We start from the raw sequence: 57,671 nt of genomic DNA on the forward strand, positions 1-57,671 counted from the left end.
GGCGGCGGCGGCGGCGCGACGTCGAACGTGTTCAGCTTTTCCTGCGCCTTTTTCACATACTGGTATGCGAGCCCGGTCACGAAGGCATAGCCGAGCGCAAGGTGGATCAACGCGACGATGACGATCGCGGAAATCTTTCCCCCGGACATTTTCTGGTCAGTATAGGCCATTCAGCAACGACGCTCCCTATCACGACAAGCGAACCAGGCTACCCTTGGGGCGACATAGCCGGCACCGCATGCCGAGAGTCAATATATCCTTACGACGGAGACCGAGTCCTATCGCCGAGCCTTGCGACACGCAAACGCTTTGTCGGGCGCAACAAACGATCAATCGCGCCCGCCGCTATTTATTTCTGTAACGTTCAGGGGGTCGGGCGTAACGGACGCGGTCATGCAACCGCCTTTCCGCGCCGCAACCCTGGTTTTCCTCGCGCTGTCGGCGCCTTCGGGCGTTTCTGCGCAGGCGGGACCGTCCGTGCCGCCGGCGGCGTTCGCGCAGCCGGTACGCGCGGGCTATGCCGATCTGGTCGATCAGATTTTGGCCGCGCCGGTGATCGTCGACGCGACGATCCGGACGGCGGCGCGAATCAAGGGGGCGGAGGCGGCGACGGTCGCACCGGGGTTCACGCGGTTCTACGTGGCGGCGGATGTCGGCGCGCTGGTCCGCGGCACCGGCGGGCTGCCCGCGCGGATCGGGTATCTGGTGGACATGGCACCGGGCGCGGACGGGCGGATCGTCAAATTGAAGGACCTGCGTGTGCTGCTGTTCGCGCGGCGGGTGGCAGCGTCGGAGGATCAGCTGCAGCTGGTCGGGCGCGACGGTCAGCGCGAATGGTCGCCGATACGCGATTCGCAGGTACGCGGAATCGTGCGCGAACTGATCGCCGCCGACGCGCCACCCGTGATCACCGGCATCGGCAGTGCCTTCCATGTGCCCGGCGCACTGCCCGGCGAGGGCGAGACGCAGATATTCCTGACCACCGCGGACAACCGACCGGTGTCGCTGTCGGTCCTGCGCCGCCCGGGCGAGCGGCCGCGCTGGTCGGTCGCGCTCAGCGAGATCGTGGACGAAGCCGCCGCGCCGCCGCCGCCGAACACGTTGCTGTGGTATCGGCTGACCTGCGCACTGCCGGCCACCTTGCCCGACCGCGCCACCGCGACGCTTTCGGCGAGCGATGCCGACGCGGCGCGCGAGGATTATCGATTCGTGATCGAGGGGCTGGGGCCTTGCGGGCGGACGGACAATGCCGGCTGAGTAAATCCGCGTTTTCCTGCGTTCGCGGGAGAACGGGATCACCCGTCCACACGCACCACCTGCCCCGTCGTCGACGCGGCCGTATCCAGAAACCCCGCCATCGCCGCGACATCCGCCACAGCGCCGTCGCCGACCACCGCATTGACCCGCATCCCCGGTGCCCGTTCCACCGCGAGCGGCGCGATCGACGCCTCCACCGATGCGGCGGATAGCGGATCGCGGCCGGGTTCGATCACGACGACGAGCGATTCCCCCGATGCCGCGCGCACGATCCTCGCGATGTCGTCGCCCGGCGCGGCATGTACGACGCTCATGTCGTCCTCATCGGCGGTGACGCACCATCGTTATCCCGATCGATTCGCCGTTTTCGGATATCGCCAGCTTCACGATCCGGATCTTCACTCGCGCCACCCGCGCGTCCTGCAGGAACAATGTCTCGCAGATATGATCCGCGACGCCCTCGATCAGCGTGAAATGCACCCCCGTCGGCAGCGCATCGGTCGCGGCATGTTTCAGGTCGAGATAGTTTTTCGATGCGGCCAGCGGGGTGTCGGGTGCGAAACCGCGCGGGCAGTCGAGATCGACGGTCAGCGATATCCGCAGCGGCTGCGGCAGATGCGTCTCCTCCGAATAGATGCCGGTGAGCACCGGCACCTCGATATCGTGCACTTCCAGTTGCAGCAGATCGTCCATGCGGGGGGCCTTAGCGCAAATCCGATCGACTTGAACCGCCCTCTTTCGTCACCCCGGGCTTGTCCCGGGGTCCAGGGGCGCGGGCGAAATCGCTGTTTGGCTGTGGATGCCGGGACAAGCCCGGCATGACGATTCCATCCTTTGCGCGAACCACGATCGCACCGTAAAGCGCGCCGCCTTGGAGACCAGCGTGATCGAATTCCTACCCCTTGCCAGCATCGACGCCCCTGCCGTGGAGGCGTTGCTCGACCATGCGTTCGGTACCGATCGCCACCTGCGCACCGCGTACAAGGTTCGCGGCGGCGGTCGTGCGATGCCGGCGCTCAGCATCGCCGCGGCTGAGCACGGCGCGCTGATCGGGACGATCCAGTGCTGGCCGGTCACGCTGACGGGCGACGACGGCACCGCGTATCCGCTCGTGATGATCGGCCCGGTGGCGGTCGAACCGGCGCGGCAGCGCGACGGGGTCGGCCGGATGCTGATGACCCACGCGCTGCACGCCGCGCATGTCGGCGGGCTGGACGGGGCGATGATGCTGATCGGCGATCCGGAATATTATGGCCGCTTCTTCGGCTTTACCGCGGAACGGACCGCGGGGTGGCGGCTGCCGGGGCCGGTGGAGCGACACCGGTTGCTGGCGAAGGGTGAGGGGGTGCCGGCGAGTGCCGGGACGCTGGGGCCGGCGGCGGTCGGAATCTGAGCATTCGCAGCGTCCGGCCGACCCGTCTTTCCGCCACCCCGGCGAAGGCCGGGGCCCAGGAGGGCGTGCCCCAAACGAAGCGCGGTTCGCTCTCGAGAGGCCGTGGCGACTGGGCCCCGTCCTTCGCCGGGGTGGCAATCATTGGACCATAGCTTCCCCACCCCCACGCTCCCCGCTTTACGCCCAGCCCCGTCGTCCCTACCTGCGGGATATGCCGATGGACGAGTTGCCCGATCTCGCGACCCTGTCGCTGCCGGAAATCGCCGCTTTGGTCGAACAGCAGCGCCTGCCGCCCGTCGAACGCTGGAACCCGACGCATTGCGGTGACAGCGAGATGCGGATCGCGCGCGACGGGACCTGGTTCCATCAGGGCAGCCCGATCGGCCGGCCAGCCATGGTGCGGCTGTTCTCGACGATCCTGCGGCGCGAGGCGGACGGCGGCTATGTGCTGGTCACGCCGGTCGAGAAGCTGGACATCGTCGTCGACGATCTGCCTTTTCTCGCGGTCGAGCTGAAGACCGAGGGTTCGGGCCGCGACACCGCGCTGGCGTTCCGGCTGAACACCGGCGAATTCGTCACCGCCGACGAGTCGCACCCGCTCGCGTTCGAGGAGGGTCCGGACGGCCCCCTGCCCTCGATTCTCGTCCGCGGCGGGCTGTCGGCGCGGATCGTGCGGCCGGTCTATTACGAGCTGGCGGCGCTGGCGATCGGCGAGGGCGCGGAGCCTGCAGGCGTGTGGAGCGGCGGCGCGTTCTTCGCGCTGACGCCCGCGGCGTGACGACGCATACGCTGGCCGAGCGCCTGGCGACCGCATTGGCGCATGGCGCGGAGGACGGACCCGTGCTGCTGACGAGCGACCATCACGACCTCGACCTGCGCGGCAGCGAGACGCTGCTGCCCGCCGCCGTCCTCGTTCCCGTCACCGACCGCGCATCGCCCGGCGTCATCCTGACGCAGCGCACCGACACGATGCGTAAACATGCCGGGCAGATCGCCTTTCCCGGCGGCCGGATCGATCCCGACGACGCCGACGCGACGGCGGCGGCGCTGCGCGAGGCGGAGGAGGAGATCGGCCTGCCGCCGTCCGCCGCGACTGTCATCGGCATCGCCGACATCTACCGCACCGGCACCGGGTTCGAGGTCACGCCGGTCGTCTGCGTCGTCCCGCCCGACCTGACCTACCGCGCCAATCCGATCGAGGTGGCCGACGTGTTCGAGGTGCCGCTCGATTTTCTGATCGACACCGCCAACCATCTGGAAGCCGCGGTCGAATGGCAGGGGCGCGAACGGCATTACTACGAGATCAACTGGGGGAACCGCCGCATCTGGGGCGCGACCGCGGCGATGATCGTCAACCTGGCGCGGCGCTTGCGATGGGCGTGATCCTGCCAGATGCGGCCTGGCGCGAACGCGAAGGGCTGGCGACGCTGACCGCCGCGCTTGGCGCGGGCGATGGCGACACGCGGATCGTCGGCGGCGCGGTGCGCGACACGCTGCTCGGGATCGATGTCGCCGATATCGATCTCGCCACCCGCCTGCTGCCCGACGACGTGCTCGACCGGTTGCGCGCGGCGAACATCCGCGCGGTACCGACGGGGATCGCGCACGGGACGATCACCGCGGTGCTGCCATCGGGTCCGGTCGAGGTCACCACGCTGCGCCGCGATGTCGCGACCGATGGCCGCCACGCGGTGGTCGCCTTCAGCGACGACTGGCGCGAGGATGCGGCGCGGCGCGACTTCACGATGAACGCGCTCTATGCCGATCCGGCGAGCGGCGAAGTCTTCGATCATTTCGGCGGGCTGGACGATCTGGCCGCGGGCCGCGTACGCTTCATCGGCGATCCGTTGCAGCGGATCGCGGAGGACCACCTTCGCATCCTGCGCTTCTTCCGTTTCCATGCGCGGTTCGGCGATTCGATCGACGCGGACGGGCTGGCCGCGTGCATCGCGCGCGCGAACGACCTGATGGCGTTGTCTCGCGAACGGATCGCCAGCGAATTGCTGCGGCTGCTGGTCGCGCGGCACGCGGTGGCGGTGCTCGGGCTGATGGTGGAGCGCGGCATCCTGCGCGCGGTGTTGCCGGAAATCGACGCGGCCGGGGTCGGCCGGTTCGCCGCACTGGCGGACCGCGAGGCGGTGGCGGCTATCGCCCCCGACGCGCTGCGCCGGCTCGCCGCGCTGATCCCGCCCGCGGATGCGGAAAGCGTCGGCGCACGGCTGCGACTGTCGAACGCGGATCGCAAGAGGCTGATCGCGGCGACATCGGGCGCGGGGGACGAGGGACCGCTGGCGCTCGCCTACCGGTTCGGCGACAGGGTGGCGATCGACCGGTTGCTGCTGGCGGGGGCCGATACCGCGAGCGTCGTCGACTGGATGCCGCCGACATTGCCGTTGTCGGGCGGGGCGCTGGTCGCGCGCGGATTGTCGAAAGGGCCGCAGGTCGCGGCGGCGCTGAAGGTCGTCGAGACCCGCTGGATCGGCGAAGGTTTCCCCGACGCCGCGCGCGTCGGTCAGATCGCGGACGAGGTCGTCGCGGCGGAACTGGCGCGCGCGAAGGCGTAGGCCGCGTCCGCTTCCAGCGGCCGCGCGTAGATATAGCCCTGGCCATAGGTGCAGCCGAGCGCGGCGAGCGTCTGGCCCAGTTCGATCGTCTCGATTCCCTCCGCGGTCGTCTGCATCCCGAGCGCCTGCGACAGCGACAGCACCGCGCGCACGATCGCGATCTTGTCGCGGTCCGCCAGCATGCCCGTGACGAAGCTGCGGTCGATCTTCAATATGTCGATCGGCAGCTTCTGCAGATAGGCGAGGTTGGAATAGCCCGTCCCGAAATCGTCCATCGCCAGCGTCGTGCCCAGCGCCTTCAGCGCCTGCATCGTGCGGGTGATCCGGTCGGGATCGGTGACGATCGCGCTTTCGGTCAGCTCCAGCGTGAAGCGTTCGCCGCCCAACCCGTGCTTGGTCAGCGCGCGTTCGACCACCGGGGCGATCGCGTCGCGCTGCAGCTGGATCGCGGACAGGTTGACCGCCAGCCTGATCCCGCAATGTCCCCCCGCGGCCGCGTCCCAGGCCGCCAGCGTCTTCGCCGCCTCGTCGATCGCCCAGCGGCCGAGCGGGACGATCAGCCCCGATTCCTCCGCCACCGGAATGAAGTCGGACGGCGCATGGTCGATCCCGTCATCGTCGGTCCAGCGCGCCAACGCCTCGAACGATACGATTTCCCCGGTCGCGAGATCGCAGATCGGCTGATAGGTCAGGCGAAGCGCGCGGTTCTCGATCGCGCGGCGAAGCGATGTCTCCATCCCGAACTGCTTGCGCGCGATGACGAACGCGTCGGGCTGGTAGCTTTCGCTCTGCCCGCTTTCCTTCGCGCGTTTCACCGCGAATTGCGCGTGGCGGATCATCTCCTCGGCATCGTCGCCCTCGTCCGCGCCGTACGCGATGCCGATCGAGCATTCGACGCCGATCTCGTAATCGGTCAGGCGGAACGGCGACGACAGCGCGCGCTGGATGCGACCGGCGAGATGATGCGCCTCGACGCGATCCTCGTCGATCGCCATCAGGATGCCGAATTCGTCCCCGCCGATCCGCGCCAACAGGTCGCACGATCGAAGTGCTCCCTTGATCCGGCGCGCGACGGTGATCAGCAATTCATCCCCGACGAGCGAGCCGAGACACGCGTTCAGCCGCCCGAACCGGGCAAGGTCGACGACGAGCAGCGCATGCCGTGCGCGGTCGTCATGCACGTCCTCGATCACGGTGCCGAACCCTTCGCGGTTGGGCAGGCCGGTCAGGCTGTCGGTCGTCATCTCGCGCCGCAGGCTGCGTTCGGTGTGGCGCTGCGACGTCTGGTCGATCAACGTCATCACGCAGCGATCACATGGCGGCGGTGTCGGCCGGACCAGGGTAACGCAATAGTGCCGCGAGTCGATCAGTTCGCCGACGCTCCACGGAAAATCGGTGCGCATCACATGCGAATCGAGGAATGCACCCAGTTTCCGGCGCAACGTCTCGATCGCATCCGAACCGCCCTCGACCACCCCGAGCCCGGCACCGCGAAAGGCGGCATTGGGTTGCTCCAGCACCAGCCGCCCGCCATGCCGCGCGACCACGACGGCCGGCACCGGCATCAGATCGAGCATTCGCTCCATCGGATCGGTAACCGGCAAGGGCGGTAAAGCCTTGATGGTGCGGGCGAAGACCATTGGGGGCAGCATTAGCAGCCCGTTCGTTAAATCCGTCTGAAACGCCGCTTCTTACTCCCCCCCGCTTTGCGGGAGGGGAGCAATCACCCGAACCGGTTATCCCGCGGGAAGCCCGTCGGCGGCATCCGGCCCGCGGCCCCGCGCGCCGCGCGCCACAAACTCAGGTCGGCTTCCGTCCGTACGCGCCCGCTACCGCCGCCCATCGGCCAGCTGAGCCCGTCCGCGAACGCGAACGTCACCGCGTCCGCCAGCCCACCGTCGCGGTAGCGCTGCAACTGCGCGCCCTGCCCGCGCGATAATTCGGGCAGCTCGGCGAGCGGGAAGACCAGCATCCTGCGGTTGTCGCCGATCACCGCAACATAGTCGTGGCCCGCCGGGATCGGCCGGACGACGACAAGGTGCGCGTCCGCCCGCGGGGTCATCACCGTCTTTCCCTTGCGCGTCTCCGCGACCACATCCGCCGCGGGCACCACGAACCCGCGCCCGTCCGACGCCACCACCAGCAATTTCGTGAGCTTGCGCGCGGGCAGCAGCGCGACGATCCCGGTGCCGCCGTCGAGATCGACCATCGCCCGCACCGGCTCGCCGAACCCGCGCCCGCCCGGCAACCTGTCCGCGCCCAGCGTGTAGAACCGCCCGTTGCCCGCCGCGAGCAGCAGCTTGTCCGTCGTCTGCGCATGGAAGGCGAAGGCGGGGCCGTCGCCCTCCTTGAACTTCAGCGCCTCGCCCCCCCCGTTCTTGGCTGCGGCCAGGTCGACATGTCCCCGCATCGCCCGGATCCAGCCGCGCTGCGACAGGATCACGGTGACGGGTTCACGCTCGATCATCGCCTCCATCGGGATGTCGCGCGCCGGGGCCGCTTCCGCGATCGTCGTCCGGCGCTTGCCGAGCGGGGTCTCCAGACCATAGCGATCGCGCAGCTTCGTCATGTCGCGCTTCATCCGCGTGCGCTGCTTCTTGGGATCGGCCAGCAGCGCCGTCAGCCCCGCCTGCTCCTTGTCCAGCTTGTCGCGCTCGGTCCTGATCTCGAACTCTTCCAGCCGCCTGAGCGAGCGCAGCCGCATGTTCAGGATCGCCTCCGCCTGCCGGTCGGTCAGCGAGAACTCCGCCATCATGACCAGCTTCGGCTCGTCCTCGGTGCGGATGATCTCGATGATCCGGTCGAGGTTGAGATAGGCGATCAGATAGCCGTCGAGCAGCTCGATCCGGTCCGCGATCTTGGCCAGCCGGTGCTCGGTGCGCCTCGTCAGCACGACGAACTGGTGATCGACCCACGCCCCCAGCGCCTGGGCGAGGCTCATGACGCGCGGGGTCCGGTCCTTGTCCAGCACGTTGAGGTTGAGCGGAATACGCACTTCGAGATCGGTCAGGCGGAACAGCCCGTCCATCATCGTGCCCGCATCCACCGTGCGGCTGCGCGGTTCCAGCACCAGCCGGATCACCTCGTCCGACTCGTCGCGGACATCGGCCAGAATCGGCAGCTTCTTGTCGTTGATGAGGTTCGCGATCTGCTCGATCAGCTTGCCCTTCTGCACCCCGTAGGGAATTTCGGTGACGACCGCGGTCCAGCCGCCGCCCTTCTCCCGCTCGATCGACCAGCGCGCGCGCACCCGGAACCCGCCGCGCCCGGTGACATAGCTTTCACGGATCACCGCCGGGGGATCGACGACCAGCCCGCCGGTCGGGAAATCCGGGCCCTTCACGAATGCCAGAATCGCGTCGTCGCTAGCCTCGCGATCGTCGACCAGCAGCATCGCAGCGTCGAGCAGTTCGGCGGCATTGTGCGGCGGAATGCTCGTCGCCATCCCGACCGCGATCCCCGCCGCGCCGTTCGCAAGCAGATTGGGGAACAGGCCCGGAAACAGCTCGGGCTCCTGCTCCTCGCCGTTATAGGTGGCACGGTAATCGACCGCGTCCTCGTCGAGTCCGTCCATCAGGTCGATCGCGACCTGCGTCAGCCGGGCCTCGGTATAGCGATAGGCCGCGGCGTTATCGCCGTCGATATTGCCGAAATTGCCCTGCCCGTCGACCAGCGGATACCGCATCGCGAAGCCTTGCGCCAAGCGCACCATCGCGTCGTAGACCGACTGGTCGCCATGCGGGTGGTATTTGCCGATCACGTCGCCGACGACGCGCGCGCATTTCTTGTACCCCTGCGCCGGATCGAGCCGCAGCAACCGCATCGCCCATAGCAGCCGCCGGTGGACGGGCTTCAGCCCGTCGCGCACATCGGGCAGCGACCGCGCGGTGATCGTCGACAGCGCATAGACGAGATACCGCTCGGACAGCGCACTGTCGAACGGCGCATCGACGATGGCGTCGAAGGGGTCCTGGAAATCGGTGGGCATCGGTGGAGGTGCGATAGCAAGCCGCACCCCCTTCGTCACCCCGGGCTTGTCCCGGGGTCCAGGGCCGCGAACGCCACGCCCGCGACTCTGGATGCCGGGACGAGCCCGGCATGACGGAAGGGGACGTTCTGCTAACCCGATATTCGACGACCCCGGCGAAGGCCGGGGCCCAGTTGCGAGACGATGGCAGCGGCGCGACACCCGCCGCCCCACCCCCTCTCGTCATCCCGGCCCTGAACCGGGGCCCCGCCAACGGGCTGAAGATCGGTTCGCAGATCATGGTCGACAAGGCGATGTCTGTGAGCCGCGACAGGATCGGAACCACGATCGGGCGGCTGAGCGCGGAGCAGATGCTCGCGGTGATGCGCGCGCTTGCCCTGTCTTTGCGATCGCCTGACGCTGTCCTACACGATCGGCTTGTGCTGTAGATCGGGTCATGCCCCGCTCCCCGCTCCGACATGACCATCGGTGCCCCCCGCAACCCCATGCGAAAGGCGTTTCCGACCCCGACGTGGCGTGTGGTTCGTCCACTTCCGCGCCGTCGACTCCGGCGAAGTGGAGGGCGCATGGCACACCTCCACTTCCTCCACTTCCGCGCCGAACCGCCACCAAGATTGCACCCCGCCCCCACCGGGGATATAGCGCCGCATCCTTCGCCCCGGCGCGCTTGCCAGCGTCGCCGGGGCCGCTCGTTTCCAGGGGAACCGCCGATGGCTCGTCGCCGCCAGATCTACGAGGGCAAGGCCAAGATCCTCTACGAGGGGCCCGAACCCGGCACGCTGATCCAGTATTTCAAGGACGACGCCACCGCCTTCAACGCCCAGAAGAAGGGCACGATCAACGGCAAGGGCGTGCTGAACAACCGGATCAGCGAGCATATCTTCACCCTGCTCGACATGATCGGCGTGCCGACGCACTTCATCCGCCGGCTGAACATGCGCGAACAGCTGATCCGCCAGGTCGAGATCGTCCCGATCGAGGTCGTGGTGAGGAACGTCGCCGCGGGGTCGCTGTCGAAGCGGCTGGGGATCGAGGAGGGCACCAAGCTGCCGCGCACGATCATCGAATATTATTACAAGGACGACGCGCTCGGTGATCCGATGATCTCCGACGAACATATCGCCGCGTTCGGCTGGGCGAGCCAGGAGGAGATGCACGACATCGCCGACCTGGCGATCCGGGTGAATGATTTCCTGTCTGGGCTGTTCGCCGGGGTCGGGATCCGGCTCGTCGATTTCAAGCTGGAATTCGGCCGCATCTGGGACAATGACTATGGCCGGATCATCCTGGCGGACGAGATCAGCCCCGATGGCTGCCGGCTGTGGGACATGGAATCGAACGAGAAGATGGACAAGGATCGCTTCCGCCAGGACCTCGGCGGCGAGGCGGAGGCGTATCAGGAGGTCGCGCGGCGGCTGGGACTGATGCCCGAGGGCGAGGACAATGCGGTGCTCGACCTGGAAAAGCACCGCAAGAGCCGGGGCAAGTAGATGAAGCTGAAGGTCTTCGTGACGCTGAAGCCCGGCGTGCTCGATCCGCAGGGCAAGGCGATCCACCATGCGCTCGGCGGGCTGGGCTTCGCGGGCGTCAACGACGTGCGGGCCGGCAAGCTGATCGAGCTGGACGTCGCGGACGATACCGACGACGCCGCGATCGACGGCATGTGCCGCAAGCTGCTCGCGAATACGGTCATCGAGAATTACCGGGTGGAGAGGGCGTAATGCGCACCGCGGTCGTCGTCTTTCCGGGATCGAATTGCGATCGCGATCTGGCGGTGGCGTTGCGCGAAGTGACGGGCGTCGCGCCCGTGATGGCGTGGCATGGCGACAGCGACCTGCCCGACGGCATCGGTCTGGTCGCGGTGCCCGGCGGGTTTTCGTACGGTGACTATCTGCGCTCGGGCGCGATCGCGGCGCGGTCGCCGATCATGCGCGCGGTGGTGGAGGCGGCCGGACGGGGCCTGCCGGTACTGGGCGTCTGCAACGGCTTTCAGGTGCTGACCGAGGCCGGGTTGCTCCCGGGGGCGCTGATGCGGAACGAGGGGCTGAACTATGTCTGCCGCGACGTGCCGCTGACGGTCGCGAACGCGCAGACCACGTTCACCAGCCGCTATTCGGCGAACGAGGCGATCACGATCCCGGTCGGCCATCACGACGGCAATTATTTCGCGGACGCCGACACGCTTGACCGGCTGGAGGGCGAAGGCCGCGTCGCGTTCCGCTACGCCGCCCCGATCAACGGCTCCGCGCGCGACATCGCCGGCGTGCTGAACGATGCCGGCAATGTCCTGGGCATGATGCCCCACCCCGAACGCCGGTTCGAACCGGCGCATGGCGGAACGGACGGCCGGCGATTGTTCGAGGGGCTGCTGGAAATGGCAGGCGCCTGACCGCTGTCCTACAACGCCGGGATATGTCATATCCGCCGGGCTCTTTGATTGCGTCAGTTATTTACTCGACCCCGTCCGGGCGCGATCAGACCCGCGTCCGGAACGGTGAGAAGTCCGTGCCGCGGTCGAACACGTCCACCCCCTCGACCCGCTTGAGCCAGCCCACGACCGCATAGGTCACCGGGGTCAGCAGCACTTCCCACCCGACCTTCAGCGCCCATTGCGTGAACAGCACGACGACCACGAGGTGCGTCGTCCACCCCACTGCCCCCAGAAACGCCAGCGGATAGAAGATCGCGCTGTCCACGGCCTGGCCGAACACCGTGGAGCCGATGGTGCGGCTCCACAGATGCCGCCCCCCCGTCCAGATCTTCATCCGCGCCAGGACGTAGGAATTGACGAACTCCCCCGCCCAGAACGCGCAGACGCTGGCGAATACGATCCGCGGCACCTGGCCGAACACCGTCTCGTACGCCGCCTGATTGGTCCAGGACGGTGCGGGTGGCAGCGCGACGACGACCCAGGCCATGAACGCCATGAAGACGGTCGCGCCGAACCCCGCCCAGATCACCCGGCGCGCGCGGGCATAACCATAGACCTCGGTCAGGATGTCGCCGATGACGTAGCTGACCGGGAAGAACAGGATGCCCGCCCCGAACGGCCATGGCCCGATCAGCGGCAGCGTCACCACCGCGACCTTGCCCGCGCCGATGACGTTCGACAGCAGCAGGATCGCGACGAACGCCGCCATGACGAAATCATAATAGCGGAACGGCCCGTGCGCGACGTCCGACGCGGCGGTCCGCTGCTCTGTCCCCCCATCCATGCCGGCGTTATGATGAAGGTTCCGTCACCGCGCAATCCGCGCTAATCGGCCGGTGGCTGCGCGCCCGTAGCTCAGATGGATAGAGCACGAGCCTTCTAAGCTTGAGGTCGCTGGTTCGAGGCCAGCCGGGCGCGCCATCACACCGCGACGGGTGCGGAAATGGCCGGGTGCGGATCATAGTCCTCGATCGCGAGATCCTCGATGCGGTAATGGAACATGCTGGCCGGCCGCCGCCCGATCCGAAGCCGAGGTTCGCCGCGCGGGGTGCGGGCAAGTTGCTCGGTCACGAGATGCTCATGATTGAGATACACATGCGCATCGCCGGCGCTCCACACCAGTTCGCCCGGCATCAGGTCGCATTGCTGCGCCAGCATCCGGATCAGCAAGGCGGCGGAGAACGCATTGAACGCGAAGCCGAGCCCGAGATCGCACGATCGCTGCCACAGCATCCCCGACAGCCGCCCACCCGCGACGTGGAACTGATACGTCATATGGCAGGGCGGCAGCGCCATCGCGTCCAGTTCCGCTACGTTCCAGCCGGTGAACAACAGCCGCCGCGAGGTCGGGTCGTGACGAATGCCTTCGACCAGCGTGGCGATCTGGTTGACGCCGGGACCACGGCGGAACAGGCCGTCGCGCGCCGGTTCGTACGTGTCCCAATCGACCCATTGCTTGCCATAGACCGGGCCGAGATCGCCCCATTGGGCGGCGAAGTCGTCATCCGCCGAAATGCGCGCCTCGAACGCGTCGCGGTCGAGCGCTTCGCCGGTCGCACGGCGATAGCGGTCGAGCGGCCAGTCGGTCCAGATATGCACCTTCTGCCGCACGAGGTTGCGGATGTTGGTGTCGCCGGTCAGGAACCACAGCATCTCGCGCGCCGCGGTCTTCCACGCCACCCGCTTCGTCGTCAGCAGCGGCACGCGATCCTCGGACAGATCGAAGCGCATGGTCGGCCCGAACAGCGACCGGGTGCCCACGCCGGTGCGGTCGCGGCGTTCGTCGCCATGCGTCCATACGTCGCGCAACAGCGACAGATATTGATGCTCGAAATGCGCCGGCTCGGTCATCGGCCTTCGGTAGAACGGCGTTGACGAGTCGGCTAGCCGCCGCGCCGTTTGCGCCGAAACGACCGCGGTTGGCCGTGCATCGGTCGCCCCGCGCCGACACGCTCGGCCATGTCGCCCGACGCCGATCCGTTTGCGCGCGCCCGTGCGGCGCTGCTGGTCGGGATCGTCGATCCGCACCGCGAGATCGCGGGGATCGGATATTTCGATCCGGAATGGCGGCTTCTCGGCCGGCGGCACGTCGTGGGCGGCGCGGCGCATATCGCATTGCCGATCCGGACCATCATCGTCGATGCGCTGGCGTTCGGCGCACGAGACGTCGTCATCGCGCATGGCCATCCGAGCGGCGATCCGGCACCGAGCATCGCGGACATCGCCTATACCCGGCTGCTCGCGCGGACGCTGGCGGCGATCGACATGCGGCTGGCGGATCATCTGATCGTGACGCCGGACGGCACGACCGCGCTGCGCGCGCTCGGACTGCTGTGAGGCGGTTAACCGATCCATAAGGGCTCGCCGTTATCCCGCGTACCTGACCAGGAGGTCATGGGCGCGACGCGATGCAGAGACAGTCAATGCTGGTCGTGTTCGGGCTGGTGTTCAGCACGTCGTGCGTGCCGCAGCCTATGAACCTGACCGCATCCCGGACCAGCCAGCCGATTGCGGACGCGCAGCCCCTGCTCCGCAAGCTCGATCTAACGGTTTCCCCCGACGATACCGCCCCGCCGACCGCCGCCGCACTGGCGTTCGCACGCAGCGATTTCGATGGTGCTCCGCCGTTCCTGGCGGCGATGCGGAGCGACGAGGATGCCCGTCGCGCGACCGATTGCCTGACCCAGGCGGTTTATTACGAAGCGCGTTCCGAACCCGTCGATGGCCAGCGTGCGGTAGCGCAGGTCGTGCTGAACCGCGTGCGCGACCGCGCCTTTCCGCACAGCGTCTGCGGCGTGGTGTTCCAGGGATCGGAACGCCGTACCGGCTGTCAATTCTCGTTCACCTGCGACGGATCTATGAACCGCCCCCTCCAGCTCGCGGCATGGGGCCGCGCGCGCATCGTCGCGCAGGCGGCGCTGGGCGGCAGCGTCTATGCGCCGGTCGGCTCGGCGACGCATTACCATGCCAATTACGTCTCGCCCTGGTGGGCCCCCAGCCTCATGCGGATCGGCGCGGTGGGATCGCACATCTTCTACCGCTGGCGCGACGCGCTGGAGCGGGCGCTGGCGTTCCGGCAGGACTATAGCGGCAGCGAACCCGGGGTGGCGGCCGCTACCGCCGTCGTCGCGTCGGGCGCAAGGAACGCCGGCGTGCTGGTTCATTATGCGAGCGGCAGCGCCGGCAGCGGACCGGGCGGCGGCGTGGCGGCGACCCCGCTCGCCGCGGTGGCCACCGAGGGAAGCGTGATGATCCACCGCGGCCCGGCGACCGCGACGGATTCGCCGCGGCGAATGACCGCGGTGGCGGGCGTTCACGTCCATATGGGTTCCCCAGACCATGCCCCGTCGTCCGAAGCCGGCGACGGCACCATGGCCTCCGGTTCGGCGGCAGGCGACGGCACCACCTGATCGGCGTTCCCGCCTCGTGTCGGCATCGATCGATGCGGCTTGTGTCTTCATGGTTCCTCGTTCTACCAATGCCGCGTCGAACAAGGGGGCATCATGACAGGAACGATCCGCGGGCGGGTGATCCGCACCGCGCTGGGTTTGGCGGGCGTCGTCGCGCTGGTCGCGTGCACCGGAAGCGACGATCATCCGAAGTCGGCCGCCGGCACCGCGCCCGCCAAGGCACCGGCACCGGGTATCGGCAAGGGCTATGCCCATGATCCCTACCCCTCGACCTACAAAGCCTATCCCGGCGTGCCGACATTGGTCAGGAACGTCACGGTCTTCGATGGCGAGGGTGGCCGGATCGACGGCGGATCGGTGTTGTTCGCCGACGGCAAGATCGTCGCGCTGGGCCAGACTCTATCTGTGCCCGCCGGTGCCACCGTCATCGACGGCGCGGGCAAATGGGTGACCCCCGGCGTCATCGATATCCACAGCCATCTGGGCGACTATCCAAGCCCCGCCGTCCGCGCGAACAGCGACGGCAACGAGGCGACGGCCCCGGTGACCGCGGAAGTCTGGGCCGAACATAGCGTCTGGCCGCAGGACCCCGGCTTCAGCCGCGCGCTGACCAACGGCGGCGTCACCACGCTGGAGATACTGCCCGGCTCCGCCAACCTGTTCGGCGGCCGGTCGGTCGTGCTGAAGAACGTCTATGCCCGTACCACGCAGGGCATGAAGTTTCCCGGCGCGCCCTATGGCCTGAAGATGGCATGCGGCGAAAATCCGAAGCGCGTCTATGGCAGCAAGGGCCGCGAACCCTCGACCCGCATGGGCAACATCGCGGTCGACCGCATGACCTGGGCGAAGGCGGTCGAATATAAACGCAAATGGGACAAGTACGAGAAGGACGGGGGCGAACCGCCCGCGCGCGACATCCAGATGGATACGCTGCGCGGCGTGCTGGACGGTGAAATCCGGGTACAGAACCACTGCTATCGTTCGGACGAGATGGCCAACGTCATCGATATGTCGAAGGAATTCGGCTATCACGTCGCGGCATTCCACCACGCGGTCGAGGCGTACAAGATCGCCGACCTGCTGAAGGCTAACAGTATCTGCGCCGCGGTCTGGTCCGACTGGTACGGGTTCAAGATGGAAAGCTTCGACGGCATCCGGGAAAATCTGGCGCTGCTGCAGAAGGCGGGCACCTGCGCGATGATCCATTCGGACGACGAGAACGGCATCCAGCGGCTGAACCAGGAAGTCGCCAAGGCGCTCGCCGCGGGACGGCGTGCGGGGATCGATATCCCGGATGCGGTGGCGTGGCAGTGGCTGTCGTACAACCCGGCCAAGGCGCTCGGCATCGAACAGCGCACCGGCAGCCTGAAGCCGGGCAAGATGGCGGACGTGGTGCTGTGGAACGGCAATCCGTTCAGCGTCTATACCCGGCCCGAAAAGGTCTGGATCGACGGCGCGCTGCTCTACGACGCCAACGACCCGGCACGACGGCCGGTATCCGATTTCGAGCTTGGCCAGCCGGGCATGGGAGATGTGAAGTGAAGGCGCTCCTTCTCGCAGCCGCCGCGCTGATCGCCGCGCCCGTATCCGCGCAGACGGTCGCGGTCGTCGGCGGCACCCTCGCGATCGGTGACGGCAGCCAGCCGATCGCGAACGGCACGGTCGTCTTCCGCGATGGTCGAATCGTCGCCGCCGGCACAAACGTCGCGGTGCCGGCGGGCGCGACCGTCGTCGATGCGCACGGCAAATGGATCGCCGCCGGGATCGTCGCGGGCTTCACCAATCTGGGGCTGGTCGATGCGGACGGCGTCGAGGAAAGCAACGACGAACGCGCCGGCAAATCGCCGTTCAACGCCGCGATCGACATCGCGCCGTGGATCAACCCTTCGGCGGACGTGATCGGTAACGAGCGTCTGGGCGGCGTCACGCGTGCGGTCGTCGCGCCGGGCAGCGCGGGGTCGATCTTCGCGGGTCAGGGCGCGGTCATCGATCTCGGTTCGGGCGCACCGCCGGTGACCAAGGCGCATGCGTTCCAGTATGTCGAACTGGGCGAGGATGGTGGACGTCAGGCCGGCGGTAGCCGCCCTGCCGCCTTCGCGATGTTCCGCGATGCGCTGGCGCAGGCGGCGGACTATCGCCGTTCGCCGGCAAGCTTCGGGGGTCGTGAAAAGGACTCGCTACTGAAGCGCGGCGATGCGGAGGCATTGCTGGCGGTGATCGACGGTCGCACGCCGCTGCTGGTCCATGTCGAGCGGGCCAGCGATATTCTCGCGGTGCTGGCGCTCCCTGCGACCTATCCCAAACTGCGGCTTATCCTGCTCGGCGCGACCGAGGGATGGACCGTGGCACCCCAGATCGAAGCCGCGCATGTCCCCGTGATCGCCGCGGCGATCGCCGATCTGCCGGCGGCGTTCGAAAAGATCGCGGCGACCGAATCGAACGTCGGACGAATGACGCGTGCGGGCATCCCGGTCGCGATCTCGACCGTCGGCGCGAACACGGCACCGGGGGAGCACATATTGACGCAGCTGGCCGGCAATCTCGTGGGCTTCGCGAAGCTGCCGGGCGCGACCGGGCTCGATTGGGGTCAGGCGTTCGCGACGATCACCTCGAAGCCTGCCCAGGCGATGGGGATGGATGGCGAGATCGGCTCGCTCCGTCCCGGCCGCCGGGCGGACGTGGTGCTGTGGGACGGCGATCCATTGGAATTGTCGTCGAACACGGTCGCGATCTGGATTGACGGTCGCGCTCAGCCGATGACGTCGCGCCAGACGCAGTTGCGCGACCGGTACCGCGTGCCGGGCGAGGGCGCATTGCCCAAGGCGTATGAGCATTGAGTTTGTGTACGCACGCCGATCGATCATCCGTCGCCCCGGCCTTGCACCAAGGCGTATCGTGCGCCCAATTCCGGCGCGTCAGGATGCGCTGCACGACGAATGCGGGACGAGCCGGACATGACGCAGGCGGTCGACCCGACGGCACCGACGAAGCGGGGCAAGCGGCGTCGATATAAAAACTCGTTCGAAAGCGGGTGATCGACGGAGCATTGCATCGGCGATGACGACCCTGACCCATCTCGACCGCCTCGAGGCGGAGAGTATCCATATCCTGCGCGAAGTCGTCGCCGAGGCGGAACGGCCGGTGATGCTGTACTCGGTCGGCAAGGACTCGGCGGTCATGCTGCATCTGGCGAAGAAGGCGTTCTTCCCCGCGCCCCCGCCCTTCCCGTTGCTGCATGTCGATACGACGTGGAAATTCCGCGCGATGTACGAATTGCGCGAGCGGGCGGCGGCAGATGCGGGGATGGCGCTGATCGTACACCGCAACCCGGATGCGGTGGCGCAAGGCATCAACCCGTTCGATCACGGCGCGCGGCATACCGATCTGTGGAAGACCGAAGGACTGAAACAGGCGCTCGACCAATATGGCTTCGACGCAGCGTTCGGCGGCGCGCGGCGCGACGAGGAGAAATCCCGCGCGAAGGAACGCGTCTTCAGCTTCCGCTCCGCCACCCACCGCTGGGACCCCAAACGACAGCGGCCTGAACTCTGGTCGCTCTACAATGCGCGCAAGAACAAGGGCGAGAGCGTTCGCGTCTTCCCGCTGTCGAACTGGACCGAGCTGGACGTCTGGCAATATATCCAGGCGGAGGGGATCGAGATCGTACCGCTGTATTTTGCCGCGCCGCGCCCGACCGTGGAACGCGACGGCATGCTGCTGATGGTGGACGACGACCGTTTCCGTCTTTTGCCCGGCGAAGTGCCCCTCGAACGATCGATCCGCTTCCGAACGCTCGGCTGCTATCCGCTGACCGGTGCGGTCGAGAGCCGGGCGACGACATTGCCGGGTGTCATCCAGGAGATGCTGCTGACGACGACCTCCGAACGCCAGGGTCGTGCGATCGACCACGACCAGGCGGCTTCGATGGAGAAGAAGAAGAAGGAGGGGTATTTCTGATGGTGTCTTCTCCTCCTCCCTTTCCGCATGCGGAAAGGGGAGCAAACGTGGGAGGGGAGGAAGAAAGGGGCTACACCCCCGACCCCCTCATCGCGTCCGACATCGATGCCTATCTCAACCAGCACCGCGACAAGTCCCTGCTGCGTTTCATCACCTGCGGTTCGGTCGACGACGGGAAGTCGACGCTGATCGGTCGCCTGCTTCACGACACGCGGGCGATCTTCGCCGACCAGCTGGCCGCGCTGGAAGCGGACAGCAAGCGGATGGGGACGCAAGGCGAAGCGATCGATTTCGCACTGCTGGTCGACGGATTGGCGGCGGAGCGGGAGCAAGGCATCACGATCGACGTCGCCTACCGCTTCTTCGCGACCGATCGACGCAAGTTCATCGTCGCCGACACGCCGGGCCACGAACAATATACCCGCAACATGATAACCGGCGCGTCTACCGCCGACCTGGCGGTGATCCTGATCGATGCGCGAAAGGGCGTGCTGACCCAGACGCGTCGGCATAGCTATCTGGCGAATCTGATCGGCATCCGGCAGGTCGTGCTGGCGGTCAACAAGATGGACCTGGTCGATTACGACCAAGCCACATACGACGCGATCGTCGCGGATTACCGGACGTTCGCCGATGGTATCGGAATAGGACATTTCACCCCAATCCCGATTTCGGGCTTTCGCGGAGACAATATCGCCGACGCCTCCGACGCGATGCCCTGGTATCACGGCCCGACGCTGATCGCGCATCTGGAAACCGTACCGGTCGATGCGGACGCGGACCGGGCGAAGCCGTTCGCGATGCCGGTGCAATGGGTCAACCGCCCCGACCTGGATTTCCGCGGGTTCGCGGGGACGATCGCAGGCGGTGCCGTCGCCCCGGGCGACGCGGTTCGGATATTGCCGTCGGGCAGGACGAGCAGCATAGCGCGGATCGTCACCGCGGACGGCGATCTGGCCAGCGCGGTCGCCGGGCAATCGGTGACGCTGACGCTGGCGGACGCGGTCGATTGCTCGCGCGGCGACATCATCGCGGCCGCGGGCGATCCCCCGCAGGTTGCCGACCGGTTCGAGGCGACGATCGTCTGGATGGCGGACGAGCCGTTGATCCCGGGGCGCGCCTACGCGTTCAAATCGGCGACGCAGACCGTATCCGCGACCGTGCAGCCGCCCAAATATCAGATGAACGTCAACACGCTGGAGCAATTGGCGGCGAAGACGCTGGATCTGAACGCGATCGGCGTCGCGGAGATCGCGACCGATCGGCCGATCGTATTCGCGCGCTATGCCGACAGCCGGACGCTGGGCGGGTTCATCCTGATCGACAAGGCGACCAACGCCACCGTCGCGGCCGGGATGATCCGCTTTAGCCTCAGGCGGGCGCAGAACGTCCACTGGCAGGCGCTCGACGTCGGTCGCGACGATCTGGCACGGATCAAGAACCAATCGCCACGGGTGCTGTGGTTCACCGGTCTGTCGGGCGCGGGCAAGTCGACGATCGCCAATCTGGTTGCCAGGAAGCTGCACCGGATGAACCGGCACGCCTTCCTGCTGGACGGCGACAATGTCCGCCACGGGCTGAACAAGGATCTGGGCTTTACCGAAGCCGACCGGATCGAGAATATCCGCCGCGTCGGCGAAGTGGCGAAGCTGATGGCCGATGCCGGGCTGATCGTCATCACCGCGTTCATCTCGCCGTTCCGCGCGGAACGCGATATGGTCCGCGCGATGCTGCCGCCCGGCGAGTTCGTCGAAATCCATATCGATACCGCGCTGGACGAGGCGGAGCGGCGCGACGTGAAGGGGTTGTATGCGAAGGCGCGGGCAGGACAGCTGAAAAACTTCACGGGGATCGACAGCCCCTATGAAGCCCCCGACGCACCCGATATCCGGATCGACACCGCCGCGATCATCCCGGAGGACGCCGCCGACCTGATCGTCGATCACATCATACCGTGATGGGCCACCGGGCGTAGATCGCCGCGATTGCCGATGACAGGCGGAGCCGCCGCGCCTATGCCTGCGGGTGTGGAAACACTTCGAAGCATTATCAAGGGTCATATGCCGGCGGCATGTCTGCTGCTGACGCTGACCTTGTGCATGAAACTGGTGGTCCCGGTCGGTTTCATGCCGCTGCTGTCGAACGATCGCGTCGTACTGACGATCTGCGACGGCATGGTGCCCGCGACGGAACACGCGGCGATGCACGACATGCACGGCCACCATCACGGGCACGACGGTCCGACGAAGCCCGACGCCCCCTGCCCCTTCGCCGGCCTGAGCGCACCTGTGCTGGGCGGTACCGACCCGGTCCAGCTCGCGGTGGCGCTGGCCGCCATCCTGATCGCCGGCCTGTTCGCCGCCACCAGCGCACGGTTGCAGACCGCCGGCCATTTGCGGCCGCCGCTCCGGGGCCCGCCCAACCTGGGTTGACCAGCCGGCGACGACGATCGCCCGTCGATCGATCGCGCCTGCGCTATCTCGCCCGGCCCATGGCCGGGGTCCCCATATGCGCGACCCTGTTCGCGCCAGGTCCAGGTGTATCCATGATTCCATCGTTCCGACTGGCCGCCGCGGCGGCCGGCCTTCCCATCGTTGCGCTCGCGTCGTCCGCGGCCGCGCAGACCGCCCCCACCACGTCGCAAGCCGATATCCTCGTCGTCGCGGAGCGGCAGACGCAGGGCATCGACAACGCCCCGAACAGTACCGCCTCCGTCACCGGCGATACGATCGCGACGACGGTCAACGCACTGAACGTCGAGCAGGCGCTGAAATATCTGCCGTCGCTCGTCATCCGACAGCGGCACATCGGCGACACGCAAGCGCCACTCGCGACTCGTACATCGGGTTTGGGATCGAGCGCGCGCAGCCTGATCTATGCCGACGGCGCGCTGCTGTCCGCGCTGATCGGCAACAACAACACGATCGCGAGTCCGCGCTGGAGCCTGGTCAGCCCGCAGGAAATCGCGCGGATCGACGTGCTCTATGGTCCCTTTTCGGCAGCGTATCCGGGCAATTCGATCGGCGCGGTCGTCAACATTACGACGCGCCTGCCGGACCGTCTGGAGGGGACGATCACCGCGGGCACCAACGTCCAGCAATTCGATCAATACGCCACGCACGAGACGCTGCCCGCCTATCAGGTGGGGGCTACGATCGGCGACCGGTTCGGTCCGCTCGCGCTGTTCGCCAGCATCGATCATGTCGCGAGCAACAGCCAGCCCTTGCTCTACGTCACTGCGATGCAACCGGGGGCGAGTACCGCCGGCGTCCTTACCAGCGGTGGGTTCGACGACCTCAATCGAACCGGCGCGCCGATCCGCGTGCTCGGCGCGAGCGGGTTCGAACACCAGCTACAGAACCATATCAAGCTGAAGGCCGCGATCGACCTCGCGCCGCAGGTCCGGCTGACCTATGTCGGCGGGCTCTTCCTGAACGACACGCAGGCGCATGCCGACAGCTATCTGACCACCGCCGCGACCGGGCTGCCCGCTTATGCCGGCATCTTCAACATCGACGGCCGCGCCTACACCGTCGCACCCAGCGCCTTTTCGGGCGGCGTCTACGACTATCAGGAACGGCATTGGAGCCACGCGCTGTCCGCGACCGGTAGCGGCACGCGGTTCGACTGGCAGGTGATCGGCACGCTCTACGACTTCGCGAACGACGTGCAGCGTATCCCGGCCACCGCCTTGCCCACCGCGCAGACCGGCGGCGCGGGGACGATCACGCGATTGGACGGCACGGGGTGGAAGACGCTCGATGCGAAGGGTGCCTGGCGATCGGACGACGCGGCGACCAATACGCTCAGCTTCGGCGCGCATTACGATCAGTTCACCCTGAACAGCAATCGCTATGCGACCACCGACTGGCTGCACGGCAGCGAAGGTGCATTGAACCTGCAATCGCAGGGGAAGACGCGCACCGCAGCGGTCTGGGCGCAGGATGCCGTCGAGCTGCTACCCACCGTCACGCTGACGGTCGGGGGGCGCTACGAATGGTGGCGCGCGTATGACGGCGTCAATGTCTCGCTGACGCCCGCGATCGCGGGCGTGCAGCCGACTCTCGACGCGAACCGGTTCTCGCCCAAGGCATCACTTGCCTGGGATATCGACCAGCGATGGACGTTGCGGGGATCGTTCGGCGAGGCGTATCGCTTCCCGACCGTCGGCGAACTGTATCAGGTGGTGACGACGCAAGTGGGTGCCGCGGTGCCCAACCCCAATCTGCGCCCCGAACGCGCGCTGTCCGAGGAACTGGCGCTGGAGCGGCATGACGATCACGGTACCGCGCGGCTGTCGCTGTTCAACGAACAGGTCCGCGATGCGCTGATCTCGCAGACCGGCATCCTGCCCGTGGTACCGGCGCAGATCGGCACGTTCGTGCAGAATGTCGACCGCACGCTGGCGCGCGGCGTCGAATTCGCGGCGCAGCGAACCGATGTCGTGCCGCGGATCGATCTGTCGGGCAGCGTCACCTACGCCGACGCCGAAACGCGCGCAGACGCCGCCTTCCCCGCGGCGATCGGCCATCAGCTGCCGTCGGTGCCCAAATGGAAGGCAACGCTGGTAGGAACGTGGCGTCCGACCGATCAGATCGCGCTGACCGCCGCGGGCCGCTATTCCAGCCGCAATTATGCCACGCTCGATAATAGCGACGTCATCGGCAATACCTATCAGGGATTCTACCAATACATGGTCGTCGACCTGCGCGCCCAATTCCGGATCAATGAGCATTACGTCCTGGGCCTGGGCATCGATAATGTCGGCGACGACCGGTATTTCCTGTTCCACCCCTTCCCTCAGCGCAGTTTCCAGGCGGACCTGACGGTGAAGCTGTGAGCGGGTCACTTCACCAGGAAGGGGATCGATATCTTGAACGACGATCCGGCCGCCATGCTGCCCTGCGGGCGGATACGGATATGCGTGACGGCGGATTCGGAAGCGGTATCGCCGGCGGTCGGGGTATAGCTCCAGGTGGTGCCCCCGTCGGACGAGAAGTCGACATTGTCCGTGGTGCTGGACGGGGAGACATAGGAGACGGTCAGTCCCGATGCCGGGCTGCCGTCGGTCGTCTGCACGACGGTGCCCGACCCGGTACCGTCGCCGTCCAGCGCGACGATCGTGCGGTTCGCGACCGGCAGGATGACCGCCAGCGTGCCCCGATCGATCGCGACGATATCGGGATTACCGATCGTGATCGAGGCGCGGCGGCGGCTGCCGGGGATCGCCTTGGGATCGGTGGTGCCCGATATCGCGTCCCATGTGGTAGTGGTCGCGACGAGCATCGTCGTCTGCTGCGGCGCGACGGTCAGCGTGAACGACATGGTCGCCGTCTTGCTGCCAGCATCGAGCGTGCCCACACAGGCGTTCAGCGCACCGATCAACGAGCAGAACGACCAATCCCATCTGATCGCGACGCTGCCGGTGTAGGTGCCTGGCGCGACCGCGGTGCTGCTCGCCAGCTTCACATAGATCGGGACGCTGGTCGTGCCGCTGCCGAGCAGGTTCAGCGCGGTGCCGTTGACATAATAGGTCGCGGTTCCGGGCACGAGCGGGCTGCTGCCATCGGCGGCGGCGGCTAGCTGATAACTCACCGTGTCGGACGATGTGGCCGAGGTCATCTTGTAGACCGACGCGCTTGCGACCGTCGCTTTCAGGTAATTGCCGGCAAGAAGCGCGATGAGCGACGCGCTGGAGCAGCTGAACCCGCCGAATTCGGACAGATAGGGCGGTGCCCCCGCCTTCAATGCATTGGATGAGTAGGAGCCGAGATCGTCGCTGACCGTCGTCGCAACGCCGCATGCGGCGAAGGCGGGGCCGGACAGAACCAGTCCCAAGCACAGCATCAGCAATCTAAGGAAATGTCGCATCTTTGCCGTCCGCGTTCCATCGGTGGCGCGCATGTTGCTGGCGCAGGCTTAAGCGATGGTTATCGAACCATAACGGGTTGTTCGGGCAGGATGTCGACGCTTCCGCGTAGCGGGATCCTTAGCTGTCCTCGGCGATCGTGGCGGGTGGATTGATGGGTCCGCGCTGCGCGCCGATCCATTCGCGCCACAACAGCATCAACGCCGCCATGATCGCGGGTCCCATCACCAGTCCGATCAGGCCCCACGCCTCCACCCCGCCCAGGATGCCCAGCAGTACCCACAGGAACGGCAGCCGGGTCGCACCCTCGATCAGCACGGGGCGGACGAAATGGTCGGCGACGAAGGTGACGACGAACCCGAGCACCACGATGACGATCGCCGCCACGGTCTTGCCCGTCGCGAGCAGCGCCAGCGCGGCCGCGCCGAACGCGACCGTCGCGCCGAACGGCACCATCGCCAGCAGCGCGGTCAACAGCCCGAACAGCGTCGGGTGCGGAACGCCGGCAACCAGATAGGCGATGCCGAGCAGCACACCCTCGCCCAGCCCGACGAATACCAATCCGTTGACCGTACCCTGGACCGCGTCGACCAGTTGCCGCCCGACGCTTTCTCCCGCCGCGCCGAACGCGCGGCGACTGCCGATCCGCAACCCGGCCATTACCGACTCGATGTCGCGGAGCAGGAACAGGAGTGTCAGGAGCATGAACCCGGCCAGCACCACCCGGTGGATCAAATTGCCAGCGATCCGCCCGCTCATTCCCGATCCGTTGCCCGCCGTGGCGCGGTGCGCGATCGCCTGAAGCGCACCGGGCTGCGCCAGCTGCTGCTGCCACAAGGGCACCAGTCTCTCTCCATAAGGCAAGGTGCGAAGGAATGCCGGCGCGGGAATGCCGGATTGGGCCGCCTGTTGCACCCATATGCCGGCCGCATGCGCATCCTCGACCAACGGGACGGCGATGATGAGCAGCGGGACGACGAACGCCAGCAATACCGCGCCGACGATCGCGGTCGGCACCAGGCCGCGGGCATGTCGTGGCCAACGCGCTGCCAGCCGCACATACCAGGGCCATAGCGCAATCGCGAAGATCACCGCCCAGCCAAGCGCAGGCAGAAAATCCTTCAACGTCGCGACGCCCGCCGCGAACAGGATGGCGGCGGCAACCAGGCTTGCGCGGATCTGCGACCGCGACATCGCCACATCCGAGTCGCGCCGCCAGGTCCCGGGCGCTTCGATCTGGTCCTGATCCGACACTTACGCCCCTTTTGCCATCTTGCCGATGTCGTGCCCGTCGCCACAGGCCGTGGCAAGCCGATGCGTCGATGTTCGGCCATGCGCTCCCCGATGCGAGGACCGGACGATCCGGATCGGTAGCGCCATATGACTGCAAAGACCGGAAGCGGGGGAGAGGGCCTGACCACTCGATCCCCCGCGCCATCATGAACCCGGTGCCGGTTAGACCGGCGGCTCCACTCCTGCGATTTTATGCCGGGCCACGGCAGCGCGGGTCCTCTGCCAGTAGCGCGGGCAAAAAAAAAGGCCGGTCAATGACCGGCCGGAAAGTTTTTAGGAGAGGATGCCTGAAAGGCACGCTTTTTGTGCATCGCAACAGACACGATCGCAATTGCAAAATGAGCCTCTGCAATTGCAAAAGATGCAATCGTCGTGCTTGACGGGTAGTTTGCAGGAAATCATTGCGATGGTGGAACGCGGATGCTGCCTGGTCATTCAATCGCCTGACAGAGATTTTACCGCTCCAGTCGTCAAACCCATCGCCCGAATTTGCTCCAGCAATCGAACGAAGCATCATGATCCAATCGATTTCCCGGCTCGACGCCGTTCGCCGCGATTGCCGCCGCATGGTCACCAATCGCTCGCTTGCGGCGGCGGGGGCCGCGGTCGTGCCGATCCCCGGCGCGGACCTGATCGCCGACATCGGACTGCTCTCGACGATGCTGCCCGCCATCAGCCGAGCCTTCGAACTGGACCATGACAGCGTCGCGAAGCTCGATCCCGACATCGCGCAACGCGTCTTCGTGATCGCCGCGAGCATGGGCAACAATGTCATCGGGCGAATGATCACACGCCGGATCGCGGTTGGCCTGTTGCGGCGGGTCGGCGTTCGCATCGCATCGGCATCCGTCGCGAAATATGTACCGGTCGTCGGATCGGCGATCGCCGCGACGATCGGGTTCGGGGCGATGAAGCTGGCGGGCAACGCGCATGTCGAGGATTGCTACCGCACCGCCCGCACATTGCTGACCCCCGATCGGTGACGCCCGCGCGGACGATCGGCTGCGACAGCTGCGGAGTGGTGCAGGGGATACCCGTCCTGGGCGACGGCGAGACGGCCCGCTGCGTACGGTGCGGTTCTGTCCTGGAGCGCCGGCGCGGAACCAGTATCCGTACCGCCATGATCCTGTCGATCGCGACGTTCGTGCTGTTGATCCCGGCGAACGTCATGCCGCTCTACCGGGTCGAACTGCTCACCGGATCGCGCGCAAGCCATGTCACGTCGGGCGTCGCAAATTTCTGGCGGGAACATTGGCCGCTTCCCGCAATCACGATGCTGCTGTTCGTGCTGATCCTGCCGCTGCTTCGCTTCGCGTTGCTGTCGATCGTGCTTTGCGCGATCCAGTTGGGGGTTCGCTCGCGGCGGCTGGGTCCCTCGTTCCGCGTCGCGCAGACATTGGGGGTCTGGGCAATGCCCGAAGTCATGCTGCTCGGTATCTATGTCGCATACGGCCGCCTGTCCGCGCTCTTCGACTTGAAGGTCGGGGGCGGCGCGGTCTTCATGGCGGCGGCGACGGTCTGCGCGTTGCTCGCTCGCGCGTGCATAGACGACCGGATGGTTTGGCGTGCGATCATGCCCGACGGCGGCCACCCCGCCGGACCGGTGCTGTCATGCGCGGCCTGCTCGATGGTCCTGCCGATCGCCCGCGACGGCGGCGACTGCCCGCGTTGCAATGCTCGGCTCGAACCGCGCAAGACCAACAGCGTGGCCATCACCACCGCGCTCGTGTCGGCGGGTCTGATCCTGTATCTTCCGGCCAATCTGTTGCCGATGGCCATGACGATCCAGCTCACGGCCCCTGCCCCGTATACCGTGTTCGGCGGCATCGTCGATCTGGCGAGAGCGGGGCTGTGGGGACTGGCCGTGCTGGTCTTCGTCGCCAGCTTCGCGATCCCGCTGCTGAAGCTGACGGGCATGTGCTGGCTGCTCTGGTCGGTCCATAGCGGATCGACCCATGGGCTACGGCTGAAGACGAGACTGCACCATATCATCCACGAGGTCGGCCGCTGGTCGATGGTCGATGTCCTGGCGATCGGGACATTCGTGCCGTTGATGCAGTTCGACCAGATCGCCAATGCGCAGGCGATGCCGGGAATGGTGGCGTTCCTGGGCGTCGTCATCACGACGATGTTCTCGACGCACAGTTTCGACACGCGGCTCCTGTGGGATGCGCGCGACGGCACGCGTGTCAGCGAAAGGCCAATCGCCGCATGACAGATGCCGACGACGATCTTCCCCGCACCGAAGCGCGGGTCAGCCGCGGACGGTGGCCCGGAATCGTGTGGGCGCTGCCGATCGCGGCGTTGATGATCGTCGGCTGGCTGGCGCTGCGCGCGCTGACCGATCGCGGGATCGACATCGAACTGCTCGTTCCCTCCGCGCAGGGCGTCCGCACAGGCGACACGCATGTCGACTATAAGGGGCTGGAAATCGGCAGCGTGTCCGACATCCGGCTGGCGGACGATGGCCGCAACATCGCGCTCACGCTACGGATCGACAAATCGCGCGAGCCGCTGTTCCGGACGAACACGCGGCTTTGGGTCGTCGGTTCGAACCCGAGCTTCACCAACATCGCCTCGCTGCGCGCCGCGGTCGCCGGGCCCAGTATAGGCGTCGCGCCCGGAACGGGGGAGCCGGCGCGCCATTTCGTCGCGATCCGCGACGCGCCGGTGGTCGACAGCAGCACGCCGGGGCGGCATTTCCGCCTCGTCGCACCCGATCTGGTGTCGATCACGCCAGGCACGTCGATCTACACCCATGGCGTGCAGGTCGGCACGATCGCGGGGATCATACCGACCGGATTGTCCGGGTTCGTCGTCGATGCCTTTATCCGCGATCCCTTCGCATCGCTCGTTACGAACTCGAGCCATTTCTGGAACGCCAATGCGTTCCAGCTGTCGCCGTCCGCGGGCGGGCTGCAGGCGCGGCTGACCTCGCCCTCGATCGCAGCGCTCGGCGGGGTGATCTTCGAAACCCCCGCGCGAGCGACCGACATACGCCCCGCCGCCGCGAACGCACGCTTCCGGTTATACCCCGATTCGGGCACAGCGGCCGCCGCTGCGGTCGGATCGGAGACGTTGTACCAAGTCGCGCTCGGTGGCGATATTGGCGGGCTGATGGCGGGTGCGCCCGTGCTGATGCGCGGCTATACGGTCGGTCGGGTCGTCGGCACGCAGTTCGTCTACGATGCCGCCGACGGCACGATCCGCACACCCGTCACCATCGCGATCGACGGCACCCGGCTGCAGGTGCCCCCGACCCGCGATGCGGTGGACTCGGTCATGGCGAAGCTCGCCTCGCAAGGCCTGCGCGCCAAGCTGTCCCAATCGCCACCGCTCGTCGGCGGGTATCTCGTCACGCTCGATCCGCACGGCGGTGCGCCCGCGCGGTTGCGGTCGGGCTCGCCCTATCCCTGGATCCCGAGCGTGGCGGCCGGCGGCGACATGCTCGCCAAGGTCGACAGCATATTGGGCAAGGTCGACGCGCTGCCGATCGAGGCGATCGGCAACAATCTGCGCGCGGTCACCGGCAATCTGCGTGCGCTGACGGGATCCCCGCAACTAAGCGACAGCCTCGACCATCTGGATCATGCGCTGGGCACGCTGGACAAGACCGCGCAGCAGGCGGGTCCGAAGATCGCACCGCTCCTCGACTCCTTGCGGCAGACCGCGGACCAGGCGCAGGCGGCGGCGGGCGCGGCCGGCAAGCTGCTGGGCGGTGACGGCGGCGGGCAGGATTCGACGCTACCCGATGCGGTCCGGCAATTGACCGAATCAGCACGGTCGATCCGCTCGCTGACCGATTATCTCAGCCGCCATCCCGAGGCGTTGCTGCGCGGCAAGAAGGAAAAGAAATGAGCCGATCCACGCTCCTCCTGCTATCGGCGGCGATCGGGCTCGCCGGATGTAGCAGCACACCGACGCGGTTCTGGACGGTCGAGCCGCTGGCCGGAACCGCGCCGCCGTCCGGAGGCCGAATCGCCGCACCGATCCAGATCGCGGCGGTTCGTCTGCCGCTCGCGATCGATCGGCTGGAGATCGTCCAGCACGACACGGCAAACCGCATGAAAGTCCTGGATTTCGATCGCTGGAGCGCACCGCCGGGCGACCTGCTTCGTCAAGTGCTGACGCAGGACCTGATCGGGCAATTGCCGCCGGGGGCCGTCATCCTGCCCGGCGCACCGATGCCGGCCGGCACCCGCGCGGTCGTGGTCGAAATTCTGGACCTGCGCCAATCCGGCGAGCGGTTCGTAATGCAGCTCAGCTGGTCGTTCGCGGGCAAACCGGTGCAGCCGCACGTCCTCACGCTCGACGCGGCGGCGGGTGCCGGTGATCCGGCCGCACAGTCCCAGGCGCTCGGAGAAATGATGGCACGGCTTGCCGCGGCCATCGCAGCTAGTGCCGGTATACGCTAGCACGACAGTCCGACAGGAGATCATATGACCAAGACGGCACTGGTGACGGGCGCGACTTCGGGAATCGGCGAAGCGACGGTCCGGGCGCTGGCGAATGCGGGCTGGCATGTGGTGGCGACCGGGCGCCGGGCCGACCGGCTCGAGGCGCTGGCGGCATCCGTCGGCGACGCCGTGTATCCCGCCGCCTTCGACATCCGCGATGCCGCTGCGACCGCCGCCGCGATCGACGCGCTGCCCGCCGCATTCGCCGTCGTCGATCTTCTCGTCAACAATGCCGGCCTGGCGCTCGGCACCGCGCCCGCACAGACGGCCGATCTCGGCGATTGGCGGACGATGATCGACACTAACGTCACCGCTTTGGTCGGCATCACGCACCGATTGCTGCCGGGGCTGATCGAACGCAAGGGCGCGATCGTGAACCTGTCCTCGGTCGCCGCGACCTACCCCTATACCGGCGGCAATGTTTACGGCGGGACGAAGGCGTTCGTGCACCAGTTCACGCTTGGGCTGCGGTCCGATCTCCACGGCACCGGCGTCCGCGTCAGTTCGATCGAGCCGGGCATGGTCGAGACCGAATTCACGCTGGTCCGCACCGGCGGCGACGCGGCGGCATCGGACAAATTATATGGCGGCGCCAACCCGATGACGGCGGAGGATATTGCCGCGACCATCCTTTGGATCGCCACCCTGCCCCCGCATCTGAACGTCAACACGCTGGAGATCATGCCCGTCAGCCAGTCCTTCGCCGGATTTCAGGTCGCGCGTGAAGGCTGAGCCCGGCCCGCCGATTATATGCGGGTCTGCGCGGATATTGTGCTAGGAAGGCGCATCACTCGATCGAACCTGGGCGTCCGGTGACCGAAAGCATTGTGCTTTCGCCCGAACGATCGAGACCATTTCATGCCGACCCATCACCGCGCGAACCGGGAACGCCTGGCGTTCTTGCGGTCAAGCGCGCGCATGGTTCGGCACGAACGTCGCGATCATAGCGATAGGCAAGGAGCCGGCCAATGTCACGAGCGATGAACGTCACCGCGAACAAGACCGAAGTGACCGCGATGTGCGCGAAGCATTCGGCGAATATCAGCGCGATCGAAACCCTGTTGTCGGGCGGCACGCGTGTCGTCCTGAACAACGGCGACGACGCGGACACCATTCGGCACGCCTTTCGGACCAAGATCATCAACGGTCCGGTCGTCCGGAGCATGTGGGTCCGCAACGGCTGATCCCATCACCACCCCATGCCGGTCCGACCGTCGATGATATCATCGCCGACGCGACGACCGGTCTGGGTTCTACCAAGCGAAGTCAGGAACTTACTATGATTACCGGCACCGTAAAATTCTTCAATTCCGAAAAGGGCTATGGCTTCATCGCGCCGGAAACCGGCGAGGGCGATGCGTTCGTACACATCAGCGCCGTCGAGCGTGCGGGCATGACGACACTGAACAAGGACCAGCGCGTCAGCTACGAGCTGGAAACCGATCGCCGCGGAAAGACCTCGGCCGTCAATCTGCAGTCGGCGTAACCGTCGCCGCCGGTCCGATCGACAGCCGCAAGGCTGTTCGTCGGGATCGTCCGAGCGACGCCGATTGCGCGTACAGGACAAAGAGGGCGGTTCGCGATTGTCCGGCAAACGGTCTTCGCGAACCGTCCTTTTCTGTGTCCGGAGAAGGTGGCCCTTACCGAGACCGTTTCTTGCGCATATCTGCAATCGGCAATCGGCAATCGATCGGAATCGACGATCGCCTTTATTTCAGTTGCGTTGCAAATCAAATCCCGGTCTAACCCTTTCATTCGCCGATCCGAACCGTAGCGACGGAAGGTTGCGGGCGATCGCCGGCAATTGGTCGTTTCGATCCTTGCCGACTCGAGAGGATGCCCAGGCTTGCCGCGGACGACCGCGTGCAAAGGCACGGGCGGTCGCCGCCCGATCGGGGGGACGGGAATGGTCACGCGACGCGGCTTGTTGACGAACATCGGCTTGGTGGCCGGCATCGGCCCGATGATGGGCGCGATGCAGGCGCTCGGCATCGCCGGTATCGCGCATGCACAGGACTGGACCCCGCTGCCCGCGAACGTCGGCGCGGGGAAGAGCGTCGTCGTGCTCGGCGCGGGGATCGCGGGGCTGACCGCGGCCTACGAACTCGAACAGGCCGGTTTCTTCGTGACATTGCTGGAGGCGCGCAACCGCGTCGGTGGTCGCGCCTGGACGCTGCGCGACGGCGACAAGGTCGAGATGGTCGGCGAGGAAACGCAGACCGCGCATTTCTCCGACGGCATCTACATGAACGCCGGCCCGGCGCGGATCCCCAGCTTCCACCAGGGACTGCTCGGCTATGCCAAGAGATTCGGCGTCCCGATGGAGGTCGAGGTCAACGCCAGCCGCTCGGCCTATGTGATGGCGGCGGACGGATCGAAGGTGCGGATGCGCAGCGCGATCAACGACACCCGCGGCTATATCGCCGAACTGCTGACGAAGGCGATCAACCAGGGCGCGCTCGACCAGCAGCTGACGGCGGCGGAAAAGGCGAAGATGCTGCCGTTCCTGAAAGCGTATGGCGACCTGCAGGCCGACGGGAAGTTCAGCGGCACCGAACGATCGGGCTTCGGCACCGCACCCGGCGCGGGCGTGACGTTCGCCTCGGCGGGCAGCCCGGTGCCGCTCGACCAGCTCCTCGCCAACCAGCAGTTGCCGATGTCGTTGTTCGAGGACAATCTGTACATGCAGGCGACGATGTTCGAGCCCGTCGGGGGCATGGACCGTATCCATGCCGGGTTCGACCGCAACCTGCGCCGGCCCGCGCTGCGCGGTGCCGAAGTCACGCGTATCCGCCACACCGCCAAGGGCGTGGAGACGGTGTACAAGGACACCGCGAGCGGCGTGACCGCGACGATCGTGGCGGATTACATGGTCTGCACCATCCCCTTCCCCGTGCTCGCGAAGATCGACACCGATTTCTCGCCTGCGCTGAAGACGGCGATCGCGGCCGTCGAATATGATTATTCGAACAAGGTCGGGTTCGAGGCTCCGCGCTTCTGGGAACGCGACCAGATCTATGGCGGCATCTCGTTCGTCGGCGCACCGACTTCGCTGGTCTGGTATCCCTCGGCAGGGATCCATTCGGCGCGCGGGATGATTCTCGGCTGCTATAATTCGGGCCAGATGGCGCAGACCTTCCAGCAGCGGACCGTCGCCGACCAGATCGCGACCGCGCGGGGGATGATCGACAAGCTGCATCCCGGGCACGGTGCCGATCTGGTCAATCCGGTGGCGGTCAACTGGCACAAGGTGCCGTACAGCCTGGGGCCGTGGCCCGCATGGAACGGCGTCGGGCCGGGTGGTCAGGAAGGGCGGATCGACACGCCCGGCTTCCGCCTGCTCCAGAAACCCGATGGTCGCGTGTATTTCGCGACCGCCGCGCTCAGCCAGACACCGGGCTGGCAGGAGGGCGGCATCCAGTCGGCACGGCTGCAGGTGACGGCGATCGCCGCGCGCGCTGCGGCGCAGGCGTTAGTCGCACCCCGCACGCGGCGCTTCGCAGCGGCATGATGCTCGCGGTAGCCGCACCCGGACTGACCGTCCGCCCGGCGACCACCGCCGACATTCCCGCGCTCGACGGCCTGATCGCCCGTTCGGCGCGGCTGCTCGGGCGCGGCTTCTATACCGAGGAGGAAACCGAGGCGGCGATCGCGCATGTCTTCGGTGTCGACAGCGAACTGGTCGCGGACGGCAGCTATCTCGTTGTCGAGGTGGATGGCAGGGTCGCGGGTTGTGGCGGCTGGAGCCGGCGACCGACCTTGTTCGGCAGCGATCGCTATGCCGCGCGCAGCACGGGCGCGCTCGACCCCGCGCGCGACGCCGCCCGCATCCGCGCCTTCTTCGTCTCGCCCGATCACGCACGGCGCGGGGTTGGAACGATGCTGCTGGCGGCGTGCGAGGATGCGGCGCGCGCGCATGGCTTCCGGCGCGCGGCATTGATGGCGACGTTGCCGGGCGTCCCGTTCTACCATGCCCTTGGTTACGTAGCCGGTGCGCCGGTGACGCTCGATCTCGACGGCACGATGGTAGAGTTCGTGCCGATGGATAAGACCCTTGTTGCCGATATACAACAATAATCAGGATCGAACGTCTCGTCGCCAGTCGCCACTTGCATCGCGGGGCGTGTCATGAAAACATCACGATCAGGCGAATCAAATAATGATCGCTTTCAGCATGGTCTTAACGGTAATATTGTCAACCATCTGAATTAGAGCGACAATACTCGGGAGGGGGCGTCTGGAACACTAGTTTTCGTTCAAGGGGGGTTATCATGTTTTCCACCGCTCGCGTGTCGCGTATTGCCTTGGGCATCGCACTCTGTTCCGGTTTTGCATCGGTTGCTGGTGCGCAACAACTTGCCGTTACCGCAACGACGCCGCCCGGCCCTGCACCGCAGGAAGGTGCCGAGATCCCGCAGGTCGGCGACGACATCATCGTGACCGGCACGCGCGCGGGCGGCATCACCGCGGCGGAAAGCGCCGCCCCGATCAAGGTGCTCGGTGCCGAGACGCTGAGCCATGTCGGCCAACCCAACCTCAACCAGGTTCTCACCCAGCTCGTCCCCAGCTTCACCGCGCAGGCGTTCGGCGGCGATACCGCCAATTTGACGCTGTCGGCGCGGCTGCGCGGGCTCAGCCCCAACCACACGCTGGTGCTCATCAACGGTAAACGCCGCCACGGCACGTCGAACCTCGCGGTCCTCGGCGGCCCTTACCAGGGCGCGGCGACCGCCGATCTCGATCTGATCCCGCCCGCCGCGATCGAGCGGATCGAGGTGCTGGAGGACGGTGCCGCCGCGCAATATGGCTCCGACGCGATCGCCGGCGTCATCAACATCATCCTGAAAAGCGACGCCGAACCGGGTGGCGATGCGTCGTTCACCGGCGGATCGAACTACAATACCGGCGGCCAGACCTTTTCCGGCACCGCGCATCTGTCGACGAAGGTCGGCGCGGCGGGCTTTTTCGATCTCACGGCCTTCTACCGCTTCCACGATTTCACGCAGGTCGGCGGCAGGGATCGCCGGGTCACCGACAGCAGCGGCAACCTGCTCGCCTCGCTTTCCGCCGCACAACGCCCGCTATACGCCAACATCACCGAATTTCCCGAGGTCAACCGGATCAACGGCGACGCGCAGTCGAACCTGACGACGCTGAGCTACAACACCGGCTATGATTTCGGCGGGATCCAGGCCTACAGCTTCGGTACCTACGGCCGCCGTCTCGCCAGCGCATACGAGAATCTGCGCGTGCCCGACCGGGTCATCGCTTCGCCGGTGCTGGGCGTCGCCGGCAGCCTGACGACGCCGGGCGAAATCGTCTTCAACCCCAACGGGTTCAATCCGCGCGAAGGCATCCGCGAGAACGACTATGCCTTCACCGGCGGCGCCAAGGGCATGCTTGGCCAATTCCATTATGACCTGAGCACGACCTACGGCCAGGACAAGAACGACATCTACACCTATGACAGCGCCAACCGGTCGCTGTTCATCAACACGCATTCGACGCCGCGCAACTTCTACGACGGTTTCTTCAAGGCGAGCGAATTCACCGCCAACGCCGATTTCACGCGCGATTTCGATCTCGGACTGGCCAAGCCGCTCAACCTCGCGTTCGGCGGTGAATATCGCAAGGACCGGTATCAGATCGGCGCGGGCGATGCGGCCTCTACATATCTCGAGGGTGGTCAGTCCTACCCCGGCTTCCGCGCGTCGGACGCCGGCATCCATGCCCGCGAGAATGAGTCCGCTTATGTCGACGTGGCGGTGAACCCGATCACCCCCTGGAAAATCGACGGCGCGGTGCGTTACGAACATTATTCCGATTTCGGCAGCAAGGTGATCTTCAAGGGCACGACCCGGTTCGACTTCTCCCCTGCCTTCGCGCTACGCGGTACGGTATCGACCGGCTTCCGCGCGCCGACGCTGGCCGAGTCCTATTACTCGGCGACCAACGTCTCGCCGACCAGCGCCACCGTGCAGTTGCCGGCCAATTCCGCGGCGGCGAAGATCCTGGGCTTCTCCAATCTGAAGCCCGAACGATCGACCAACTACAGCATCGGCACCGTCATCCGGCCGGTGGAACGGCTGACGCTTACGGTCGATGCGTACCAGGTTACGATCAAGGACCGCATCCTCGGCACCGGGACGATCTTCAGCGCGGGCGGCGGCACCGATCCGGTGACGGGCCAGCCGCTCAACTTCCCGCTCGTGCGGACCGCGGTGGCGGCGAACGGCAACATCCTCGATCCGACGGTGACGCAGACGGGCATCAGCGTTTTCACCAATGGTGCCGACACGCGCACCCGCGGCGTCGATGTCGTCCTGAGCTACCTGACCGATTTCGGCAATGCCGGATCGGTCAACTGGACGATATCGGGCAATTACAACAATACGAAGCTGACCCGGCTGAGTGCCGCGCCGCCGCTCGTCAACGTCAACGGCGTGACGATCCAGCAGCCGGTATTCGACAAGGGTGCGCAGAGTTTCGTCACGACCGCATCGCCACGCGTCAAGGTCGTCGCGTCGGCCTTCTACACGCTCGAACGGTTCTCCGCGACCTTGCGGGAAACGGGCTATGGAACGACATCGGCACAATACAGCCCCGACGGCGGCAACTTCTATACGCAGCGGATCGGCAATGCGTTCATCAGCGATGTGGAACTGAACTACAAGGCGACGCACAACATCGAATTCTCGATCGGCGCGAACAATTTCTTCAACAAGAAGCCGCCGGTGTTCCAATGCGTCGTCAACGCCACGACCCAGGCACCCTGTTCGACTCTCTCCGGGGCCCCCACGATCGTGAGCGGCGGCAACGTCTATGACGCGCCGCTGGGGTTCAGTCCGTACGGGATCAACGGCGGCTATTATTATGGTCGCATCAACCTTCATTTCTAGGACCATCGGCCGGGCGTCGCCGCGCCCGGCCCTTTCGGAGATCGACCCGATAATGTCACGCGCCCTAACGACCATCGCCATCGCCCTGTCGCTGACCGCACCGGCGTCGGCGCAGACCAATGTCGTCCGTCATGCGAACACCCCGCCCGGGCTGATCCTGCAGGGCGTGACCGTCATGCCGGGCGCGACGACGCTGTTTCTCAGCGGCATGCTCGCCTCCCCGGTCGATCCGGCCAAGGCGAAGCTGCCGCCCGCGCAGATGGCCGCTCTGACCATGGCGGATTTCGGCGATACGAAGACGCAGACGATCAGCGCACTGGCGAAGATCAAGGCGAGCCTTGCCGCACACGGCTTCGCGATGTCGGACGTCATCAAGCTGACGGTGTTCGTCGCGGGCGATCCCAAGCTGGGCGGCAAGATGGACTTTGCCGGCATGAACGATGGGTTCAAGACCGCGTTCGGCACCGCGGAAAACCCGGCCACGGTGGCGCGGTCGACGGTGCAGGTCGCAGCGCTCGCCGGGCCGAACTTTCTTGTCGAGATCGAGGCGACCGCCGCAAAGTAAGCGCAGGCGTCAGCCGCCGGCGAAGCCGACCTCCAGCAGATGCGACACGCGCAAGTCGCGTGCCGCGGCGCTGCGTTCGCCGAGCACCACGGCGATCAGTCGCTTGCCGTGCCGTTTCGCCGACGCCGCCAGATTATAGCCGGCGTCGACGGTATAGCCCGTCTTGATCCCGTCCACCCCCGGCACGCGACCGAGCAGGTGATTATGATTGGCGATCGTCCGGTTCGCCCAATGGATCGACCGCGTGGCGAAATAGTCGTAACCGCGCGGATGTTCGCGGAGCATCGCCAGCGACAGCAGCGCGATATCGTGCGCGGTCGTGCGATTGCCGCGGCTGGTCAGCCCGGTCGCATTCGAGAATTTCGTGTGCCGCATGCCGAGCGATCGGGCCCGCGCGGTCATCGCCTCCGCAAACGCGCGTTCACTGCCGCCGAGCCGTTCGGCCAGCGCGACCGCCACGTCGTTCGCCGACTCCACCGCGACCGCCTCGATGGCGGCCCGCAGCGATAGCGACCGCCCCGGTAGCAGTCCCAGCTTGGACGGTTGTTGGCTGGCGGCATGGCGCGACATCGTGATCCGATCGCTCATGCGAAGCGTCCCCGCCTCGATCGCGTCGAACGCCAGGAACAGCGTCATCATCTTCGTCAGCGACGCGGGCGCGCGGACGATATCGGCATCGCTGGCATACAGCGTCTCGCCGTCGTCCGCGTCGATCACGAGCGACGACACGGCGCGTGGCGCGTCGGGTCGTGCCACCGCGCTACCCGCCAGCGCGCCGGCGAGCATTGCCGCGACACAGCGAAATGCGAACGACCCCTTCGCAATGGTCACGCGGCACGCCGTTCCCCGAGGCCGATCGATCGGCCGGAGCACCGCCGGTCGATGAACGGATCGCACCGCCATCCCTCAAGCGGGTGGCGGGATGTCGCCCTCCCCGCGGCCTTGGACAGCGTTACCGCCAAGCCCGCGCGGGGATCGATCGCAACATATTGTTCGGCGACCATATTTACTCCAACCTTCATGGCACAGGCATGCAGCCGGGATGGTTAACGAAACATGGACACGTCTCGCGTCTTGCCAGGATACGACGAATCGCCAGGCGCTCGACATGGTTGCCGACCCCGCGCATCCGGTACTCCATCGTCCGCATCGCCGCACCGGGTTTTGGAGCCGAAGGACGTTCGGGCCTGGGCGGTGTGACGCATCGCCCCCTTCGTCACCGGGCGCGATTCAACCACCGTCACCCCGGCCTCGCGCCGGGTGACGGGAAGGGTGCATGATTTTGCTCGCTTGCCAGCGAGAAGGGGCACGCTTCAGTATACGTCGCCATGGCAACGTGCCGCGGCGAAGCCGCGTCGTCGGACGGCGGCTTTACCGCCGCCGGCCGGGCGTATGCGTCCCGGCAGCAGCGAGGCTGCCGCCGTGCGCATCACGCGGCGAACTGGTTCATCGTATTATGCGCGCCACCGGCCTTCAACGCCGCCTCGCCCGCGAAATATTCCTTGTGGTCGTCGCCGATGTCCGACCCGGACATGTTCTGGTGCTTGACGCAGGCGATCCCCTCGCGGATTTCCTTGCGCTGGACGCCCTTCACATAGCCGAGCATCCCGGCCTCGCCGAAATATTCCTTGGCCAGATTGTCCGTCGACAACGCCGCGGTATGATAGGTCGGCAGCGTGATGAGGTGGTGGAAAATACCCGCCCGCGCCGCGGCGTCCTTCTGGAAGGTGCGAATGCGTTCGTCCGCCTCGTCGCCGAGCACGGTGCCATCGTAATCGACCGACATCAGCCGTGCGCGGTCATAGCCCGACACATCCCTGCCCTCCCCCGCCCACGCATCGAACACCTGCTGCCGGAAATTGAGCGTCCAGTTGAACGAGGGCGAGTTGTTATAGACGAGCTTCGCGTTGGGGATGACCGCGCGGATACGGTCGACCATGCCCGCGATCTGATCGATATGCGGTTTCTCGGTCTCGATCCAAAGCAGGTCGGCACCGTTCTGCAGGCTGGCGATGCAATCCATCACGCATCTGTCCTCGCCCGATCCGGCGCGGAACTGGAACAGGTTCGACGCCAGCCGCTTGGGCTTCATCAGCTTGCCGTCGCGATTGATGACGACATCGCCGTTGATCGTCGAAAGGTCGGTGACCTCTTCGCAATCGAGATAGCTGTTATACTGGTCGCCGAGATCGCCGGGCGTCGTGCTGACCGCGATCTGCTTGGTCAGCCCGGCGCCAAGCGAGTCGGTGCGCGTGACGATGATCCCGTCCTCGACGCCCAGTTCGAGAAAAGCGTAACGGCAGGCGCGGACCTTCGCCAGGAAGTCCTCGTGCGGCACGGTGACCTTGCCGTCCTGGTGACCGCACTGCTTTTCGTCGCTGACCTGGTTCTCGATCTGCAACGCGCAGGCACCCGCCTCGATCATCTTCTTCGCGAGCAGGTACGTCGCCTCGGCATTGCCGAAACCCGCGTCGATGTCGGCGATGACCGGGACGACATGCGTCTGGTAATTGTCGACCGCCTTCAGCAGCCGCTGTTCCTCGATCGCGTTGCCGACGTCCCGCGCGGCATCGATTTCGCGAAACATCATGCCCAGTTCGCGCGCATCCGCCTGGCGAAGGAAGGTGTAGAGTTCCTCGATCAGCGCAGGCACGCTCGTCTTCTCGTGCATAGACTGGTCCGGTAACGGGCCGAATTCGCTGCGCAGCGCCGCGACCATCCAGCCCGAGAGATAGAGATAGCGACGCTCGGTCGATCCGAAATGCTTCTTGATCGATATCATCTTCTGCTGCGCGATGAAGCCGTGCCAGCAGCCGAGCGACTGCGTGTAGTTCGCCGGATCGGCGTCATAGGCTGCCATATCGCGGCGCATGATCGCGGCGGTATAGCGTGCGATGTCGAGCCCGGTCCGGAACCGGTTCTGCAATCGCATCCGCGCGACCGCTTCCGCATCGATTCCATCCCAGGGGCCGCCATGACGCTTCACCAACTGGCTGATCTGGCTCGTTTCGTCCTGGTAGGTCATTGGGCATCCTCGCGAAAGTGTAGCGGGGGGAAAGACCGCCGACGGATTACCGCCGGCGGTCCCCTTTCCTCCCCAGGAAACGGGTGCAATCAGCCTAGTCGGCCGAGCCGGTGATAGAGGCTGGAGAAGCGCGCCGAGCGGGGATCGTCGGCGATCCGGCGGACATAATCGGCCAGCGCCTCCTTCATCAGCACGAAATCGTCGGTCGAAAAAACGGCGCGGCTGGGTCGGGGTCGATCGGTCATGATGCGCTCCTCTCTGACGACGTTGCGCCGGGATGGACATGCATAACGCGCTTATTTCGACGAAACAGCGTTTCGTGACCGATTTCGTGTCCGGAAGTCGTGACAGGCTATCTTGCGTCTTAGTTTAATGCATCTATTGTCAATATGTTTACAAGGGCACTCGGTTTGGCGAAGGACAAGTTACTGGCCGGCCACGCCATCCGCCGCTTGCGCAGACGGACCGGGCTGACGCAGGCGGCGATGGCGGAGATGCTGGAGGTTTCGCCCAGCTATCTTAACCTCATCGAGCGGAACCAGCGCGCCTTGCCGGCCGGGCTCCTCGTCCGCCTGGCCGATACGTTCGATTTCGACCCGCGCGCGCTAGCCGCTGGCGAGCCGGGCGGCGGCGCGGAGGCGATCCGACGGCGGCTGGGTGATCCGCTATTCGCCGATCTGGAAGTCGATCGCCATGAGGTCGAGGAGTGGCTCGCCGCAGCACCCGGCGGTGCGGAGGCGTTCGCGCGTGCGTTCGACCGCGGCGGCGGCGGACATACCGCGACCGAAGCGACTGATCCGGTCGCGATGACGCGGCGCGAGATCGACCGGTGGAGGAACCATTTCCCCGATCTCGATGTCGCCGCCGAAACGCTTGCGGACGAACTACGGCTCGTCGGTGCCGACCTTTACGGCGCACTGGTCGATCGGCTGCGGGTCAAGCACGGGCTGTCGATCCGCATCCTGCCGATCGACACCCTGCCCGACCGGCTATACCGCCTCGATCTTCACGCACGCCAATTGCAGCTCAGTGAAACGCTCGGGCCATCCGCGCGTGCCTTCACGCTGGCGGTCCAGCTCGGTCAGGTCGAAGCACGCGCGGAGATCGACGCGCTCGCACGCGGCGCGGCCTTTTCCGATCGCGCGGCCGAACGGCTGTTCCGCCGCCATCTGGCGGGATATTTCGCCGCCGCCGTCATGATGCCCTATGCCCGGTTCCTGCGGGCGTGCGAGGCGAGCGGGTACGACACCGCGACCTTGCAGAACCGATTCGGCACCAGCTTCGAACAGGTGGCGCACCGGTTGACCACATTGCAACGCGTCGGCGCGCGCGGGCTTGCGTTCTTCATGATCCGCATCGACCGGGCCGGGCAGTCGTCGAAACGCTATGGCGGGTCGAGCGGCGCGGCGCTCGTCGAGGGAGAAGGACGCTGCCCCTTGTGGCGACTCCACCATGGCTTCGATCGTCCCGGGACGCCTGTCGTCCAGCTCGTCGCGCTGGAAGACGGATCGCGCTGGTTCACGCTGTCCTGCGCGGTGCAGGCGCGCGGCGGCGGGATGGGGGACGGCCCGGCAGCGGTGCCAGCGGAATTCGCGATCGGGGTTGGCGTCGCAGCCGCGCAGGCGACGGGAATGGCAGCGGCGCGGGGGATCGATCTCGACGGACCGGCAACACCGATCGGGCTTGGATGTCGATCCTGTCTTCGCAGCGGGTGTCCCCAACGCTCTGCGCCCCCGGCCGGCCGCGCGCTCGTGGTCGACGATCGCGAACGCGGACTGTCGCCCTGGCGCTTCGGGGGCGAGTGAAGGTTTGCCGGCGGATTTTCCGTCACCGGGTACGAGACTTCCGCGTCATAATCGGTAAAGAGGGCGTTCCGGCGATCGGGCGATCGCTCCATTCCAACGGATAGGCGCATGGCAGGCTTCAAGGTTCCCGATTTCAACGAACGCACCGCGGCGGCGCGGGACGCGAAGCAGCGCGCGCTCGACCAGCTGCGCGCGAAACCCGCGCCGGACCCGGCAATCGTCGCCGAACGCCAGGCCGCCCGTGAGGCGCGCGACGCCGCAGCCGCCGAAAAGCGAATCTCCAGGCAAAAGGCCGCCGATGACGCGAAGGCTGCGCGCGCGCAAGCCGCGGCGGCCGAAGCCGAAGCCGCCGCTGTTGCCGCCGCGAAGGTGGCCGCCGAAAAGCCGGCGGATCGCCCCCAGCCGACCGCGGAAGAGCTGAAGGCCGCACGCGACGCGAAATACGCCGCACGCAAGGCAAGGAAGCGCTAAACCCATCGATCGATGCCGACCTGGGCCGCGACGCGCGAGCCGCGAGGGCTTCCACTGAAAATATCACCTGCGCACGATCGCTTCGGGAACCCGATCATATAGCGGCCGTTCTGCTGACGAGCCCGGTGTCCGCCATCCCTCCCCCCCGGGGCAAGCGGCCACCGGGTTTCCTGTCTTTGCGTCGCTACGGCAGAAACCATCATGACGAATTCGGACGGCATCGGCGAAACGCTTCGCAAGGCGATGGCGGTGCCGATGGATACGATGATCACCCTGGATCTGCCGCTGTTGATCACCAAATTATCGCAGATTGCCGACAACCCCGGCGATCCCGGTGCGGAAAACCGCGACATCGGGCCGGCGACGCCGGTCGACCGGCTGAGACGTTGAACGGGTAGCAAGCGAGGGGTGTGTTCGGCTAGGCGTCGGTGATGAGTGTTGAAACCACGCGAAGAAATTCGCAAATGTCGGCAGCCGAAATCGCCATGCCGGCGCTCGAGCCGCCGATCGCCGCGGCACCGGCGCTCCGCCCCGAAAATCCCTATGCACGAAACGAAGTGCTGCACGGGCTGTTCGACGAGCGGGCCGCAGCGCACCTCGATTCGGTCGCGCTGCAACTGGTCGGCGTCGACGAGGAATATGACCGCCGGACACACTGGACCTACCGCGAACTGACCCGCCGCAGCCTGGGGCTCGCGCACCGGCTGTGCACGATGGGGATCGGCCGCGGCGACCGCGTCGTCATCTGCCTGCCGCGCGGGCTCGACCAATATATGGCGATCCTGGGCGTGCTTCGAGCCGGTGCAGCCTATGTCCCCGTCGATTGGTCCTATCCGCAGGACCGGATCGATTTCATCATCGCCGACAGCGGCGCGAAGCTGACGCTGACCGAAACGACGCGCGTGGCGACCATGGCGGGCGCGACGCTGGCGATCGACGAACAGCTTGGCGATCTGGCGGCCGAACCGGCGACCGCGATGGCCGATGCGGGGGCCGAGCCGGGCGATCTCGCCTATATCATCTACACCTCGGGCACGACCGGGCGTCCCAAGGGCGTCATGATAAGCCACGCCAACGCCTGCCATCTCGTCCGGTGCGAAAGCGCGGTGCTGGCGCTGGAGTCGAGCGACATCTGCTTCGGCGGGTTCAGCCTGGCGTTCGACATGTCGGTGGAGACGATGTGGACCGCGTTCTTCGTGGGCGCGCGCGTGATCGTGCCGACCGAAGCGCTGAGCGCCGGCGGGCCGGACATCGCGGTGGCGCTGGCGGCGGCGGGCGTGACGATCTGGCACGTCGTCCCGTCGCTGATCGCCTTGGTCGAACACCCCGTGCCGACGCTGAGGCTCATCAACATGGGTGGCGAGGCGTGCCCCGCCGACCTGCCGCGCAGGCTCGCGCGCCCGGGGCTGACGCTCCTGAATACCTACGGACCGACCGAAACGACGGTGACCGCGACCTGGACCGAGGTGATGCCGGGCAAACGGATCACGATCGGCAAGCCGTTGCCCGGCTATACGATGTGGATCGTCGACGAAGCCTTGATGCCCGTTCCCGCAGGCGTGGAAGGCGAGTTGGTGATCGGTGGCCCGGGCGTCGGCGTCGGCTACGTCAATCGCCCCGATCTGACCGCGGAAAAATTCACGATGACGCCGTTCAACGGGTTGTCGGGTCGCCCCGAACGGATCTACCGGTCGGGCGATCTCGTCCGGCTGGACGCCGCGGGCGACATCGATTTCGTCGGGCGGATCGACACGCAGGTGAAGATCCGCGGCTTCCGCGTCGAACTGGCCGAGATCGAGGCGGTGATCGGCGAATGGCCGGGCGTCGCGCAGGCCGTCGTGCACTTGTTCAACGACGACGACGGTGCGGAATTCCTCGCCGCGTTTCTCGTCGCCCGGCCTGCCGAAGAGATCGACATCGCCGGGCTCAAGGGCCGCGTTGCGGAACGACTGCCCAATTACATGCGTCCCGCCGCCTATGAATTGCTGGCGACGCTGCCGCGGCTGCCTGCGTCGGGAAAGATCGACCGCAAGGCGCTGGTGAAGCCGCACGTCGCGGCGGTCACCGACCGGGTGATCGAACCACCCGCCACCCCCGTCGAGCGCCAGCTTCATGCGGTGTGGGTCGAGGCGTTCGCGCCGCAACCGATCTCGGTCACCGACGATCTGTTCGAGGATCTGGGCGGCCATTCGCTGAAGGCCGCCCGGCTGGTGTCCGCGGCGCGCAAGGTGCCGGGGCTTGCCGGGCTGTCGATCCAGGACCTTTACGCCGCCCCCACCATCCGCGCGCTTGCGCTGCGGGTCGGCGGCACCGCGCCGGTCGCGGCGGCGGACGAGACCGGTTTCCACCGCACCCCCGCCTGGCAGCGGCGGCTGTGCGTCGCGGCGCAGACGATCGCGCTGTTACCGATCTTCGCACTCGCCGGGCTGCAATGGTTCTTTCCCTATGTCGCCTATACCTGGCTTGCGGGATATATGGACCGGCTGCATGCGCTGCTGCTCAGCGGCCTGACGTTCATGCTGATCCCGATCGCGGCGATGCTGTTCTCGGTCGCGGTCAAGTGGATCGTCATCGGGCGGTTCCGGCCAGGCGATTACCCCTTGTGGGGCAGCTATTATTTCCGCTGGTGGCTGGTGCGGCGCGTGATCTCGGTCACCGGCACGCCCTATCTGGCAGGCACGCCGATGATCCGCGGCTATTATCGGATGCTCGGCGCGCGGATCGGCAAGCGCGTCCATATCGGCACCGGCGGAATCGATACGACCGATCTGGTCGAATTCGGCGACGATGCGATCGTCAGCGACATGGCGGTGCTGGCGACGAGTGCGGTGGAGCGCGGGCTGTTGCGGCTCGGCACGGTGAAGCTTGGTGCCGGGTCGTTCGTCGGATCGATGGCGGTCGTCGGACGAAACGCATCGCTCGGCACGGACGCGGTGCTGGAGGACCTGTCGTCGCTGCCGGCCGATATGCACATTCCCGCCGGCGAGCGCTGGAACGGGTCGCCCGCCGCACGCGATCCCGCCGCCCCGCCCCCGTCCGCGGTGGTGCCGACGAAGGACGGCATCGGATCGTCGATCGGGCTCTTCGTCGGTGCGCTGCTGCTACCACTCGTCGCGATCCTGCCGATCGCGCCCGGACTGATCGCGCTGATCGAGATCGACTGGGCGACCACGGGCTATACCTATATTCTGCTCTCGCCGCTGCTGGCGGTGACCTATGTCGTCATGATGTGCGTCCTGACCGTCGTCGCGAAGCGCGCGATTCTGGGGCGAGTGTCGCCGGGTACCTATTCGCAGCGAAGCTGGTTCTACGTCCGCTACTGGTTCGTGAAGCAGATCAACGATCTGGCGCTGCGTCTGCTGCACCCGATCTTCGCGACCTTGTACGTCATCCCCTGGTACCGCGCGCTCGGCGTGAAGATCGGCCGCCGCGCGGAGATATCGACCGCGACCGCGATCGTGCCCGACCTGGTCGAGATCGGATCCGAAAGCTTCATCGCGGACTCGGTGATCTTCGGCGCGGCGCGGATCGGGCGGGGTACGATCGAATTGGCGCATACCAAGATCGGGCGGCGCAGCTTCATCGGCAATTCCGCGCTGCTGCCCGGCGGCACGCAGGTCGGGGACGAGGTGCTGGTCGGCGTGCTGTCGAAGCCACCGGTCGATCCGGCGCAGGCGACGCAGGCGGGCAGCACTTGGTTCGGATCGCCGCCGATCCAGTTGCCCGGGCGGCAGGTCAACACGATGTTCGACGAGGGCGCGCGGTTCAATCCGTCACGGTCGCTGGTCGCCAAACGGCTGTCGATCGAGGCGATCCGTACGACCTTGTCGCTGACCGCGTTCCTGGTGTTCTTCAGCCTGTTGCTGTCGACCGTCGGAACGCTCAGCGATATGGATCATGGCGGACTGATCATCGTCGCGACCTTCCCGTTTCTGTATGTCGGCTTCTGCCTGGCGTGCGGCGCGTTCGTGCTCGCGCTGAAATGGGTGGTGGTCGGGCGGTACAAGGTCACGACAGCGCCGCTGTGGAGCGCGTTCGTCTGGCGCACCGAACTGGTGACCGCGACGTACGAGAACCTCGCGGTCGCGAACCTGCTGGAGCCGTTGCAGGGCACGCCGTGGCTGCCGATCTACCTGCGGCTGATGGGCGCGCGGGTCGGCAAGCGCTGCTATATCGACACCACCGACCTGACCGAACACGACTTGGTCGATATCGGTGACGACGTCGCGCTGAACGACTTTGCGGGCCTCCAGACGCATCTGTTCGAGGACCGGGTGATGAAGGTCGGCGCGATCCGGATCGGCGACCGCGCGACGATCGGGTCGCTGGCGATCGTGCTGTACGATGCCGAGGTCGGCGCGGACGCGCAGCTGGGCGATCTATCGGTGGTGATGAAGGGTGAAAGCCTGCCCGCGGGGACGAACTGGGAAGGCAGCCCGGCGCGGATCGTGGCGGGATGATGCGCGCGTATCTACAGACTGTCCTCCCGCGAAAGCGGGAGCCCAGGGTTACAGGGGGAACGGCCCGTGGCCCCTGGGCCCCCGCGTTCGCGGGGGAGCGGGTGTACTGGCATGACGGGCCGCTGGACGCACCGATGCCAGGTGATCGCCCGGTCGTGTGGAGCGGAACGATGGATAGCGCCGCGACCGTGCGCTCGCTCGGTGCGACGCACGCGATCGCGGTCGATCTGGCCGACGCCGCCCGGAGCCCTGATGCCGGCGGACGGCTGCTCCGCCGGCACCTGGCCCGGGCGCTCGTAGCAAGGATGGCGGATGTGCCGGTCGCTGAAGTGCGGCTGTCCCGCACGTCGCTCGGCGCACCGGTCGTTGTCACACCCGCGGGCTGGTATATCAGCCAGTCCGGGCGTGGAGGAGACTGGTTGATCGGTGCGTCGCGACAGCCGATCGCGGTTGATCGCGAGCCGCTGGACGATGCGCCGCCGCTGCGTGACATGCTCGCGCCCGCCGAAATCCAGGCGCTGGACCGCCTTGCCCCCGCGGACCAGCCGCTCGATTGGCTGCGGCGCTGGACGATCAAGGAAGCGCACGCGAAACTGATCGGCAGCCCCTTGCGTATCCGTCCCGAAGCGATCGAGACCCGGCTCGACACCGCCGTCGAGGCGACCGCGACGTTCGAGGGCGTATCGCACTGCTGGACGTGGACGACGGCGACCGCGATCGAGACCGTGGCGATATGGGCATGACGATCGCGGTTCGTCCCTATGTCGCGGACGACCGCGCGGCGGTGCTCGCGATCTTCGCGACCAACCTGCCCGATTATTTCGCGGCCAGCGATCGAACCTGGCTGGAAGAAACGCTGGACGAACTCGACGGCCCCGCATTCCTCGTAACCGTCGACGGCATCCCCGCGGCGTTCGGCGGGTATGAGCTGTGGGACGATTACAACAAGGCGCTGCTGTTCTGGGGCATGGCGGCACGGCGGTATCACCGGACGGGGCTTGGCAAGCTGCTGCTGTTCGAACGGCTGCTCCATGTCGCGACGTTCGCCGATCCGCCGACGCGGTACGTGACGGTCGATACCTCGCCGATGGTGTCGCCCTTCTTTGAGCATATCGGGTTCGAACTGACGAGCGTGTGGCCGCAAGGGTATCGATCGGGCGGAACGATGCACGAACTCCGCTACGACCTGGCCGCCACGACACCGGACGCGCTGCGGGCGGTGCGCGATGCGGCGCTGGCGGAGGCGGCGCGGCGGGCGGCTAAAGCCTGAACGCGGTCCCGACGACGAGCACGATCGCGGCGGGCAGATAGGCGAGCGCCAAGCGACGCCGCGGTACGTGTCGCCATTCGCCCGCCACGAGCATTGTCGCCAACAGCGCGGCAAGTTCGGTCCACAGATGATAGCGCAGCTCCACCGCGACGCTGAATACCAGATAGCCGCAGCCATAGAGTAGCGACGACACGGCAAGCGGCACGACGAGCCCGGCCTCCTGCCGCCCCCAGCCTACCACCACCGCCCCCAGCGCAAGCGCGATCCACAGGATCGGCCAGCCGAGCGGCGTATGCGCGGATGCGACCGTCAGCGCGTCGATCGCGTGCAGCACGCGGTTCGGCGTCACGTGATAGCCCCAGTCGTTGGGCGGTCCCTCGACCTGGACCGGTCGTTCCACGCTATCCGCGAGCGGCACGAGCCGCGTGTTGATCGCGAAATGGGTGAGGCGATGTTCGGCATAGGCGACCGGATGCGCGAAGACCGCGTGCAACCAGAACGGATAGGGCTTCACCCCCGCCGGCGCGACATGCGCATTCCAGGCGGTGAAGCCCAACGGACAGACGGGATCGACCCAGTCCGAATAGCTGTCCCATTTGTCGGGCCGGTAGCATCGGCGATTGACCCGCACCGGATCGGCCACGACCAGTTGCCGCGGAAAGACGTCGATACCGGAATGTTCGGTGATGCCGCCGAGATCGAAGATCACGAGCGACAGTTCGACGCCGCTCGGCTTCGCACCGATCAGCCGGTTGGCGATCGGCATCGCCGCCATCAGCGCGGCGGTCGCGACGATGCTCGTCAGGACCAGCCGCGGCCAGGTCCGCCACCAACGGCGGGGCAGCAGCGCGATCGTCAGCGGCAGACAGGCGCAGAACGCGTTGAAGCGCAGCGTCGCGGCGAACAGCAGCAACAGGATGGCGACCACGCTCGCCCATCCCCCGCCGCCGCGCAGCCGGACCGCGAGCAGCCCCGTCGCAACCAGCAACGCGCCCGCCATCAGACTATCCTTCAGGATCGCCCCCGTCAGCGCGAGCGCCAGCGGCAGGAACCCGCAGGCCAGCAGTCCGCAGCCGACATCGGGCCGCCCCGCTCGCCGAACCTGCGCGGCCAGCAGCACGAGGCCACCCCAATACAAGGCGAGCTGCAATACCAGCATCGGTGCCGGGCCGGGAACGATCTGCGCCAACCGGCCCCAGAGCCATTCGACCACCGGCGGGTGCCAATCGTCGATATCCCCGCTCAACCCCTCGCGATACTCGCGCATCGAATCCCAGGTCATGAGGCCGGGCCAGTAAGCGGCGGCGGTCAGGGTCGCGCCGATCATGGCGACGAAGAGCATTCCTGGGGGCGCGCGTCGGTCCCGTTTCGCTTCCGTCCGATGCATGCACGTCGCCCCTTCTGCGACCACCTTAGAGCGCTTCGTTGGCGTTTGCAGCGCACTTACCCGTCATTCCCGCGAAAGCGGGGACCCAACTCCACTCCGCGGTTAGCGGACGAAGGAGGTAGGTCCCCGCTTTCGCGGGAATGACGGGAGTATCGTTCGCACAAACGAAAAAGGCCCCCGACCGCTTGGTCGGAGGCCCTCATCAGACCATAGGAATTCAGGCTACTTCGGCTTCCAGCTTGGGCGAAAGATCGAACCGGTCCAGGTTCATCACCTTCGTCCACGCCGCCACGAACGCGTCCACGAACTTGCCCTTCGCATCGTCGGTCGCATAGGCCTCCGCCAGCGCGCGCAGCTGCGAGTTCGATCCGAAGACCAGATCGACACGAGTCCCGGTCCACGTCTTCTCGCCCGTCCTGCGGTCCTTCGCGACGAACACGCCGTCCGCCTCTTCCCACTTCATCGTGAAGCTGGTCTTCAGCAGATTGGCGAAGAAGTCGTTGGTCAGCGTGCCCGGCGCATCGGTGAACACGCCGTGATCCGACCCGCCGTGATTGGCACCCAGTACGCGCAGGCCGCCGATCAGGACGGTCATTTCCGGCGCGGTCAGTGTCAGCAGGTGCGAACGGTCGACCAGCATCTCCTCGTCCGAATAGGTCGATTCTTCGCCGACATAGTTGCGGAACGCGTCGATCTTCGGCTCCAGCGGCGCGAAGGAATGCGCGTCGGTCTGCTCCTGCGACGCGTCTGTCCGGCCCGGGGTGAAGGGAACGGTCACGTCATGACCCGCCGCCCTGGCCGCCGCCTCGATCGCCGCACAGCCGCCGAGCACGATCAGATCGGCCAGCGAGACATAGCCGCCGCCCACGTTGAAATCGCGCTGGATGCCTTCGAACACCGTGAGGGCCCCGGCAAGCTCGGCCGGCTCGTTGACCGCCCAATCCTTCTGCGGTGCCAACCGGATGCGCGCGCCGTTCGCACCGCCCCGCTTGTCCGTCCCGCGGAAGGTCGAGGCGGATGCCCATGCGGTCGATACCAGTCGCGCTGTCGACAGGCCGGATGCCAGGATCGTCGCCTTCAGCTCGGCGATATGTGTCTCGCCGATCGGCGGATGGTCGGCGACGGGAACGGGGTCCTGCCAGATGCGCGGTTCGGCAGGGACTTCCTTGCCGAGCAGCAGCGAATGCGGACCCATGTCGCGGTGGGTCAGCTTGTACCACGCCTCGGCGAACGCCTTGCCGAACGCGGCCTGGTCGTCCTTGAAGCGCCGCGAGATCGGCGCGTAGACGGGGTCGAACCGAAGCGCGAGATCGGTCGTCAGCATCGTCGGGCGACGCTTCTTGGACGGATCATGCGCGTCGGGCACGTCCTCGACCGCATCCTTGGCGATCCACTGCTTGGCACCCGCGGGGCTGGTCGTCAGTTCCCATTCATGCTCGAACAGGTTCTTGAAATACAGGTTGGTCCACTTGGTCGGCTCCTGCGTCCAGGTGACCTCGAGGCCGCTGGTGATCGTGTCGCCGGCATTGCCGGTGCCGAAGCTGTTCGCCCAGCCGAGCGCCTGCATCTCGATCCCCGCACCCTCGGGCTCGGCACCGACATACTGGTCGGGCACCGCCGCACCGTGGGTCTTGCCGAAGGTGTGACCGCCGGCGATCAGCGCCACCGTCTCCTCGTCGTTCATCGCCATGCGACCGAACGTCTCGCGGATGTCGTGCGCGGATTTCAATGGGTCCGGATTGCCGTTAGGCCCCTCCGGATTGACGTAGATGAGCCCCATCTGAACTGCGGCCAGGGGGTGTGCGAGGTCGCGGTCACCGCTGTAGCGATTGTCCGCCAGCCACTCGCGCTCCGCCCCCCAATTGACGTCGGTTGCCGGTTCCCAGACGTCCACCCGGCCGCCCGCAAAGCCCGCGGTCTCGAAGCCCATCGATTCGAGCGCACAATTGCCCGACAGCACCAGCAGATCGGCCCAGCTGAGCTTGCGGCCGTATTTCTGCTTGATCGGCCAGACGAGCATCCGCGCCTTGTCCAAGTTCGCATTGTCCGGCCAGGAATTGAGCGGCGCGAACCGCTGCTGCCCTGCACCCGCGCCGCCGCGGCCGTCGCCGATGCGGTAGGTGCCCGCCGCGTGCCACGCCATGCGGATGAACAGCGGGCCGTAATGGCCGAAATCGGCGGGCCACCAATCCTGCGATTCGGTCATCAGCGCGAAGATGTCGGCCTTGACCGCGTCCAGATCGAGGCTTTTGAACTCTTCGGCATAATCGAAATCCGGGTCCATCGGATCGCCTGCCGGCGGGTTCTGGTGAAGCACCGAGATGTCGAGCTGATTGGGCCACCACAAACGGTTCGTCATTTCGAAAAGGACGGCGGCACCGTCGAGTTTGCCGCCATTCATCGGGCACTGGCTTTCGGCGTTCATGCGGAGTCTCCCAGGATATGGCCCGAGATATCGGTGCCATGTGAAAACGATGCGACGCAGGAAACCGGCGACCAGCCCCATATACCGAGGGGAAGTCATGCGGCGATCGGCCGGTTTCCTGCTGGACTCTGCGATGCAACGGCGTGATAAATCAATCCAATGAGTTAACATGATTTCTGTGATTGGAATAACCGATTACAACGCACATGCCCTCGCTTCGACAATTGTCCTATCTGATCGCGCTGCACGACCTTCACCATTTTGGGCGCGCCGCGACCGCCTGCTTCGTGACCCAATCCACGCTGTCGGTGGGGATCGCCGAGCTGGAACGGCTGCTTGGCGCGGTGCTGGTCGAGCGATCGAAACGCAGCGTGCGCTTCACAAGCGTCGGCGACGAAGTGGTGGCCCGCGCCCGCGGGATCGTCCGGGCGGCGGAGGATCTGTGCACTGCGGCGCAAGGGTCGCGCGCGCCACTGACCGGGGCGGTTCGCCTTGCCGCGATCCCGACCGTCGCACCGTTCCTCCTGCCGCAGATGCTTCCTGCGATCGCGGATGCCTGGCCGAACCTGCGATTGTTCGTACGCGAAATGTTGACGGGGCCGGCGTGCGAGGCGCTGCAGGCGGGGACGATCGACTGCGTGCTGCTCGCACTGCCGGTCGAGTGCGGCGATGTCGAAGCCTACGAGATCGGGGTGGACCGGCTGCTGTTGGCGGTCTGCGCCGCGGAAGATGCGTCGAGCGTCGCCATCCCGCTGGACGATATCGATGCGACCCGGCTGCTGTTCCTCGAAGACGGGCATTGCCTGAAAGACCATGCGCTCGCCGCGTGCGATCTGCAGCCCCCGAATTCGGAGGCACGGCTGGTGGCCTCGACGCTGCAGACGCTGGTCCAGCTGGTCGATGCGGGGCTTGGGATCACGCTACTCCCCGAAATGGCGATCGCTGCCGGCATCCTGTCGGGTACCCGCGTCACCAGCCACGCGGTCGAGGGGCTGAGCGCGGAACGCCGCATCGCACTGGTCTGGCGCAGGGGCAATGCGCGCGCCGACGATCTGCGCCTGCTGGGCGATACGATTCGCGGTGCGGTTATTGCCCGGCCAAGTTGCTTGTTCCCCCGCGAAAGCGGGAGTCCAGGAGCCAGGAACGATATCGCCCGCGACCCCGGGCTCCCGCTTTCGCGGGAGAACAGCGACGACGTTCGAACACTATAAATGGGATGCGATGATGGGTGGGGAGCTTCTGTTGCCCGGCGCTCCCCGTGCCGCGTCACTAACCGCTGTTTAGGCGGCGAGTGCCTGTGCCATTACTGGCTCGTTGTCGTTCGCATTTAGCGAGCTTGCCGGCATAACGGGCCGACCTAACGAATCGCGTCCTTCACCTCGTCTGCCCCGTCGAACCCATTTCGGCCCCGTCGGGACCACCGGCGGACGTGCCGTCGGCGGTCATGGTGGAGCCGGCGGGTATTGAACCCGCGTCCGAAACGAACTCAGATCGTCCGAATTACGATCATGCGAGAGTAGATAGGCTCGGGAGCGATGGAGCGCAATCACGTGGAATCGCGCCGCCGGGGGTGGCACATGGCCGGGCACGGGCCTAACTGACGGTATCCGAACGAAAGAAAGCGATCGCATGACCGAAACCCGCGACCTGCCGCATTCCCCTGGGCCGGCGGGTGGCTGGGGATCGCTCAAGGGAATCGCCAGCGTCTTCGGCGAAACCTGGAACGGACCTGCGTCGCTCGCGACGCTTGGCAAGCTCAACAAGCCAAAGGGCGTGATGTGCGTGTCCTGCGCCTGGCCCAAGCCCGCCAATTATTCGGCGTTCGAATTCTGCGAAAACGGTGCGAAGGCGACGTTATGGGAATTGACCGGCACGCGGTGCAAGCCTGAATTCTGGCTGCATCCGGCGCATAGTGTCACGGCGCTCCGGGACTGGAAAGACCATGACCTGGAGATGACGGGCCGGCTGACGCACCCGATGCGCTACGATGCGGCGACCGATCGCTATGTCGCGGTGACGTGGGACCAGGCGTTTGCGGGTATAGCTGCCGCGCTGAAACCGCTGCAACCCGACGAGGCGGTGTTCTACGCATCGGGGCATGCGGGGCTCGAGGCATCCTATCTCTATGCGCTGCTCGCACGGGCGTTCGGGACGAACAACCTGCCGCAAAGTTCGAACATGTGCCACGAGACGACGTCGGTCGGCCTGACCAAGGTCATCGGCTCGCCCGTCGGTACGATCGTGTGGGCGGACCTGGAGCAGACCGACGCGTTCTTCTTCTTCGGGCAGAACCCGGGGACGAACAGCCCGCGCTTCCTGCATCCGCTGAAGGAAGCAAAGGGTCGCGGTGCGAAGATCGTCACGTTCAACCCGATCCTCGAACAGGGGCTCGTATCCTTCGTCGATCCGCAAAGCCCGGTCGGGATGTTGACGGGGAAGGAGACGAAGATCTCCGACCAATATCACCAGCTAAAGGCGGGCGGCGACATCGCGGCGATGCTCGGCATGTGCAAATGCGTGGTCGAGGCGGACGACGCGGCGCGCGCGGCGGGCAAGGCCGAGGTCATCGACCACCCGTTCGTCAACCAGCATACCACCGGCTTCGACGACTTCGCCGCGTCCTGCCGCGCCGCGACCTGGGCCGATATCGAGCATGAGAGCGGGTTGAGCGAAGCGGCGATCCGCGACGCTGCGGCGGTCTATATCGCCGCGGAAAAGGTGATCGGCGTGTACGGGATGGGGCTAACCCAACACGCGCACGGCGCAACCAACATCGCGATGCTGGTCAATCTGCTGTTGCTGCGCGGTAACATCGGCAAGCCGGGAGCGGGCTGCTGCCCGGTGCGCGGACACAGCAATGTGCAGGGACAGCGCACCGTCGGGATCGCGGAAAAGGCGCATCTGGTACCGCTCGACACGATCGACGAATTGTTCGGCATCACCGCGCCGCGCGAGGACGGCTATAACATCGTCGAGGCGACCGAGGCGTTGTTCGCGGGCAAGGTCCGCGCGTTCATCTGCCTCGGCGGCAACCTCCTGCGCGCGATCCCCGATCAGCAAAAGCTGGAGGCGGCATGGGCGGCGCAGGACCTGACGGTCATGGTGTCGACCAAGCTCAATCGCAGCCACCTCTTTCCGGGCAAACATGCCTATATCCTGCCGTGCCTCGGCCGGTACGAAACCGATTTGCAGGCGGGCGGTGTCCAGACCGTGACGAGCGAGGACAGCTTTTCGATGATCAACGGTTCGATCGGCCACCGCAAGCCGGTGTCGGTGGAGGCGAAGAGCGAACTCGCGATCGTGACGGGGATCGCCAAGGCGACGCTCGCGCCCAACCCCGGGCTGAAATGGGACGAATGGACCGCCGATTACGGGCTGGTCCGCGACCTGATCGAGCGGACCTATCCCGAGGAATTCCACCATTACAACAAGCGTATGTACCAGGCGGGCGGCTTCTATCGCGGCAACGGCGCGCATCAGCGGATCTGGAAGACCGAATCGGGCAAGGCGGTCTTCACGACGCCGGGCGAACGCAACGCCGTCGGGTTCGAGGATGCGCCCGGGCGGTACCGGCTGATCACGATGCGGTCCAATGACCAGTTCAACACGACGATCTACGGTTATTCGGACCGCTTCCGCGGGATCGAGGGCACCCGCGACGTGCTGCTGATGAACCCGGCGGATATCGAGGCGGCGGGCCTCACCAACGGCCAGACGGTGCGGCTGGTCGGCGATGCGGAGGACGGCGTCGATCGCCAGCTGGGCGGGCTGACGCTGACCGGGTACAACATCCCCGCCGGGACGGTCGCGGGCTATTATCCGGAATGCAACGTGCTGATCGCGATCGGCCACCATGATGAATTGTCGAAGACGCCCGCGTCGAAATCGGTGCCGGTGCGGGTGGTGGGGGATTAACCTTCTTACTCCCCTTCCCAATTACGGCAGGGGTCGAAGGTGGGCGCTCGCTCATCTCCAGCGGCACCGCTCGTGGAAAGCGACCGCCCACCCCCCGGCCCCCCTCCCGCGCGCGGGAGGGGGGAGAAGACGTTAAACGAAACCCAGATTCCAGGTCGACGGATTGTAGTTCCCCATGTTCGGCAACACCGTCGTCATGTCGGTCGCCGACACCCCGAACCAGCTGGCCAGCGTCGAGGCATATTGGTCGACCGAGATCGACGGCAGCAGCCGCCCTTGCCCGACATCGTCGCCGGTGCCGTTGCCGATCGCGGGCGGGGTGCCGTAGATTTTCTGACCCTTCACCGCGCCACCCATGACGAAGTGCATCGACCCCCAGCCATGATCCGCACCGCTGGTGTTCGACACCAATGTCCGCCCGAAATCGCTGGCGGTGAAGGCGGTGACCTTGTCCGCCACGCCGAGATTATTGGTGGTGTCGTAGAACGCCCGCATCGCATCCGCGACCAGTCCGATCTGCACCGGATGCGCCGCGGCCAGGTTCTCGTGCATGTCGAAGCCGCCAAGTGCGACGAAGAACACCTGCCGCTTGGCGCTCAGCGCCTGCGAGACCGAGATCATCTGCGCGACGATCCTGAGCTGCAGCGCGAGCGGATTGGTGGTGGGGAAGAGCGGGAAGTTCGCCGCCGGCGCGCTGGCCAGCGCGCCCGACACCTGTGAATAGAGGTTGAGCGCCCGCGCGCTGACCTTGCCGTGTTCGTCGGCAAAGAGGTTCCCGGACGGCGCGGTCATCAGTGATCGCAGCGTCGACGCCGCGGTGGACGAGCCGT

50 protein-coding genes, 1 tRNA gene, 1 other RNA gene and 1 pseudogene (1 of these 53 running past the window's edge) are annotated in these 57,671 nt (G+C 66.3%); 37 read left to right on the forward strand and 16 right to left on the reverse strand.

All coding sequences use genetic code 11. From position 1 onward, the window contains the following. Positions 1-170 (reverse strand): annotated as a pseudogene (locus HUU99_RS15580) (energy transducer TonB); the annotation flags it as partial. A gap of 223 nt (positions 171-393) precedes the next feature. On the opposite strand from HUU99_RS15580, the gene HUU99_RS09805 reads away from it, so the two are divergent. After that, positions 394-1,257: a hypothetical protein gene (locus tag HUU99_RS09805; protein ID WP_174286402.1), complete on the forward strand. Its 864-nt coding sequence runs from the start codon at positions 394-396 to the stop codon at positions 1,255-1,257. Between the two features lie 38 nt (positions 1,258-1,295). Here the strand turns inward: HUU99_RS09805 and HUU99_RS09810 are convergent, their stop codons facing one another. Both HUU99_RS09810 and HUU99_RS09815 read right to left on the reverse strand, forming a co-directional pair. After that, the gene (locus HUU99_RS09810) at positions 1,296-1,571 is read right to left on the reverse strand and encodes a Rossmann fold domain-containing protein (protein WP_174286403.1); all 276 of its coding nucleotides are present in this window, start codon (positions 1,569-1,571) and stop codon (positions 1,296-1,298) included. A 7-nt stretch (positions 1,572-1,578) separates the two neighbouring features. Further along, entirely contained in the window at positions 1,579-1,950 is a 372-nt protein-coding gene (locus HUU99_RS09815; RefSeq protein WP_174286404.1) for a dihydroneopterin aldolase, read from the reverse strand. Positions 1,951-2,140: 190 nt separating this feature from the next. Here HUU99_RS09815 and HUU99_RS09820 point away from each other — a divergent pair, with 190 nt between their 5' ends. From HUU99_RS09820 to HUU99_RS09835, 4 genes are all read left to right on the forward strand, one after another. Beyond that, the gene (locus tag HUU99_RS09820) at positions 2,141-2,650 is read left to right on the forward strand and encodes a GNAT family N-acetyltransferase (protein ID WP_174286405.1); all 510 of its coding nucleotides are present in this window, start codon (positions 2,141-2,143) and stop codon (positions 2,648-2,650) included. Positions 2,651-2,861: 211 nt separating this feature from the next. Beyond that, positions 2,862-3,428: a DUF1285 domain-containing protein gene (locus tag HUU99_RS09825; RefSeq protein WP_174286406.1), complete on the forward strand. Its 567-nt coding sequence runs from the start codon at positions 2,862-2,864 to the stop codon at positions 3,426-3,428. After that, positions 3,425-4,033 carry a CoA pyrophosphatase gene (locus HUU99_RS09830; protein ID WP_174286407.1) on the forward strand — a complete coding sequence of 203 codons (609 nt, stop codon included), beginning with the start codon at positions 3,425-3,427 and terminating at the stop codon, positions 4,031-4,033. Before HUU99_RS09825 ends, HUU99_RS09830 begins: the two co-directional genes overlap by 4 nt. Beyond that, a complete protein-coding gene (locus HUU99_RS09835; protein ID WP_174286408.1) occupies positions 4,024-5,214 on the forward strand; it encodes a CCA tRNA nucleotidyltransferase in 1,191 nt (396 codons plus the stop codon). Before HUU99_RS09830 ends, HUU99_RS09835 begins: the two co-directional genes overlap by 10 nt. On the opposite strand, the gene HUU99_RS09840 is transcribed toward HUU99_RS09835, so the two are convergent. Both HUU99_RS09840 and parC read right to left on the reverse strand, forming a co-directional pair. Then, a complete protein-coding gene (locus HUU99_RS09840; protein WP_254603103.1) occupies positions 5,163-6,854 on the reverse strand; it encodes a putative bifunctional diguanylate cyclase/phosphodiesterase in 1,692 nt (563 codons plus the stop codon). The genes HUU99_RS09835 and HUU99_RS09840 overlap by 52 nt on opposite strands. 83 nt (positions 6,855-6,937) lie before the next feature. After that, positions 6,938-9,202, reverse strand: coding sequence for a DNA topoisomerase IV subunit A (parC, locus tag HUU99_RS09845; protein ID WP_174286409.1), 2,265 nt, complete (start codon positions 9,200-9,202; stop codon positions 6,938-6,940). 110 nt (positions 9,203-9,312) lie between these two features. On the opposite strand from parC, the gene HUU99_RS09850 reads away from it, so the two are divergent. From HUU99_RS09850 to purQ, 4 genes are all read left to right on the forward strand, one after another. Further along, positions 9,313-9,630, forward strand: coding sequence for a type II toxin-antitoxin system PemK/MazF family toxin (locus HUU99_RS09850; RefSeq protein ID WP_174286410.1), 318 nt, complete (start codon positions 9,313-9,315; stop codon positions 9,628-9,630). 282 nt (positions 9,631-9,912) lie between these two features. Beyond that, positions 9,913-10,692, forward strand: a complete 780-nt coding sequence (gene purC, locus HUU99_RS09855) for a phosphoribosylaminoimidazolesuccinocarboxamide synthase (RefSeq protein ID WP_174286411.1) — start codon at positions 9,913-9,915, stop codon at positions 10,690-10,692. Beyond that, positions 10,693-10,923 (forward strand): phosphoribosylformylglycinamidine synthase subunit PurS, encoded by a 231-nt coding sequence (purS, locus tag HUU99_RS09860; RefSeq protein ID WP_174286412.1) that lies wholly within the window; start codon positions 10,693-10,695, stop codon positions 10,921-10,923. It abuts the gene before it with no gap. Continuing rightward, entirely contained in the window at positions 10,923-11,591 is a 669-nt protein-coding gene (gene purQ, locus HUU99_RS09865; protein ID WP_174286413.1) for a phosphoribosylformylglycinamidine synthase subunit PurQ, read from the forward strand. The genes purS and purQ overlap by 1 nt, the downstream gene beginning before the upstream one ends. An 85-nt stretch (positions 11,592-11,676) precedes the next feature. Here the strand turns inward: purQ and HUU99_RS09870 are convergent, their stop codons facing one another. After that, the gene (locus tag HUU99_RS09870) at positions 11,677-12,417 is read right to left on the reverse strand and encodes a queuosine precursor transporter (RefSeq protein WP_174286414.1); all 741 of its coding nucleotides are present in this window, start codon (positions 12,415-12,417) and stop codon (positions 11,677-11,679) included. A 60-nt stretch (positions 12,418-12,477) separates the two neighbouring features. On the opposite strand from HUU99_RS09870, the gene HUU99_RS09875 reads away from it, so the two are divergent. After that, positions 12,478-12,554: transfer RNA gene (locus HUU99_RS09875), tRNA-Arg, on the forward strand. Here HUU99_RS09875 and thyA read toward each other — a convergent pair. After that, positions 12,555-13,484, reverse strand: coding sequence for a thymidylate synthase (thyA, locus tag HUU99_RS09880; RefSeq protein ID WP_174286415.1), 930 nt, complete (start codon positions 13,482-13,484; stop codon positions 12,555-12,557). Between the two features lie 108 nt (positions 13,485-13,592). Here thyA and HUU99_RS09885 point away from each other — a divergent pair, with 108 nt between their 5' ends. The 8 genes from HUU99_RS09885 to HUU99_RS09920 all read left to right on the forward strand — a co-directional run bounded on the left by HUU99_RS09885 (position 13,593) and on the right by HUU99_RS09920 (position 23,840). Continuing rightward, positions 13,593-13,970, forward strand: coding sequence for a JAB domain-containing protein (locus HUU99_RS09885; RefSeq protein WP_174286416.1), 378 nt, complete (start codon positions 13,593-13,595; stop codon positions 13,968-13,970). 71 nt (positions 13,971-14,041) lie between these two features. Then, on the forward strand, positions 14,042-15,043 hold the full coding sequence (locus tag HUU99_RS09890; RefSeq protein WP_254603105.1) for a cell wall hydrolase: 1,002 nt from the start codon (positions 14,042-14,044) through the stop codon (positions 15,041-15,043). 93 nt (positions 15,044-15,136) lie between these two features. Next, positions 15,137-16,585 (forward strand): amidohydrolase, encoded by a 1,449-nt coding sequence (locus HUU99_RS09895; protein WP_174286417.1) that lies wholly within the window; start codon positions 15,137-15,139, stop codon positions 16,583-16,585. Continuing rightward, positions 16,582-17,880: an amidohydrolase family protein gene (locus HUU99_RS09900; protein ID WP_174286418.1), complete on the forward strand. Its 1,299-nt coding sequence runs from the start codon at positions 16,582-16,584 to the stop codon at positions 17,878-17,880. The genes HUU99_RS09895 and HUU99_RS09900 overlap by 4 nt, the downstream gene beginning before the upstream one ends. 208 nt (positions 17,881-18,088) lie before the next feature. Beyond that, entirely contained in the window at positions 18,089-19,000 is a 912-nt protein-coding gene (gene cysD / locus HUU99_RS09905) for a sulfate adenylyltransferase subunit CysD (RefSeq protein WP_302479984.1), read from the forward strand. A 47-nt stretch (positions 19,001-19,047) separates the two neighbouring features. Further along, on the forward strand, positions 19,048-20,958 hold the full coding sequence (gene cysN / locus HUU99_RS09910; protein ID WP_375380117.1) for a sulfate adenylyltransferase subunit CysN: 1,911 nt from the start codon (positions 19,048-19,050) through the stop codon (positions 20,956-20,958). Between the two features lie 69 nt (positions 20,959-21,027). Beyond that, a complete protein-coding gene (locus tag HUU99_RS09915) occupies positions 21,028-21,432 on the forward strand; it encodes a hypothetical protein (protein WP_174286421.1) in 405 nt (134 codons plus the stop codon). Positions 21,433-21,545: 113 nt separating this feature from the next. Then, complete coding sequence (locus HUU99_RS09920; protein WP_174286422.1) at positions 21,546-23,840, forward strand: TonB-dependent receptor; 2,295 nt, start codon at positions 21,546-21,548, stop codon at positions 23,838-23,840. A 5-nt stretch (positions 23,841-23,845) separates the two neighbouring features. On the opposite strand, the gene HUU99_RS09925 is transcribed toward HUU99_RS09920, so the two are convergent. After that, on the reverse strand, positions 23,846-24,871 hold the full coding sequence (locus HUU99_RS09925; protein ID WP_254603107.1) for a spore coat protein U domain-containing protein: 1,026 nt from the start codon (positions 24,869-24,871) through the stop codon (positions 23,846-23,848). 118 nt (positions 24,872-24,989) lie between these two features. After that, positions 24,990-26,123, reverse strand: coding sequence for an AI-2E family transporter (locus HUU99_RS09930; protein ID WP_254603108.1), 1,134 nt, complete (start codon positions 26,121-26,123; stop codon positions 24,990-24,992). A gap of 554 nt (positions 26,124-26,677) precedes the next feature. Between HUU99_RS09930 and HUU99_RS09935 the strand changes: the two genes are divergently transcribed. From HUU99_RS09935 to HUU99_RS09985, 11 genes are all read left to right on the forward strand, one after another. Then, positions 26,678-27,145, forward strand: coding sequence for a hypothetical protein (locus tag HUU99_RS09935; RefSeq protein WP_174286424.1), 468 nt, complete (start codon positions 26,678-26,680; stop codon positions 27,143-27,145). Between the two features lie 137 nt (positions 27,146-27,282). Next, the gene (locus tag HUU99_RS09940) at positions 27,283-28,377 is read left to right on the forward strand and encodes a paraquat-inducible protein A (RefSeq protein ID WP_174286425.1); all 1,095 of its coding nucleotides are present in this window, start codon (positions 27,283-27,285) and stop codon (positions 28,375-28,377) included. After that, positions 28,374-30,020: an intermembrane transport protein PqiB gene (locus HUU99_RS09945; protein ID WP_174286426.1), complete on the forward strand. Its 1,647-nt coding sequence runs from the start codon at positions 28,374-28,376 to the stop codon at positions 30,018-30,020. Before HUU99_RS09940 ends, HUU99_RS09945 begins: the two co-directional genes overlap by 4 nt. Then, positions 30,017-30,577, forward strand: coding sequence for a PqiC family protein (locus tag HUU99_RS09950; RefSeq protein WP_174286427.1), 561 nt, complete (start codon positions 30,017-30,019; stop codon positions 30,575-30,577). Before HUU99_RS09945 ends, HUU99_RS09950 begins: the two co-directional genes overlap by 4 nt. 24 nt (positions 30,578-30,601) lie before the next feature. Further along, on the forward strand, positions 30,602-31,351 hold the full coding sequence (locus HUU99_RS09955; protein ID WP_174286428.1) for an SDR family NAD(P)-dependent oxidoreductase: 750 nt from the start codon (positions 30,602-30,604) through the stop codon (positions 31,349-31,351). 236 nt (positions 31,352-31,587) lie between these two features. Then, the gene (locus HUU99_RS09960; protein ID WP_174286429.1) at positions 31,588-31,803 is read left to right on the forward strand and encodes a hypothetical protein; all 216 of its coding nucleotides are present in this window, start codon (positions 31,588-31,590) and stop codon (positions 31,801-31,803) included. A 95-nt stretch (positions 31,804-31,898) separates the two neighbouring features. Next, positions 31,899-32,105 (forward strand): cold-shock protein, encoded by a 207-nt coding sequence (locus HUU99_RS09965; RefSeq protein ID WP_174286430.1) that lies wholly within the window; start codon positions 31,899-31,901, stop codon positions 32,103-32,105. A 441-nt stretch (positions 32,106-32,546) separates the two neighbouring features. Beyond that, positions 32,547-34,130, forward strand: coding sequence for a flavin monoamine oxidase family protein (locus tag HUU99_RS09970; protein ID WP_217430810.1), 1,584 nt, complete (start codon positions 32,547-32,549; stop codon positions 34,128-34,130). After that, complete coding sequence (locus HUU99_RS09975) at positions 34,127-34,696, forward strand: GNAT family N-acetyltransferase (protein ID WP_254603109.1); 570 nt, start codon at positions 34,127-34,129, stop codon at positions 34,694-34,696. The genes HUU99_RS09970 and HUU99_RS09975 overlap by 4 nt, the downstream gene beginning before the upstream one ends. 194 nt (positions 34,697-34,890) lie before the next feature. Further along, positions 34,891-37,518: a TonB-dependent receptor plug domain-containing protein gene (locus HUU99_RS09980; RefSeq protein WP_174286431.1), complete on the forward strand. Its 2,628-nt coding sequence runs from the start codon at positions 34,891-34,893 to the stop codon at positions 37,516-37,518. Positions 37,519-37,570: 52 nt separating this feature from the next. Beyond that, positions 37,571-38,083, forward strand: coding sequence for a Rid family hydrolase (locus HUU99_RS09985; protein ID WP_174286432.1), 513 nt, complete (start codon positions 37,571-37,573; stop codon positions 38,081-38,083). A 9-nt stretch (positions 38,084-38,092) separates the two neighbouring features. Here HUU99_RS09985 and HUU99_RS09990 read toward each other — a convergent pair whose 3' ends face one another. The 3 genes from HUU99_RS09990 to HUU99_RS10000 all read right to left on the reverse strand — a co-directional run bounded on the left by HUU99_RS09990 (position 38,093) and on the right by HUU99_RS10000 (position 41,353). Beyond that, positions 38,093-38,914, reverse strand: coding sequence for a D-alanyl-D-alanine carboxypeptidase family protein (locus HUU99_RS09990; RefSeq protein WP_254603111.1), 822 nt, complete (start codon positions 38,912-38,914; stop codon positions 38,093-38,095). A 598-nt stretch (positions 38,915-39,512) separates the two neighbouring features. Then, a complete protein-coding gene (locus HUU99_RS09995) occupies positions 39,513-41,108 on the reverse strand; it encodes an isocitrate lyase (RefSeq protein ID WP_174286433.1) in 1,596 nt (531 codons plus the stop codon). 89 nt (positions 41,109-41,197) lie between these two features. Further along, positions 41,198-41,353 (reverse strand): hypothetical protein, encoded by a 156-nt coding sequence (locus HUU99_RS10000; RefSeq protein ID WP_174286434.1) that lies wholly within the window; start codon positions 41,351-41,353, stop codon positions 41,198-41,200. A gap of 165 nt (positions 41,354-41,518) precedes the next feature. Here HUU99_RS10000 and HUU99_RS10005 point away from each other — a divergent pair, with 165 nt between their 5' ends. The 6 genes from HUU99_RS10005 (at position 41,519) to HUU99_RS10030 (ending at position 49,114) form a co-directional block, all read left to right on the forward strand. Then, the gene (locus HUU99_RS10005; RefSeq protein WP_174286458.1) at positions 41,519-42,913 is read left to right on the forward strand and encodes a helix-turn-helix domain-containing protein; all 1,395 of its coding nucleotides are present in this window, start codon (positions 41,519-41,521) and stop codon (positions 42,911-42,913) included. Positions 42,914-43,021: 108 nt separating this feature from the next. Then, positions 43,022-43,384, forward strand: coding sequence for a DUF6481 family protein (locus HUU99_RS10010; protein WP_174286435.1), 363 nt, complete (start codon positions 43,022-43,024; stop codon positions 43,382-43,384). A 201-nt stretch (positions 43,385-43,585) separates the two neighbouring features. Next, positions 43,586-43,774 (forward strand): hypothetical protein, encoded by a 189-nt coding sequence (locus tag HUU99_RS10015; protein WP_174286401.1) that lies wholly within the window; start codon positions 43,586-43,588, stop codon positions 43,772-43,774. Between the two features lie 74 nt (positions 43,775-43,848). After that, positions 43,849-47,844, forward strand: a complete 3,996-nt coding sequence (locus HUU99_RS10020; protein WP_174286436.1) for a Pls/PosA family non-ribosomal peptide synthetase — start codon at positions 43,849-43,851, stop codon at positions 47,842-47,844. A 170-nt stretch (positions 47,845-48,014) separates the two neighbouring features. After that, positions 48,015-48,587: a 4'-phosphopantetheinyl transferase family protein gene (locus HUU99_RS10025; protein ID WP_174286437.1), complete on the forward strand. Its 573-nt coding sequence runs from the start codon at positions 48,015-48,017 to the stop codon at positions 48,585-48,587. Then, the gene (locus HUU99_RS10030) at positions 48,584-49,114 is read left to right on the forward strand and encodes a GNAT family N-acetyltransferase (protein WP_174286438.1); all 531 of its coding nucleotides are present in this window, start codon (positions 48,584-48,586) and stop codon (positions 49,112-49,114) included. Before HUU99_RS10025 ends, HUU99_RS10030 begins: the two co-directional genes overlap by 4 nt. Here the strand turns inward: HUU99_RS10030 and HUU99_RS10035 are convergent. Further along, the gene (locus tag HUU99_RS10035) at positions 49,104-50,456 is read right to left on the reverse strand and encodes a hypothetical protein (protein WP_254603112.1); all 1,353 of its coding nucleotides are present in this window, start codon (positions 50,454-50,456) and stop codon (positions 49,104-49,106) included. The two genes, HUU99_RS10030 and HUU99_RS10035, sit on opposite strands and share 11 nt — an antisense overlap. A 262-nt stretch (positions 50,457-50,718) precedes the next feature. After that, positions 50,719-52,926, reverse strand: coding sequence for a catalase/peroxidase HPI (gene katG / locus HUU99_RS10040; protein WP_174286439.1), 2,208 nt, complete (start codon positions 52,924-52,926; stop codon positions 50,719-50,721). A 206-nt stretch (positions 52,927-53,132) separates the two neighbouring features. Between katG and HUU99_RS10045 the strand changes: the two genes are divergently transcribed. Beyond that, positions 53,133-54,137: a hydrogen peroxide-inducible genes activator gene (locus tag HUU99_RS10045; protein ID WP_174286440.1), complete on the forward strand. Its 1,005-nt coding sequence runs from the start codon at positions 53,133-53,135 to the stop codon at positions 54,135-54,137. Between the two features lie 16 nt (positions 54,138-54,153). Here the strand turns inward: HUU99_RS10045 and ssrA are convergent. Further along, positions 54,154-54,476, reverse strand: a transfer-messenger RNA (tmRNA) gene (gene ssrA, locus HUU99_RS10050). A gap of 79 nt (positions 54,477-54,555) precedes the next feature. Between ssrA and HUU99_RS10055 the strand changes: the two genes are divergently transcribed. Then, positions 54,556-56,841: an FdhF/YdeP family oxidoreductase gene (locus HUU99_RS10055; protein ID WP_174286441.1), complete on the forward strand. Its 2,286-nt coding sequence runs from the start codon at positions 54,556-54,558 to the stop codon at positions 56,839-56,841. A 132-nt stretch (positions 56,842-56,973) separates the two neighbouring features. On the opposite strand, the gene HUU99_RS10060 is transcribed toward HUU99_RS10055, so the two are convergent. After that, positions 56,974-57,671: the 3' portion of a DUF1501 domain-containing protein gene (locus HUU99_RS10060; protein ID WP_174286442.1), read on the reverse strand. Its footprint extends 688 nt past the window's final position; 698 of the gene's 1,386 nt are visible here — the last part of the coding sequence; the start codon falls outside the window, past its right edge; the stop codon is at positions 56,974-56,976.

This window comes from Sphingomonas bacterium, from assembly GCF_903642285.1.
Taxonomy (GTDB): domain Bacteria; phylum Pseudomonadota; class Alphaproteobacteria; order Sphingomonadales; family Sphingomonadaceae; genus Sphingomonas.

What these genes read in the sequence shown, in the direction of transcription:
- HUU99_RS09805 (WP_174286402.1), top strand. Translation starts at nt 394, where the DNA reads ATGCAACCGCCTTTCCGCGCCGCAACCCTGGTTTTCCTCGCGCTGTCG.
- HUU99_RS09810 (WP_174286403.1), bottom strand. Translation starts at nt 1,571, where the DNA reads ATGAGCGTCGTACATGCCGCGCCGGGCGACGACATCGCGAGGATCGTG.
- HUU99_RS09815 (WP_174286404.1), bottom strand. Translation starts at nt 1,950, where the DNA reads ATGGACGATCTGCTGCAACTGGAAGTGCACGATATCGAGGTGCCGGTG.
- HUU99_RS09825 (WP_174286406.1), top strand. Translation starts at nt 2,862, where the DNA reads ATGCCGATGGACGAGTTGCCCGATCTCGCGACCCTGTCGCTGCCGGAA.
- HUU99_RS09835 (WP_174286408.1), top strand. Translation starts at nt 4,024, where the DNA reads ATGGGCGTGATCCTGCCAGATGCGGCCTGGCGCGAACGCGAAGGGCTG.
- HUU99_RS09840 (WP_254603103.1), bottom strand. Translation starts at nt 6,854, where the DNA reads ATGGTCTTCGCCCGCACCATCAAGGCTTTACCGCCCTTGCCGGTTACC.
- parC (WP_174286409.1), bottom strand. Translation starts at nt 9,202, where the DNA reads ATGCCCACCGATTTCCAGGACCCCTTCGACGCCATCGTCGATGCGCCG.
- HUU99_RS09850 (WP_174286410.1), top strand. Translation starts at nt 9,313, where the DNA reads ATGACGGAAGGGGACGTTCTGCTAACCCGATATTCGACGACCCCGGCG.
- purC (WP_174286411.1), top strand. Translation starts at nt 9,913, where the DNA reads ATGGCTCGTCGCCGCCAGATCTACGAGGGCAAGGCCAAGATCCTCTAC.
- purS (WP_174286412.1), top strand. Translation starts at nt 10,693, where the DNA reads ATGAAGCTGAAGGTCTTCGTGACGCTGAAGCCCGGCGTGCTCGATCCG.
- purQ (WP_174286413.1), top strand. Translation starts at nt 10,923, where the DNA reads ATGCGCACCGCGGTCGTCGTCTTTCCGGGATCGAATTGCGATCGCGAT.
- HUU99_RS09870 (WP_174286414.1), bottom strand. Translation starts at nt 12,417, where the DNA reads ATGGATGGGGGGACAGAGCAGCGGACCGCCGCGTCGGACGTCGCGCAC.
- thyA (WP_174286415.1), bottom strand. Translation starts at nt 13,484, where the DNA reads ATGACCGAGCCGGCGCATTTCGAGCATCAATATCTGTCGCTGTTGCGC.
- HUU99_RS09885 (WP_174286416.1), top strand. Translation starts at nt 13,593, where the DNA reads ATGTCGCCCGACGCCGATCCGTTTGCGCGCGCCCGTGCGGCGCTGCTG.
- HUU99_RS09890 (WP_254603105.1), top strand. Translation starts at nt 14,042, where the DNA reads ATGCAGAGACAGTCAATGCTGGTCGTGTTCGGGCTGGTGTTCAGCACG.
- HUU99_RS09895 (WP_174286417.1), top strand. Translation starts at nt 15,137, where the DNA reads ATGACAGGAACGATCCGCGGGCGGGTGATCCGCACCGCGCTGGGTTTG.
- HUU99_RS09920 (WP_174286422.1), top strand. Translation starts at nt 21,546, where the DNA reads ATGATTCCATCGTTCCGACTGGCCGCCGCGGCGGCCGGCCTTCCCATC.
- HUU99_RS09925 (WP_254603107.1), bottom strand. Translation starts at nt 24,871, where the DNA reads ATGCGACATTTCCTTAGATTGCTGATGCTGTGCTTGGGACTGGTTCTG.
- HUU99_RS09935 (WP_174286424.1), top strand. Translation starts at nt 26,678, where the DNA reads ATGATCCAATCGATTTCCCGGCTCGACGCCGTTCGCCGCGATTGCCGC.
- HUU99_RS09940 (WP_174286425.1), top strand. Translation starts at nt 27,283, where the DNA reads ATGATCCTGTCGATCGCGACGTTCGTGCTGTTGATCCCGGCGAACGTC.
- HUU99_RS09945 (WP_174286426.1), top strand. Translation starts at nt 28,374, where the DNA reads ATGACAGATGCCGACGACGATCTTCCCCGCACCGAAGCGCGGGTCAGC.
- HUU99_RS09950 (WP_174286427.1), top strand. Translation starts at nt 30,017, where the DNA reads ATGAGCCGATCCACGCTCCTCCTGCTATCGGCGGCGATCGGGCTCGCC.
- HUU99_RS09955 (WP_174286428.1), top strand. Translation starts at nt 30,602, where the DNA reads ATGACCAAGACGGCACTGGTGACGGGCGCGACTTCGGGAATCGGCGAA.
- HUU99_RS09960 (WP_174286429.1), top strand. Translation starts at nt 31,588, where the DNA reads ATGTCACGAGCGATGAACGTCACCGCGAACAAGACCGAAGTGACCGCG.
- HUU99_RS09965 (WP_174286430.1), top strand. Translation starts at nt 31,899, where the DNA reads ATGATTACCGGCACCGTAAAATTCTTCAATTCCGAAAAGGGCTATGGC.
- HUU99_RS09975 (WP_254603109.1), top strand. Translation starts at nt 34,127, where the DNA reads ATGATGCTCGCGGTAGCCGCACCCGGACTGACCGTCCGCCCGGCGACC.
- HUU99_RS09980 (WP_174286431.1), top strand. Translation starts at nt 34,891, where the DNA reads ATGTTTTCCACCGCTCGCGTGTCGCGTATTGCCTTGGGCATCGCACTC.
- HUU99_RS09985 (WP_174286432.1), top strand. Translation starts at nt 37,571, where the DNA reads ATGTCACGCGCCCTAACGACCATCGCCATCGCCCTGTCGCTGACCGCA.
- HUU99_RS09995 (WP_174286433.1), bottom strand. Translation starts at nt 41,108, where the DNA reads ATGACCTACCAGGACGAAACGAGCCAGATCAGCCAGTTGGTGAAGCGT.
- HUU99_RS10000 (WP_174286434.1), bottom strand. Translation starts at nt 41,353, where the DNA reads ATGACCGATCGACCCCGACCCAGCCGCGCCGTTTTTTCGACCGACGAT.
- HUU99_RS10010 (WP_174286435.1), top strand. Translation starts at nt 43,022, where the DNA reads ATGGCAGGCTTCAAGGTTCCCGATTTCAACGAACGCACCGCGGCGGCG.
- HUU99_RS10015 (WP_174286401.1), top strand. Translation starts at nt 43,586, where the DNA reads ATGACGAATTCGGACGGCATCGGCGAAACGCTTCGCAAGGCGATGGCG.
- HUU99_RS10020 (WP_174286436.1), top strand. Translation starts at nt 43,849, where the DNA reads ATGTCGGCAGCCGAAATCGCCATGCCGGCGCTCGAGCCGCCGATCGCC.
- HUU99_RS10025 (WP_174286437.1), top strand. Translation starts at nt 48,015, where the DNA reads ATGGATAGCGCCGCGACCGTGCGCTCGCTCGGTGCGACGCACGCGATC.
- HUU99_RS10030 (WP_174286438.1), top strand. Translation starts at nt 48,584, where the DNA reads ATGACGATCGCGGTTCGTCCCTATGTCGCGGACGACCGCGCGGCGGTG.
- HUU99_RS10035 (WP_254603112.1), bottom strand. Translation starts at nt 50,456, where the DNA reads ATGCTCTTCGTCGCCATGATCGGCGCGACCCTGACCGCCGCCGCTTAC.
- katG (WP_174286439.1), bottom strand. Translation starts at nt 52,926, where the DNA reads ATGAACGCCGAAAGCCAGTGCCCGATGAATGGCGGCAAACTCGACGGT.
- HUU99_RS10045 (WP_174286440.1), top strand. Translation starts at nt 53,133, where the DNA reads ATGCCCTCGCTTCGACAATTGTCCTATCTGATCGCGCTGCACGACCTT.
- HUU99_RS10055 (WP_174286441.1), top strand. Translation starts at nt 54,556, where the DNA reads ATGACCGAAACCCGCGACCTGCCGCATTCCCCTGGGCCGGCGGGTGGC.